Annotated in this window: 48 protein-coding genes and 1 pseudogene (2 of these 49 running past the window's edge); 30 read left to right on the plus strand and 19 right to left on the minus strand. The window is 67.0% G+C overall.

Annotation, left to right across the window (positions count from 1 at the left end; all coding sequences use genetic code 11):
• Together leuS and pabB are read right to left on the minus strand one after the other, a co-directional pair.
• Positions 1–1,000, minus strand: partial view of a leucine--tRNA ligase gene (gene leuS / locus IRG63_RS10870; RefSeq protein ID WP_193510111.1) — the 5' end (the start) only. 1,553 nt of this gene lie to the left of the window's left edge; 1,000 of the gene's 2,553 nt are visible here — the first part of the coding sequence; it begins with the start codon at positions 998–1,000; its stop codon lies beyond the left edge, outside the window.
• 43 nt (positions 1,001–1,043) lie between these two features.
• A complete protein-coding gene (pabB, locus tag IRG63_RS10875; protein ID WP_168627517.1) occupies positions 1,044–2,435 on the minus strand; it encodes an aminodeoxychorismate synthase component I in 1,392 nt (463 codons plus the stop codon).
• An 11-nt stretch (positions 2,436–2,446) separates the two neighbouring features.
• On the opposite strand from pabB, the gene IRG63_RS10880 reads away from it, so the two are divergent.
• Entirely contained in the window at positions 2,447–3,238 is a 792-nt protein-coding gene (locus tag IRG63_RS10880; protein ID WP_168627518.1) for an aminotransferase class IV, read from the plus strand.
• On the plus strand, positions 3,235–3,915 hold the full coding sequence (locus tag IRG63_RS10885) for a DedA family protein (RefSeq protein ID WP_168627519.1): 681 nt from the start codon (positions 3,235–3,237) through the stop codon (positions 3,913–3,915). The genes IRG63_RS10880 and IRG63_RS10885 overlap by 4 nt, the downstream gene beginning before the upstream one ends.
• A gap of 5 nt (positions 3,916–3,920) precedes the next feature.
• Here the strand turns inward: IRG63_RS10885 and IRG63_RS10890 are convergent, their stop codons facing one another.
• From IRG63_RS10890 to IRG63_RS10910, 5 genes are all read right to left on the minus strand, one after another.
• Positions 3,921–4,859, minus strand: a complete 939-nt coding sequence (locus IRG63_RS10890; RefSeq protein ID WP_193510112.1) for an ABC transporter substrate-binding protein — start codon at positions 4,857–4,859, stop codon at positions 3,921–3,923.
• Between the two features lie 19 nt (positions 4,860–4,878).
• The gene (locus IRG63_RS10895; protein WP_193510113.1) at positions 4,879–5,613 is read right to left on the minus strand and encodes an ABC transporter permease; all 735 of its coding nucleotides are present in this window, start codon (positions 5,611–5,613) and stop codon (positions 4,879–4,881) included.
• Positions 5,610–6,290, minus strand: coding sequence for an ABC transporter permease (locus tag IRG63_RS10900; protein WP_193510114.1), 681 nt, complete (start codon positions 6,288–6,290; stop codon positions 5,610–5,612). Before IRG63_RS10900 ends, IRG63_RS10895 begins: the two co-directional genes overlap by 4 nt.
• The gene (locus tag IRG63_RS10905) at positions 6,287–7,114 is read right to left on the minus strand and encodes an ABC transporter ATP-binding protein (protein WP_168627523.1); all 828 of its coding nucleotides are present in this window, start codon (positions 7,112–7,114) and stop codon (positions 6,287–6,289) included. Before IRG63_RS10905 ends, IRG63_RS10900 begins: the two co-directional genes overlap by 4 nt.
• 94 nt (positions 7,115–7,208) lie before the next feature.
• Positions 7,209–7,838, minus strand: coding sequence for a TetR/AcrR family transcriptional regulator (locus IRG63_RS10910; RefSeq protein ID WP_193510115.1), 630 nt, complete (start codon positions 7,836–7,838; stop codon positions 7,209–7,211).
• 202 nt (positions 7,839–8,040) lie between these two features.
• On the opposite strand from IRG63_RS10910, the gene IRG63_RS10915 reads away from it, so the two are divergent.
• Both IRG63_RS10915 and IRG63_RS10920 read left to right on the plus strand, forming a co-directional pair.
• Entirely contained in the window at positions 8,041–9,105 is a 1,065-nt protein-coding gene (locus IRG63_RS10915; RefSeq protein ID WP_168627525.1) for an App1 family protein, read from the plus strand.
• 55 nt (positions 9,106–9,160) lie between these two features.
• Complete coding sequence (locus IRG63_RS10920; protein WP_193510116.1) at positions 9,161–9,979, plus strand: siderophore-interacting protein; 819 nt, start codon at positions 9,161–9,163, stop codon at positions 9,977–9,979.
• Positions 9,980–9,999: 20 nt separating this feature from the next.
• Here IRG63_RS10920 and IRG63_RS10925 read toward each other — a convergent pair whose 3' ends face one another.
• Positions 10,000–10,833 carry a Ku protein gene (locus tag IRG63_RS10925; protein ID WP_168627527.1) on the minus strand — a complete coding sequence of 278 codons (834 nt, stop codon included), beginning with the start codon at positions 10,831–10,833 and terminating at the stop codon, positions 10,000–10,002.
• A gap of 85 nt (positions 10,834–10,918) precedes the next feature.
• Between IRG63_RS10925 and IRG63_RS10930 the strand changes: the two genes are divergently transcribed.
• From IRG63_RS10930 to IRG63_RS10950, 5 genes are all read left to right on the plus strand, one after another.
• Positions 10,919–13,327: an ATP-dependent DNA ligase gene (locus tag IRG63_RS10930; RefSeq protein ID WP_193510117.1), complete on the plus strand. Its 2,409-nt coding sequence runs from the start codon at positions 10,919–10,921 to the stop codon at positions 13,325–13,327.
• Between the two features lie 5 nt (positions 13,328–13,332).
• A complete protein-coding gene (locus IRG63_RS10935) occupies positions 13,333–14,286 on the plus strand; it encodes a DNA topoisomerase IB (RefSeq protein ID WP_193510118.1) in 954 nt (317 codons plus the stop codon).
• A 106-nt stretch (positions 14,287–14,392) separates the two neighbouring features.
• Positions 14,393–15,415 carry a 3-oxoacyl-ACP synthase III gene (locus IRG63_RS10940; RefSeq protein WP_193510119.1) on the plus strand — a complete coding sequence of 341 codons (1,023 nt, stop codon included), beginning with the start codon at positions 14,393–14,395 and terminating at the stop codon, positions 15,413–15,415.
• A gap of 68 nt (positions 15,416–15,483) precedes the next feature.
• Positions 15,484–18,096 carry an alpha/beta fold hydrolase gene (locus tag IRG63_RS10945; protein ID WP_193510273.1) on the plus strand — a complete coding sequence of 871 codons (2,613 nt, stop codon included), beginning with the start codon at positions 15,484–15,486 and terminating at the stop codon, positions 18,094–18,096.
• Positions 18,093–19,067, plus strand: a complete 975-nt coding sequence (locus IRG63_RS10950; protein ID WP_193510120.1) for an NAD(P)-dependent oxidoreductase — start codon at positions 18,093–18,095, stop codon at positions 19,065–19,067. The genes IRG63_RS10945 and IRG63_RS10950 overlap by 4 nt, the downstream gene beginning before the upstream one ends.
• A gap of 3 nt (positions 19,068–19,070) precedes the next feature.
• Here the strand turns inward: IRG63_RS10950 and IRG63_RS10955 are convergent, their stop codons facing one another.
• Positions 19,071–20,426, minus strand: a complete 1,356-nt coding sequence (locus IRG63_RS10955) for a glucose-6-phosphate dehydrogenase (protein ID WP_168627533.1) — start codon at positions 20,424–20,426, stop codon at positions 19,071–19,073.
• 73 nt (positions 20,427–20,499) lie between these two features.
• On the opposite strand from IRG63_RS10955, the gene IRG63_RS10960 reads away from it, so the two are divergent.
• Genes IRG63_RS10960 through IRG63_RS10975 form a run of 4 tightly spaced genes read left to right on the plus strand, consistent with a single transcriptional unit; the run spans position 20,500 to position 25,480 of the window.
• Positions 20,500–22,323 (plus strand): glycoside hydrolase family 15 protein, encoded by a 1,824-nt coding sequence (locus tag IRG63_RS10960; protein WP_193510121.1) that lies wholly within the window; start codon positions 20,500–20,502, stop codon positions 22,321–22,323.
• A complete protein-coding gene (locus tag IRG63_RS10965) occupies positions 22,320–23,399 on the plus strand; it encodes a winged helix DNA-binding domain-containing protein (protein WP_193510122.1) in 1,080 nt (359 codons plus the stop codon). Before IRG63_RS10960 ends, IRG63_RS10965 begins: the two co-directional genes overlap by 4 nt.
• Positions 23,400–23,427: 28 nt before the next feature.
• Positions 23,428–24,474, plus strand: a complete 1,047-nt coding sequence (locus IRG63_RS10970) for an FUSC family protein (protein WP_168627536.1) — start codon at positions 23,428–23,430, stop codon at positions 24,472–24,474.
• 28 nt (positions 24,475–24,502) lie between these two features.
• Positions 24,503–25,480 carry an NAD(P)H-quinone oxidoreductase gene (locus IRG63_RS10975; RefSeq protein ID WP_193510123.1) on the plus strand — a complete coding sequence of 326 codons (978 nt, stop codon included), beginning with the start codon at positions 24,503–24,505 and terminating at the stop codon, positions 25,478–25,480.
• A 9-nt stretch (positions 25,481–25,489) separates the two neighbouring features.
• Here the strand turns inward: IRG63_RS10975 and ptsP are convergent, their stop codons facing one another.
• Positions 25,490–27,154, minus strand: coding sequence for a phosphoenolpyruvate--protein phosphotransferase (ptsP, locus tag IRG63_RS10980; RefSeq protein ID WP_193510124.1), 1,665 nt, complete (start codon positions 27,152–27,154; stop codon positions 25,490–25,492).
• 162 nt (positions 27,155–27,316) lie between these two features.
• Between ptsP and IRG63_RS10985 the strand changes: the two genes are divergently transcribed.
• Together IRG63_RS10985 and IRG63_RS10990 are read left to right on the plus strand one after the other, a co-directional pair.
• On the plus strand, positions 27,317–27,610 hold the full coding sequence (locus IRG63_RS10985; RefSeq protein WP_168627539.1) for an HPr family phosphocarrier protein: 294 nt from the start codon (positions 27,317–27,319) through the stop codon (positions 27,608–27,610).
• A 7-nt stretch (positions 27,611–27,617) separates the two neighbouring features.
• Positions 27,618–28,445, plus strand: coding sequence for a UbiA family prenyltransferase (locus tag IRG63_RS10990; protein WP_193510125.1), 828 nt, complete (start codon positions 27,618–27,620; stop codon positions 28,443–28,445).
• Here IRG63_RS10990 and IRG63_RS10995 read toward each other — a convergent pair.
• From IRG63_RS10995 to IRG63_RS11015, 5 genes are all read right to left on the minus strand, one after another.
• Positions 28,395–29,822, minus strand: coding sequence for an MFS transporter (locus tag IRG63_RS10995; RefSeq protein ID WP_193510126.1), 1,428 nt, complete (start codon positions 29,820–29,822; stop codon positions 28,395–28,397). The two genes, IRG63_RS10990 and IRG63_RS10995, sit on opposite strands and share 51 nt — an antisense overlap.
• Positions 29,823–29,850: 28 nt before the next feature.
• Complete coding sequence (locus IRG63_RS11000; RefSeq protein ID WP_193510127.1) at positions 29,851–32,361, minus strand: DEAD/DEAH box helicase; 2,511 nt, start codon at positions 32,359–32,361, stop codon at positions 29,851–29,853.
• A gap of 9 nt (positions 32,362–32,370) precedes the next feature.
• Positions 32,371–34,152 (minus strand): hypothetical protein, encoded by a 1,782-nt coding sequence (locus IRG63_RS11005; RefSeq protein ID WP_193510128.1) that lies wholly within the window; start codon positions 34,150–34,152, stop codon positions 32,371–32,373.
• Complete coding sequence (locus IRG63_RS11010; RefSeq protein ID WP_193510129.1) at positions 34,149–35,960, minus strand: PQQ-binding-like beta-propeller repeat protein; 1,812 nt, start codon at positions 35,958–35,960, stop codon at positions 34,149–34,151. Before IRG63_RS11010 ends, IRG63_RS11005 begins: the two co-directional genes overlap by 4 nt.
• Before the next feature lie 103 nt (positions 35,961–36,063).
• Entirely contained in the window at positions 36,064–37,548 is a 1,485-nt protein-coding gene (locus IRG63_RS11015) for an HNH endonuclease signature motif containing protein (RefSeq protein WP_193510130.1), read from the minus strand.
• Positions 37,549–37,784: 236 nt separating this feature from the next.
• On the opposite strand from IRG63_RS11015, the gene IRG63_RS11020 reads away from it, so the two are divergent.
• The 7 genes from IRG63_RS11020 to IRG63_RS11050 all read left to right on the plus strand — a co-directional run bounded on the left by IRG63_RS11020 (position 37,785) and on the right by IRG63_RS11050 (position 45,896).
• Positions 37,785–39,785: a DUF262 domain-containing protein gene (locus tag IRG63_RS11020; protein WP_193510132.1), complete on the plus strand. Its 2,001-nt coding sequence runs from the start codon at positions 37,785–37,787 to the stop codon at positions 39,783–39,785.
• 516 nt (positions 39,786–40,301) lie between these two features.
• Entirely contained in the window at positions 40,302–40,625 is a 324-nt protein-coding gene (locus IRG63_RS11025) for a hypothetical protein (protein ID WP_193510133.1), read from the plus strand.
• Between the two features lie 300 nt (positions 40,626–40,925).
• Positions 40,926–41,744: a DUF4397 domain-containing protein gene (locus IRG63_RS11030; RefSeq protein ID WP_193510134.1), complete on the plus strand. Its 819-nt coding sequence runs from the start codon at positions 40,926–40,928 to the stop codon at positions 41,742–41,744.
• 51 nt (positions 41,745–41,795) lie between these two features.
• Positions 41,796–42,386 (plus strand): class F sortase, encoded by a 591-nt coding sequence (locus IRG63_RS11035; protein ID WP_193510135.1) that lies wholly within the window; start codon positions 41,796–41,798, stop codon positions 42,384–42,386.
• A 24-nt stretch (positions 42,387–42,410) separates the two neighbouring features.
• Positions 42,411–42,977: an RNA polymerase sigma factor gene (locus IRG63_RS11040; protein ID WP_168627550.1), complete on the plus strand. Its 567-nt coding sequence runs from the start codon at positions 42,411–42,413 to the stop codon at positions 42,975–42,977.
• Entirely contained in the window at positions 42,958–43,650 is a 693-nt protein-coding gene (locus IRG63_RS11045; RefSeq protein ID WP_168627551.1) for an anti-sigma factor, read from the plus strand. The genes IRG63_RS11040 and IRG63_RS11045 overlap by 20 nt, the downstream gene beginning before the upstream one ends.
• A gap of 35 nt (positions 43,651–43,685) precedes the next feature.
• Positions 43,686–45,896 (plus strand): efflux RND transporter permease subunit, encoded by a 2,211-nt coding sequence (locus IRG63_RS11050; RefSeq protein ID WP_193510136.1) that lies wholly within the window; start codon positions 43,686–43,688, stop codon positions 45,894–45,896.
• Here IRG63_RS11050 and IRG63_RS11055 read toward each other — a convergent pair.
• On the minus strand, positions 45,869–48,736 hold the full coding sequence (locus IRG63_RS11055) for a DUF2207 domain-containing protein (protein ID WP_193510137.1): 2,868 nt from the start codon (positions 48,734–48,736) through the stop codon (positions 45,869–45,871). The genes IRG63_RS11050 and IRG63_RS11055 overlap by 28 nt on opposite strands.
• A 105-nt stretch (positions 48,737–48,841) precedes the next feature.
• Between IRG63_RS11055 and IRG63_RS11060 the strand changes: the two genes are divergently transcribed.
• The gene (locus IRG63_RS11060) at positions 48,842–49,507 is read left to right on the plus strand and encodes a DNA alkylation repair protein (RefSeq protein WP_193510138.1); all 666 of its coding nucleotides are present in this window, start codon (positions 48,842–48,844) and stop codon (positions 49,505–49,507) included.
• Between the two features lie 26 nt (positions 49,508–49,533).
• Positions 49,534–50,073: a hypothetical protein gene (locus IRG63_RS11065; protein ID WP_193510140.1), complete on the plus strand. Its 540-nt coding sequence runs from the start codon at positions 49,534–49,536 to the stop codon at positions 50,071–50,073.
• A 63-nt stretch (positions 50,074–50,136) separates the two neighbouring features.
• On the opposite strand, the gene IRG63_RS11070 is transcribed toward IRG63_RS11065, so the two are convergent.
• Positions 50,137–50,715 (minus strand): dihydrofolate reductase family protein, encoded by a 579-nt coding sequence (locus IRG63_RS11070; protein WP_193510141.1) that lies wholly within the window; start codon positions 50,713–50,715, stop codon positions 50,137–50,139.
• Between the two features lie 151 nt (positions 50,716–50,866).
• Here IRG63_RS11070 and IRG63_RS13810 point away from each other — a divergent pair.
• Positions 50,867–51,154, plus strand: a pseudogene (locus IRG63_RS13810) (ClpP family protease); the annotation flags it as partial.
• Entirely contained in the window at positions 51,131–51,688 is a 558-nt protein-coding gene (locus IRG63_RS13815; protein ID WP_370566252.1) for an iron chaperone, read from the plus strand. The pseudogene IRG63_RS13810 and the gene IRG63_RS13815, both read left to right, overlap by 24 nt.
• A 56-nt stretch (positions 51,689–51,744) precedes the next feature.
• Here IRG63_RS13815 and IRG63_RS11080 read toward each other — a convergent pair whose 3' ends face one another.
• Positions 51,745–52,308: a carboxymuconolactone decarboxylase family protein gene (locus IRG63_RS11080; protein WP_168627557.1), complete on the minus strand. Its 564-nt coding sequence runs from the start codon at positions 52,306–52,308 to the stop codon at positions 51,745–51,747.
• A 94-nt stretch (positions 52,309–52,402) separates the two neighbouring features.
• Here IRG63_RS11080 and IRG63_RS14115 point away from each other — a divergent pair, with 94 nt between their 5' ends.
• Positions 52,403–53,068 carry a CGNR zinc finger domain-containing protein gene (locus IRG63_RS14115; RefSeq protein WP_193510144.1) on the plus strand — a complete coding sequence of 222 codons (666 nt, stop codon included), beginning with the start codon at positions 52,403–52,405 and terminating at the stop codon, positions 53,066–53,068.
• On the opposite strand, the gene IRG63_RS11090 is transcribed toward IRG63_RS14115, so the two are convergent.
• Positions 53,043–53,822 carry a CPBP family intramembrane glutamic endopeptidase gene (locus tag IRG63_RS11090; RefSeq protein WP_193510145.1) on the minus strand — a complete coding sequence of 260 codons (780 nt, stop codon included), beginning with the start codon at positions 53,820–53,822 and terminating at the stop codon, positions 53,043–53,045. The two genes, IRG63_RS14115 and IRG63_RS11090, sit on opposite strands and share 26 nt — an antisense overlap.
• A 187-nt stretch (positions 53,823–54,009) precedes the next feature.
• On the opposite strand from IRG63_RS11090, the gene IRG63_RS11095 reads away from it, so the two are divergent.
• The 3 genes in view from IRG63_RS11095 to IRG63_RS11105 are tightly spaced (at most 40 nt apart) and all read left to right on the plus strand, a layout consistent with a single transcriptional unit that may run on beyond the window.
• The gene (locus IRG63_RS11095; protein ID WP_193510146.1) at positions 54,010–54,387 is read left to right on the plus strand and encodes a DUF1622 domain-containing protein; all 378 of its coding nucleotides are present in this window, start codon (positions 54,010–54,012) and stop codon (positions 54,385–54,387) included.
• Positions 54,388–54,427: 40 nt separating this feature from the next.
• Positions 54,428–56,869, plus strand: coding sequence for an arylsulfatase (locus tag IRG63_RS11100; protein ID WP_227412050.1), 2,442 nt, complete (start codon positions 54,428–54,430; stop codon positions 56,867–56,869).
• 37 nt (positions 56,870–56,906) lie between these two features.
• Positions 56,907–57,671: the 5' portion of a formylglycine-generating enzyme family protein gene (locus tag IRG63_RS11105; RefSeq protein ID WP_193510147.1), read on the plus strand. The gene runs 126 nt beyond the window's last position; only the first 765 of its 891 coding nucleotides appear in the window; it begins with the start codon at positions 56,907–56,909; its stop codon lies off the right edge, out of view.

Here is a 57,671-nt window from a genome sequence, read left to right on the forward strand (position 1 = left end):
TCGGCAGCCGCTCACCGTTGACCGGGTTGACGGCGTAGCGGTCGAGGAACACGCCGGTCTTCTCCCGGCTGGCGTCCTGCCGGTCGATCTCGGTCTCCTTCTGCACAGCCTTCAGGTACTCGGCGAACGCGGCCTGCACGTCGGGGGTTGACCCATCGACCAGCTCGGCTGCGAGCTCGGAGTCGGGTGCGACGACCATGAAAGTCGCGCCGAACAGCGTGTCGGGACGGGTCGTGAACACGGGGACCTTGTCCTCGCGGCCCTCGATCTCGAACTCGACGTCAGCGCCGGTCGAGCGGCCGATCCAGTTGCGCTGCATCGAGAGGACCTTGGACGGCCAGTGCCCCTCGAGCTGCTCCAGGTCATCGAGCAGCCGGTCGGCGTAGTCGGTGATCTTGAAGTACCACTGGGTGAGCTTCTTCTTCTCGACGATGTTGTCACAGCGCTCGCAGCGGCCGTCGACGACCTGCTCGTTGGCGAGCACCGTCTGGTCGAACGGGCACCAGTTGACCCAGCTGGCCTTGCGGTAGGCGAGACCCTTCTCGTACATCTTCAGGAACAGCCACTGGTTCCACTTGTAGTACTTGGGGTCGCTCGTGTGCAGCACACGGTCCCAGTCGAAGGATGCCGCGTACAGCTTCATGCTCTTCTTCTGCTGGGCGATGTTCTCGTAGGTCCACGCGAGCGGGTCGACACCGCGCTTGATGGCGGCGTTCTCGGCGGGGAGGCCGAAGGAGTCCCAGCCGATCGGGTGCAACACGTTGTAGCCGCGCTGCCGCCAGTAGCGGGCGATGACATCACCCAGCGCGTACGCCTCCGCGTGACCCATGTGCAGGTCGCCGGAGGGGTACGGGAACATGTCGAGCACGTACTTGCGCGGACGGGTGTCGTCCGGGTCCGAGGTGGAGAAGGGCTGAAGCTCGTCCCACACCGCCTGCCACTTCTGCTGGATGCGGGCGATGTCGTACTCGGGCGCGTCGTCTGCGCTGTGATCGGCCAAAATGTCTCCTCAGGCGAAGGGTCGGCGCCTCTTCCGACCCGACTTACCAGCGTACCGGTCGCGCAGTATCGACACCGAGCACGTCGAGCAGGGCGCGCGCCTTGATGCGCACCTCCTCGAGTTCCTCCTCTGGCACCGACAGCGCCGTAATCCCACCGCCGGCACCCACCGTCGCACCGCGCGCATCCAGCACGATGGTGCGGATCACCATCGCCAGGTCGATCCGCCCGTCCAGTCCGAAATAGCCGAGCGCGCCCGAGTAGACCCCCCGGGCGCGCTGCTCGAGCGCGTCGAGGGTGAGGATCGCGCTGTGCTTGGGCGCGCCCGTCATCGACCCCGCCGGGAAGCACGACTCGACCGCATCCACGCCACTGGCATCCGGGCGCAGCTTGCCCGTCACGGTGCTGACCAGCTGGTGCACCTGCGCGTAGCTCTCCACCTCCATCAGCCCGGTCACCGTGACCGTTCCGCGCTCGCTGACCCTGCCGATGTCGTTGCGCATCAGGTCCACGATCATCAGGTTCTCTGCCCGCTCCTTGTCGCTGGATTCGAGCTCGGCCCGCAGCGCCGCGTCGTCGCCCGCGGTCTGTCCGCGGCGGCGAGTCCCCTTGATCGGCCGCGTCTGCACCAACCCGTCCGGGGTGACCAGGAGGAACTGCTCCGGCGACGAGCTCAGGATGGCGAGCTCCCCCACCCGCAGGAAGGCGCCGTGATGCGCCGGGCTCGTCACGCGCAGCCGAAGGTAGGTCTCCGCCGGATCCGGCCGTGTGTCGACGCTCGCTTGCGTTGTCAGGCACAGCTGGTATGCGTCGCCGCGCCGGATCGCATCCTGACAGCGCTCGATCTTCTCGAGGTAGTCGGCATCGGTGTACGCCCAGGCCGCGGTCGACCGCCGCGCGGGGGGCGGTGGCTCCGGCACCCGGGCGTCGCGCAGTTGCGCGACGACCCGATCCCGCCACAGCGCCAGCTCCCCCGCCCACGAGTCGCCCAGAGCGACGAGAGTCACGGTGCGGGCCGCATGGTCGAAGGCCAGCGCCCGGTCGACGAACAGCAGCGCGGCATCCGGATGCCTGGAGCGCCTCCCCAGGCCCGTGCCCATCGTCTGCGCGTGGAGCTCGTAGCCGAGGTAGCCGACCCAGCCGAGCTGGAACACCCCGGCCGCCGGATCCGGCAGCGCACCGCCTTCCCCGCGCAGGAAGTCGAAGATGGTGCCGGGCGTTGGGTTGCCTTGGGCCGTCACCGAACCATCGGCGACGGACGCCGTCACCAGCCGAGCTGAGCCAGCCAGGTAACTCCACCCCTCGGTCGCCGAAGGCCCGGAATCGAGCCACACCGCGCCAGGCGAATCCGCGAACAGGCCGAACGCGGCAGCCGGGTCCACCCACCCGGGAATGGCGTGCGTCAACACGCGGGTTCCGGGGGTGCGCTGACGCATACGCTAACTCTATGAGCCGCACCGACCTCCTCCGCTGGAACGGCAGCACGCTCGAGCCGCTGGAGTACTGCGACCCGAGCGAGTACCTCTTGGAGGCCGCCGATTCCTGGCTCGTCGAGGATGGTCAGACCCTCGCCCTCGGGCTGCACCGCGAACGGTTCACCCACGCGATCGCTGCGCGCGGGTTCGACACCGATCCGGATGCGTTCTGGCGCGCGGCGACCGACAGCGTCCCGAACGATGGTGCCTGGTTCCCGAGGGTCGAGCTGCAGTCCCGCGGTGGTGCCGGACTGTTCGTGCTGCGGCTGCGCAACGCTCCCGAACGGGCGCAGGCCATCACCCTCGCGACGCACAACGGCCCGGACCCGCGCACCGCACCGCGCATCAAGGGGCCGGACCTGGCGGCGATGACCCGGCTGCGCGGGGAGGCGAAGCTCGCGGGAGCCGATGAGGCGGTCATCCTGCGGGATTCTCTCGTGGTCGAGGGGTCGACCACGGCGCTGCTCTGGTGGGAGGGCGATGTGCTGTGTCAGCCGCCGCTCGCGCTGGAGCGGATCGACAGCGTCACGGCGAGGGCGCTCATGGGCATCGCTCTGGCGCTCGGCACGAGTGTCGAGGAGTCGGCAGCGACCCCGGCCGATTTGGACGGCCGCGAGCTGTGGGCGCTCAACGCGCTGCATGGCATCCGCATCGTCACCGGATGGGTGGACGGACCGTCTCTCGCGGCGGAACCCGGTAGGCTCCACACCTGGCGCACGCGACTCGCTGCGCTGCGCACCACACCCGAAGGACCACCCGCGTGAACGCCATCCTGGACTGGATCCTGGCGACGGTCTCTTCCGTGCACCCGGCGGTGCGTACGCTGCTGGCCGGCCTGGCGATCATGCTCGAGACGTCGGTGCTGATCGGCTTGATAGTGCCAGGCGACTCCGTGGTGATCGTCGCGAGCACCGCGATCAGCAACTGGTTGGAATACCTCTCGCTCATCCTGGTCGTCATCGGCGGCGCGCTCACCGGCGAGAGCATCGGCTTCGCCCTCGGCCGGTACTTCGGGCCGAAGATCCGGGACTCGCGGTTCGGCGGGTGGATCGGACGGGACAATTGGCGTCGCGCCGAGAACTACCTGGACAGGCGCGGCGGGATCGCGGTGTTCGTCTCGCGCTTCCTGCCCGTGCTGCACTCGCTCATCCCGCTGACCGTCGGCATGAGCTCGATGACCTACCGCAAGTTCATGACCTGGACCATCCCCGCCTGCGTCATCTGGGCCGTCGCCTACGCATCCGTCGGCTGGGCGGCTGCGGGGACTTACCGCGAGCTGTCCAAGCAGCTGCACTGGGCCGGCTACGTCTTCGTGGGCATCATCGCCCTGTTCCTGCTGCTGATCGTGGTCGTGAAGACCGTGCTGCAGCGCAGCCAGGCCAGGCACATGGAACGCCCGGGCGACGGCGACGCCAACACCCTCGAGGACGCCGAGTCCTAGCGCGCTCAGTCGATGAGGTTGTTGTCCCTCAGCCAGTCCTCGGCGATCTGCTTCGAGCTCTGCTGCTCTGTGGTGCTGAGACCGTTCAGCCGGATCAGCTCGTCGGTGGTCAGCAGCGCGTTCACCTCGTTCAGCAGGTCGGCGATCTGGTCGGCGAGGTCCTGGCTCACGATCGGCACGACGTTCTGCGCGAGGAACAGTCCCTCTGGGTCATCCAACGTCACGAACCCGCTGGTGGCAATGTCGGGGTCGGCCGAGTAGACGTCGCCCATGGTGATCTCACCGCTCTCGAGTGCCGCCTTGGTCAGCGGCCCGCCGCTGTCGCCGATCGCCGTGAACGACACCTCGACGCCGTAGGTCTCGAGCAGGCCGTCCGGCCCGTACGGGCGCTCGGCCAGCTCAGGATTGCCGCCGAGGATGATGGGCACGTCGACCCCGGCGAGGTCGGCCAGACTCGTCACGTCGTGCTCGTCTGAGAACTCCTGCGTCACGTTGTACGAGTCGGCGTCCTGCGCGTCCGCGCGATCCAGCGCGGTGAGGCCATCAGGGAGCGCGTCGGTGAGCTGTTGGTACACGGTGTCCGGATCGGTCCCGGAGCTGTCCGGGTCGAGGAACTGCAGCAGGTTTCCGGTGTACTCGGGGAAGACGTCCACTTCGCCGTTCTCCAGCGCCGGCCAGTACGCGTCGCGCTGGCCGATCTGGTAGCGGCGTTCGACCGTGAAGCCGGCGTTCTCGAGCACCTGCGCGTACAGCTCGGCGATGATCTCGTTCGAGTAGTACGCCTGCGAACCGACCACGATCGTCTCGCCGTCACCGGTGGCTCCCGGCCCCGGCTCGAGCGGGTTGCTCTGGCTGCACCCTGCGATGCCGAGCACCGCTGAAAGCGCGATCGCGGACAGCGCCAAGCGCTTCGGGCGGGCGGAGCTGGTCGTTGCTGTGAACATGGCTTTCACCTCTCGTCCCTCACGCTCGTGAGGGTTCAACTGTCTCACGCGCCCTGTTCGGCCGCGCACTGATATTCCTGTGTTTGGCCGCAAGAACCCCGCGAGGAGTAGCGAGCCGTTCCAACACCGCGAACAGCGCATCCAGCAGCAGCGCGAGCGCGACGATGACGAGTGCCGCGCCGAGCATGACGTCGTACTGGCGAAGCGGTATCGCGGTGAAAATGTAGATCCCGAGCCCGCCGAGCCCGACGTAGGCGGCCAGCGTCGCTGTCGCCACGATCTGCAGGGCAGCGCTGCGCAGCCCACCGATCAGCAGCGGCAGGCCGATCGGGATCTCGACCTTCATCAGAATCTGCCACTCGGTCATCCCCATGGCTCGGGCCGCGTCCACCGTCTTGGGATCGACGGACTGCACTCCCGCGTAGGCGCCGGCGAGCACCGAGGGGACGCCGAGGACTACGAACACGATGATGGCCGCGACATCCGCTCGTGCCGGGCCGAGCAGCAGCGCCATGACGGTCAGCAGCCCGAGGGAGGGCAGGGCACGCGCAGCGCCGGACAGCGCCACCGCCACCTCGCGTCCCTTCCTCGTGTGCCCGATGTAGTAGCCGAGCGGGGACGCGATGACAGCGGACACCAGCAGGGAGACGAACGTGTAATAGAGGTGCTCGCCGATCCGCACGGGCAGCGCGTTCGCTCCCTCGAGGCGCTCGGGTGAGAACAGCCAGGCGATCGCGTCCAGGAAGAGGTTCACGCCGGAACCGCCGTGGTCACCGGAATCCGGCGGCGCGCGCGGGCGTCAAGGCGCGTCCACGGCAGCACCAGCCGGCCGAGCAGCACGAGCAGCCCGTCAAGGATGAGGGCGATCACCACGGTCATGACGATGCCGGTGACGATCTCGACGATGATGCCGCGCTGCAGGCCGTTGGTGAACAGGAAGCCGAGGCTCCGCACGCCGACGAAGACACCGACCGTGACGAGACTCACCGTGCTGACTGCGACAACACGCAGGCCTGCGAGCAGCACAGGACCGGCCAGCGGAAGCTCCACGGAGAAGAACCGCCACCACGGCGAGTAGCCGACCGCGGTCGCCGATTCGCGGACGATCGGGTCGACTGATGCGAGGCCGTCGGCAACCGAGCGGGTCATGAGCGCGACGGCGTAGATGGTGAGCGCGATGAGCACGTTGAGTTCGCTCAGGAAGCTGATCCCGAGCAGCGGAGGCAGCAGCACGAACAACGCCAGCGACGGGATCGTGTAGAGCAGCCCGGCGAGGGTCAGGACGAGTCCGCGAGTCAGCTTGTACCGATAGGCGAACCACCCGAGCGGTACCGACACGATGAACCCGAGGATGATCGGCGGAAGACTCAACCGCAGGTGCTCGACGGAGAGTTCTAGCACCAGGTCGAGGTTGTTCCACAGCCAGTTCACTCGCCGGGCTCCCCCTCGAGCAGGACACCCGCTGCGCGACCGTCGCGGTCGATGAGAACGGTGCGGCCATCGGTGTGAACCGCTCGCAGCGCGCGGCGGCCACGATCGGCACCGATGAAATCCGCCACGAAGTCGCTCGCCGGGTTGGCGAGGATCTCGGCCGGGCTGCCGACCTGCGCGATCCGGGCGCGCTGCTCGAGGATGACCACCTGATCGCCGAGCAGGAAGGCCTCGTCGATGTCGTGGGTGACGAAGACGATGGTCTTTGCGACTTGCCGTTGGATGCGGATGAGCTCCTGCTGCAGGTCGGCGCGCACGATCGGGTCGACCGCGCCGAATGGCTCGTCCATGAGCATGATGTTCGGGTCCACCGCGAGAGCCCGTGCCACACCGACCCGCTGCTGCTGCCCTCCGGAGAGCTGACTGGGGTAGCGATCGGCAAGCCCTCGGTCCAGGCCCACCGTGTCGAGCAGTTCCAGCGCACGCGCTCGCGCGTCGCGCTTCGACACGCCTTCCAGCAGCGGGACGGTCGTGATGTTGTCGACGACCTTGCGATGCGGCAGCAGCCCGGAATTCTGCAGCACGTAGCCGATTCGCCGCCGCAGCGGGACCGGCGCGACGCGCGCGATGTCCTCACCGTCGATCTCGATGGTCCCCGACGTCGGGTCGACCATCCGGTTGATCATGCGCAACAGCGTCGTCTTGCCGCTGCCGGACGAGCCGACGAGCACCGTGGTCCGCCGGGACGGCAATTCCAGGCTGAAGTCCTCGACGGCGATGGTGCCGTCAGGGAAGCGCTTCGAAACGGAGCGGAACTCGATCATCCTGCTGACGGCTCATTCCTCGTGTACGACCGGCGGTGTGACCAGTCCAACACTAAATAGAGCTACCGTCATTCCCACGGGCGCCGAACGAGGATCAGCTCTGCTTCGGCTCGCCGTAGTGGCCGACCAGGTACTCCCGCGCGACCCGCCGGGCCTCGCCGATGTAGGCGTCGTCCCCGGAACTCTCAAAGCTGAACGCCCGGGACAGCAGCGCGTCGACGATCGTGATGACCACCTCGAGGCGCATGGCGAGGTCCCCTTCGGGCAGCCCGTAGCGCGACACGAACACCGGGACGAGTTCGCGCACAACGCGGCTGGCACCGGTGTCAGCGCCCTCACGGGGGCGCAGGTCGATGACGTCACCGAAGCGCAGCGCGGCGAATGCCGGCTCTTCGCGGAACGAGGAGACGAAGTCGTCGATCACCGCGTCGAACGCATCCCACCAGGTGTCGTGCCCGGTGTCGGTCACGCTCGCCCTGACCTTCTCGGTGAAGCGATCGACGGCGCGGGCGCTGACCGCCTGAAGCACGGCAATGCGGTCGGGAAAGTAGCGGTACACGGTGCCGATGGATGCGCCGGCACGCTCGGCGACCATGGCGGTCGTCAGACGCTCATACCCCAGCGCATCGATGGCCGCCGCAGCGGCATCGAGCAGGCTTGCAAGTCGCGCGGTGCTTCTCGCTTGAACCGGTTCATTGCGTAGAAGTGCGGATGCGTCAAGCACTTGGACTCCCTGTGGATCGTGCGAATTCGGGGTAATCGCGGGTGGAACTCAATTAGTTTCGAAATACTATCGCGCCCCCGTCAGGGGGCGTGTCACATACTCACACCTAGGACGTAAATCACGGGTATTTTTCAGGATACTGGTTTGGCAGCCCACCCGGCCGGTGCACGGCGACGCACCGGCCTCATGAAAGACTGGTCGAATGAGTCGCCCCGTTCCAGCCTCCGACGACCGGTCGCCGGCCCCGGAAACTCCGCCCCGCCCCGGGTTCGCGGCTCGTCTCGAGGACCGATTCCACGCCTGGCGCGAACGGCGCGCACGGAAGCGCGGCCACACCCCGGTCGTCATCCCGTACACCGGCTACGGCTCAGCCGGCTGGACTCGCGTGCTGTGCCGGGTGCTGCTCGCCAAGCCGTCGCCGCCGGTCGAGAATCCGCAGGCGCGCTACAAGAAGATCCGCGGCTGGCGAAGCTTCACGAGTGTCTCCGTCAACGACGTCGACGTCATCATCACGATCGAGGGTGTCGAGCACCGCTTGCGCGCCGACCGCGGCGGCATCGTCGACGCCGTGGTGCCGACCGAACTCAGCCCCGGCTGGCACACGGTCACCATCCGCACCGACGAATCGGAGACCGTCGACGCACCCGTCTTCATCGTGACTCCGGATGCCAGTGTCGGCATCATCTGCGACATCGACGACACGGTCATGGTGACGAGCCTCCCCCGCCCATTCCTGGCGGCCTGGAACACCTTCGTGCTCGACGAGCATGCCAGGCGGCCGGTTCCCGGGATGGCCGTCCTGCTGGAGAAGCTCACCCGGGCGCACGAGGGCGCGCCGGTCATCTACCTGTCGACCGGCGCCTGGAACGTGGCGCCGACCCTCAACCGCTTCCTGTCACGCAACCTGTACCCGGCCGGGCCGCTGCTGCTCACCGACTGGGGTCCGACGCACGACCGCTGGTTCCGCAGCGGCCGAGCCCACAAGGAGCAGAGCCTGGGGCGGATCGCCGAGGAGTTCCCGAGCCTCCGCTGGATCCTGGTCGGCGATGACGGCCAGCACGACGAGGAGATCTACGGCGAGTTCGCGGGTTCGCACCGGCAGAACGTCGCCGCCGTCGCCATCCGCCAGCTGACCGGCGGTGAGGCTGTGCTGGCCGGTGGGCGCAGCAAACCCGACGAGCACGAACCGGTCGAGTCGGTGCCGTGGGTGTACGCCGAGGACGGCGCCGGCCTCGCCGACCACTTCGAGTCGCTCGGCCTGCTTTAACCGATTACCGTTGAGTGGCGGTTCTTCTTGCCGCCGCCTATCCCAGGAGTGTTCATTGATTCAGCGCGGCCAACTCGTGCGCCACGACTTCGCCATCCGCGACCTCACCGTCTCGGCCGTGCGGGAACTCTCCCCGGGCTTCCGTCGCGTGACGCTCACCGGCGCTGACCTGGCCGGATTCACCAGCCTCGGCGCCGGCGACCACAGCAAGGTCTTCTTCCCCGACCCGGCGAACGGCGACTACGCGGTGCCCGCCCTGACCGAGGATGGACTGCGGATGCCGGATGCCGGCACCGTGATCATGCGCGACTACACGCCACGCGCCTTCCGGGAACTGTCGGCCGAGCTGGACATCGACTTCTACCTGCACGGCGACGACGGACCCGCATCCGCCTGGGCGGCGCGGGCCAGCGAGGGAGATCGTCTGGTTCTCGCCGGACCACGCGGATCCCACTTGCCGCCCACCGGGGCGGCACGGGTCGTGCTGCTCGGTGACGAGACCGCCCTGCCCGCGATCGCGCGCTGGATCGAGATCCTCCCGGAGCCGATCGAGGTGTTCGTCTTCGTCGAGTTGGGCAACCAGTCGGATGCCGCCTACCTCGACCCCGACCACGTCCACCGGGCCCGCGTGGTCTGGCTCGGTAAGGGCGACGGCGGGCTCGAGCGCGCCATCCGGTCACTGGATACGGCGGTCATCGGCGACGACACCTACTTCTGGGGTGCTGGCGACAGCGAATCGCTGCTTCCGGTGCGCCACTACCTGCGCCGCGAACTGGGCCTGCCGGTCACCCAGGTCAAGCTCACCGGCTATTGGAAGCCCGGTGTCGAGGCTCTCGACCACCACGCGCCGATCGACCCCACCGACCCCGACTGACGGCCAGGGCGGAACTCGCCCTAGCTCGCCGCCTTCTTCCCCTTCTTCGGCGCTGGCGCCTTCTTCTGGCCGCCGCGGGACTTCTCGACGCTCTTGCGCAGCGCCTCCATGAGGTCGAGCACCTCGCCGCCCTCCTCTTCGGCGGCCTGCCCGAAGGTCGCCTCGGTGTCGAGGGCGTCGCCCTCCTCGAGCTTGGCGTCGATCAGGGTCTTCAGCTGCTGCTGGTAGTCGTCGGTGAACTCGTCCGGGGTGAAGTCCGACGAGAACGAATCGACGAGCGCAGCCGACATCTCCCGCTCCTTCGCGGTGATCCGCGCCGGGTTCTCAAGCGACGGGAACTTCGCCTCCCGGATCTCGTCACCCCACAGCAGGGACTGCAGCATGAGCACGCCCTCCCGCACCCGCAGCGCGCCCAGCTTGGTACGCTGCCGCAGCGCGAACGTGACGACGGCGGTGCGGTCGGTGTCCTCGAGGGTCTTCCGGAGCAGCTCGTACGCCTTGTTGGATGAGCCGTCCGGCTCCAGGTAGTAGCTGCGGTCGAACATGATCGGGTCGATCTGGTCGGTGGGGACGAACTGCTCGACACTGATCTCCCGGCTCTTCTCCGCCGGCAGCGCCTTGAAGTCCTCCTCGGTCAGGACCACGGTGCGTTCGCCGTCGTCGAAGGCCTTGTCGATGTCGCGGTACTGCACCACCCTGCCGCACACCTCGCAGCGGCGTTCGAACCGGATGCGCCCGCCGTCCTTGTTGTGCACCATGTGCAACGAGACGTCGTGATCTTCGGTGGCGCTGTACAGCTTGACCGGCACGTTGACCAGCCCGAATGCGATGGAGCCCTTCCAGATCGATCTCATGTCACGCTCCTATCCACCTTTCAGTACAACCGCGAACGCGAAGGCTTATCAAGGGATTTCCCAGTTACACGGCAAAGATTGAGCCATGCCGAAGGCGACACGGGGCACGGGAGAACTGGTCTCGGTCGATGGAAGGCGCATCCGGATCACCAACCTCGACAAGGTGCTCTACCCGGAGACCGGGACGACCAAGGCAGACGTCATCGCCTACTACTCGGAGATCGCCGACGTCCTGCTCCCCCACTGCGCGAACCGGCCGGCAACCCGCAAGCGCTGGGTGCACGGTGTCGGCACCGCGAGCAAGCCCGGTGAGGTGTTCTTCCAGAAGAACCTCGACAACTCGACTCCGTCGTGGGTGCGCCGCCGGCCGATCGAGCACAGCGATCGCACCAATGTCTACCCGCTCGTGAACGACCGGCCGACACTCGTCTGGCTGGCGCAGATGGCCTCCCTGGAGATCCACGTGCCGCAGTGGGCGTTCGGCCCGCGCGGTGCGCGACTGAACCCGGACCGGATGGTGCTCGACCTCGACCCCGGCGAGGGTGCCGGGCTGCAGGAGTGCGCCGAGGTCGCCCTGCTCGCGCGCGCCATCATGAAGGGCATGGGCCTCGACCCGATGCCGGTCACCAGCGGCAGCAAGGGCATCCATCTGTACGCGGCCCTCGACGGCAGGCAGACGTCGGATCAGGTCTCGGCGGTGGCAAAGGAGCTCGCGCGTGCACTGGAGGCCGATCACCCCGACCTGGTCGTCAGCGACATGAAGAAGACGCTGCGCACGGGCAAGGTGCTGGTCGACTGGAGCCAGAACAACGGCAACAAGACCACCATCACGCCCTATTCGCTGCGCGGCCGGCTGCACCCGATGGTCGCTGCCCCACGAACCTGGCGCGAATTGGCATCCAAGGAGCTCGCCCACCTGGACTACCAGGAGGTGCTGAAGCGCGTGCGCACTCGCGGCGACCTCCTCGAGGGACTCGACTCGGTCGCAGCGTCGGCCGGGAGTGCCGAGGGGCACGACCGGCTCGAGCTGTACCGCGACAAACGCGACCCGAAGAAGACGCCAGAGCCGATGGGTGGTGCGCCGACCGGTGACGGCAACTCGTTCGTGATCCAGAAGCACGAGGCACGACGGCTGCACTACGACTTCCGGCTCGAGCGGGACGGCGTGCTCGTCTCGTGGGCGATTCCGAAAGGGCCACCGACGGACCCGAAACAGAACCATCTGGCGGTACATACCGAGGACCATCCGCTCGACTACGGCTCGTTCGAGGGTGAGATCCCGGCCGGCGAGTACGGCGCCGGCCATGTCGAGATCTGGGACCGCGGTAGTTACGAGGTGGAGAAGTGGCGCGAGGACGAGGTCATCGCGACCCTGCACGGCGCGCCGGAGGGCGGCCTCGGCGGCTCCAAGCGGTTCGCGCTGATCCGCACCGGCGCAGCCGGGAATCCGGACAACTGGCTGATCCACCTGATGAAGCCGAAGACCGAGGAGAAGCCCCGGTCGGGGCAGCCCGCCAGGACGATGCCAGAGCCGGTGAAGCCGATGCTCGCCACGGCGGGGACGCTCGAGGGCTTCAGCGGCGCGGATGACGACGAGTGGGCATTCGAGATGAAGTGGGACGGCGTGCGGGTCATGGCCACCGTCGGCGGTGGCGAGGCGCGACTGTTCAGCCGGAGGGGGCTGGACATCACCACCACCTACCCGGAGGTTGTCGTCGATCTCGTCGCGCATGTCACCGTCGACTCCGCATTGCTCGACGGTGAGGTGGTCGCGCTCACCAAGGCCGGCAAACCGAGCTTCTCGCTGCTGCAGCAGCGGATGGGGCTCAGCAAGCCGCGGGACGTCGAGCGGGCGATGCGCTCGATCACCGTGCAGTACCTGGTGTTCGACGTGCTGAACGTCGACGGTGAGGACCTCACGGACCTTCCATACTCGAAGCGGGTCGAGCGGCTGGCCGAGACGGTCAGCCAGGCGGGAACCATCCGAACACCGGATGCTTTCGTGGGAGACGCCGAGGCCGCGATGGAAACCAGTCGCGAGCTCGGCCTCGAAGGCATCCTCGGCAAGCGGCGGACCAGCAGCTACCGCGCGGGTGACCGTTCCCGCGACTGGGTCAAGCTCAAGCACACCGCAACGCAGGAGGTCGTGGTGGCCGGCTGGCGACCGGGCAAGGGAAACCGGTCGGGGCGGGTCGGCTCGCTGCTCGTCGGCATTCCAGAGGACGGGAAGCTGCGCTACGCCGGTCGCGTCGGCACGGGCTTCAGCGAGGCGGAACTCGGCTCGATCACCAAGCGGCTCAGCACCCTGTCACGCGCGACCAGCCCGCTCATCGACGTGCCACGCACAGACGCGGCCGACGCCCACTGGGTGACGCCCAAGCTCGTGGGTGAGGTCGAGTTCTCGGAGTGGACGACAGCGGGCCGGCTTCGGCAACCGACCTGGCGGGGTTGGCGACCCGACAAGTCCCCGTCCGAAGTCCGCAAGGAGAGCTGAACCAGGTGGCACGGCTGCGGAGGGTCGATCCGGCTGCCCCGGGCTGGCGCAGGGTGCGCGCCGGCCGCGGCTTCCGCTACCTCGACGAGTCCGGTGCGCCACTTCCGGAGGAGGAGCTCGAGCGCATCCTCGCCCTGGCGATCCCGCCCGCATGGAAGGATGTCTGGATCTCACCGTGGCCGAATGGCCACATCCAGGCGGTCGGCACCGACGCCGCGGGCAGGCGGCAGTACCTGTACCACGAGCAGTGGCGCCGCAAGCAGGACGAGCTGAAGTTCGATCGGGCGCTGGAGCTTGCCGCTCGGCTGCCCGGCGCCCGACGCGCCGTCACCATTGCGTTGCGCGGCGACGACCTGACACGCGAGCGTGCCCTGGCCGCCGCGTTCCGCATCCTCGACACCGCGGCCCTGCGGGTGGGTGGCGAGCAATACGCGCAGGACAACGGAAGCCACGGCCTGTCGACGCTCCTCTGCCGCCACGTCACGATCTCCGGCGACACCATCGAGTTCTGCTTCCCAGGCAAGAGTGGGCAGGAGTGGTTCTCCGCCGTCACCGACGCCGAACTGGCCAGAGCGCTCAGAGCGATGAAGCGACGCTCCGGTCGATTGCTCGGCTGGCGGGACGACGACGGCTGGCATCCGCTCACCGCCGCCGACATCAACGACGCGGTGCGCTCGCTGGTCGGGCCGGATTTCACGTCCAAGGACTTCCGGACGCTGAGTGGCACCATCGCGGCGGCGAGATCGCTCGCGGGAACGCTTCCGAAGACCCGCTCCGCTCGCGACAAGGCGGTCGCAGCCGCAATGCGGGACGCAGCCGAGGCACTCGGCAACACGCCAGCCATCGCCCGGAAGAGCTACGTCGATCCCAGGGTCATCGACCGCTTCCATGACGGAGAGGTGATCTCCAGGGCAGGCGCCGGCGAAACCGCGCTTCGAGACCTGCTTGAGGATCGCTAGAGACAGCTTCTGAAAATAACACGGATACCAGTCAGGATACGTGCGGTGAACGCGCAGAGGCCGCGGTCAGGATGACAAGGCGAACTCTAACTGACAGGGAGGCTCGTTGGACGGAAACGCGACGACCTCGCACACCAACGTCGCCCTGCTCTCGGTCACAAGCACCCTCGCTGCGCGAATCACTTCATCGGCCGAGATCGACAGGCAGCTGGCACCGGTCCTGCGCAAGTTGAAACTGCCCGACGGCCTGCTGCAGCGGGTTGCTGGCGTGCACGAGCGCCGCAACTGGGGCGAAGGCCAGACTTTCGACGACGCGGCTGTCTCCGCAGGTGAACGGGCCTTGCAGGCGGCAGGCGTTGAGCCCGGTCAGGTGGGGCTGCTCATCAACACCTCGGTGACGCGCAAGAATCTGGAACCGTCCGTGGCCGTGCGCATACACCACCGGCTGGGGCTGCCGTCATCCGCTGTCAACTTCGACATTGCGAACGCCTGCCTCGGCTTTGTCAACGGGATGTCACTGGCGGCCGGGCTCATCGACTCCGGCCAAGTGAAGTATGCCGTCATCATCGACGGTGAGGACGCCGACGACATCCAGATCAACACCATCAACCGGCTCAGCCGCAGGGGCATCGGCCGCAAGGACTTCATGAGCCAGTTCGCCAGCCTCACCCTTGGTTCCGGAGCCGCTGCTGCCGTGCTCGGACCGGCGGATGCGCATCCGGCAGGCCACCGGGTGCTCGGCGGCGTGACCCGCGCGGCCACCCAATTCAACGACCTCTGCGTCGGCAGCGTCGACGGCATGTTCACTGATGCGAAAGCGCTGCTCAAGGGCGGCATGGAGCTGGTTGTCTCCGCCTGGGACGAAGCGAAGCGCGACTGGAACTGGTCGAACATGGACCGCTACATCGTGCACCAGGTGTCGGACGTGCACACCAACGCCATAGTCAAGGCATCGGGCATCGACCGCTCCCGCGTGCCGCTCACCTACCCGAGACTCGGCAATGTCGGCCCCGCGTCGATCCCGATCACGCTCGCCGAGGAGGCAATAAGCCTGGCCCCGGGCAGCCGGGTGTTGCTGATGGGGGTCGGGTCGGGCCTGAACACCGCGATGATGGAACTCGCCTGGTGACGCCGCGTCTTCCGCGTGCCGCTATTCTCACTGCCCCTGCCCGGCTGCCGCCTCTTGGCCTCGAGGGCATGGACGCCGCCTCCTCCCGGCTGGTGATCGCTCCGGATGCGCAGGGCAGACCGCGCACCTGGCACCTGCTCGACAACGGGGCACGGCTGGCGGAGCTCGGCGTTACGGCGACGGGCACGATTCTCTGCGTGCACGGCAACCCGACCTGGTCGTATCTGTGGCGCGGGCTGGTCAGCGCGGCGACGGATGCGGCGGGACTCGGTGACCCCGCCTGGCGGGTGATCGCGGTCGACCAGTTGGACATGGGTTTCTCGGAGCGCACCGGGGAGACCCGCGGCCTGCCTGGGCGGGTCAGCGACCTGTCGTCGCTCACCGACGCGCTGGAGCTGAACGGCCCGGTCTTCACCCTCGGCCATGACTGGGGTGGCCCCATTTCGCTCGGCTGGGCGATCGACCATCCCCAGCTGCTGGCTGGGGTAATGCTGCTGAATACAGCAGTGCACCATCCCGGCGGCCCCATCCCCGTCCCGCTTCGACTGGCCTTGAGCGCGCCGGTGCTGGGACCCGCGACGGTTTCCACGCCTGCGTTTCTGGAGAGCACTCTGGCTCTGGCACATCCGCCGCTCACCGCCGACCTGAAGCGAGGCTACCGCGCCCCCTACCGAACGGCCGGCCGCCGTGGCGGTATCGGGGCCTTCGTCGCCGACATCCCCATCGGCGCTGATCACCCCAGCCGAGCCGAACTCGACCGCATAGCCGACGGGGTGCGCAACCTCAGGCGGCCCGCCCTGTTGCTGTGGGGGCCGCTGGACCCGATTTTCAGCGACAACTACCTGGACGACCTCATCGAGCGGATGCCGCAGGCGGACGTGCACCGATTCGAGGGGGCCGGCCACTTGGTGGCCGAAGATGCCGACTACGCTTCGGCGGTGCTCGCCTGGCTGGACGAGCAGCAGGCAGTGGGGCAGCTGGATCCGCCTTTCCAGCCAGCGACTGCGGTCGCGGCGGGGTCCGACCGGCCCCTCTGGCACCACCTTGAAGCGCTTCGGGACAGCTCCGGCACCGCGCTCGTCGAACTCGCGCCGCCACGCGGCCGCACTCCCCGGGTGGTGAGCTGGCGCCTGCTCTCGCGTCGGGTGCGGCAGATCGCTGCCGGCCTGACGCGCTGCGGAGTGAAGTCCGGCGATCGGGTTTCCCTGCTCATCCCGCCCGGCGCCGACCTCACCGCGGTGCTGTACGCCTGCCTGCGCATTGGTGCGGTGGTGGTGGTGGCAGACGCCGGCCTCGGCCTGGGCGGGCTCACCCGGGCGGTGCGCGGCGCCAGGCCAGATCACATTGTGGGTGCGGCGCCCGGACTCACGGCCGCCCGGGCATTGGGCTGGCCGGGGCAGAGAATCGCCACCGCACGGCTGGCACCCGGCGCGAAACGCGCGCTCGGGGTCTCGCACCTGCTGGCCGATGTCGCCCGGCTGGGGTTCGACGAGGAACTTCCGCCGCCGCCATCAGCCGCCGATACTGCCGCGGTGCTGTTCACGTCCGGTTCCACCGGGCCCGCGAAGGGCGTCGTCTACACGCATGCGCAACTCGCCGCGCTCTGCAAGGCGCTTGCCGACCAGTACGGCGTCGGAACGGGCACCGGCCTAGTCGCCGGCTTCGCCCCGTTCGCCCTGCTGGGCCCCGCGCTCGGTGCCCGGTCGGTCACCCCCGACATGAACGTGACGTCCCCGAAGACACTCACCGCCTCGGCGGTCGCGGCCGCGGTGGCTGCGGCGAATGTGGACACCGATTCCACTGTGGTGTTCCTCTCTCCCGCCGCCCTGTCCAACGTCGTCGCAACCGCGGATGCCCTGACCGCCGCCGACCACAGCGCCCTGGGGCGGGTGGAACTGTTCCTCTCGGCCGGAGCCCCGGTGTCCGAGTCGCTGTTGACCGCAGCCTCCGCACTGATGCCGGCGGCGAGCGCGCATACTCCCTACGGCATGACCGAGGGGCTGCTGCTGACCGATGTCTCGCTACAGGGCATCTGGGCTTCGGCTGCCGTGGCGGCGGACGGCCCGGGCGGCGTTTGCGTCGGTTTCCCGACGGCGACCACGCAGGTGCAGATCAGCCCCCTGGATGAAAACGGCAACGCGGTCGGTGCCCCGATGGATGCACCCAACGTCACCGGCGAGATCGTCGTCTCGGCGGCGCACCTGAAGGACCGCTACGACCGGCTCTGGCTGACCAACGAAGCCGCCACCCGCGGCACGGGCGCCGGACGCTGGCACCGCACCGGCGACGTCGGCCACCTCGACGAACAGGGGCGGCTGTGGGTCGAGGGCAGGCTGCCGCACGTGATCACCACGGCGGCCGGCGTGCTCACCCCGGTCGGTCCGGAGCAGGCGATCGAGTCGGTTCCCGCCATTGCCCGTGCCGCGGTGGTGGGTGTCGGTCCGGCTGGCACCCAGCAGGTCGTCGCGGTGGTAGAGACAATTCGGCCTGCCCCACGTGTGTCCCTGGCTAGCACCGAGCTCGCGGCTTCCGTTCGCGCATCCGTCTCGCATCCGATCGCGGCGGTGCTTGTGGTGCCGCGGCTGCCGACCGACATCCGGCACAACTCGAAGATCAACCGCACGCGGCTGGCCGATTGGGCAACGCGACTACTGGCCGGCGGCCGCATGGTGCGGCCATGAGGGTGCTGGTCACCGGGGCGAGCGGGTTTCTGGGTCGGGCGGTCGCGGCGCAGGTCGCAGCGGCCGGACACTCGGTGCGGACGTTCCAGCGGCGGCCTTCCGGGGTCGCTGGCGTGGAGGACGTGCACGGTTCGGTGACCGTACGTGCCGACGTCGTCCGCGCGGTTCGGAACATCGACGCGGTGGTGCACCTGGCGGCGAAGGTGTCGATGGCGGGTGACCCGGCCGAGTTCCGACGGGTGAACGTCGGCGGTACGCGGGCGCTGCTCGCCGCAGCGCAGGCGGCAGGGGCCAGCCGATTCGTGTTTGTCTCCTCCCCCTCCGTCGCGCACTCGGGCAGCTCGATCATGGGCGACGATGCGTTGTCTGCCGACCCGCTGCGTGCCCGCGGTGACTACGCCCGCACCAAGGCGGTCGCCGAGCTGATGGCGCTGGCCTCCGACGCCCCGGGGTTCTCGGTGGTGGCGGTGCGCCCGCACCTGGTCTGGGGTCCGGGCGACACCCAGCTGATCGCGCGCATCGTCGACCGGGCCAGGCGCGGCCGGTTGCCGCTGCTCGACCACGGCGCAGCCATGATCGACACGACGTTCGTGGACAATGCCGCATCCGCGATCGGTGCTGCGCTCGAGCGGGCGGATGCCGTCCACGGCCAGGCGTTCGTGGTCACCAACGGGGAGCCCCGCCCGGTGGCAGAGCTGCTGGCCGCAATCTGCACCGCGGCTGGCGTAGCCGCTCCCCGCTGGCGGGTCCCTGCGGCGGTGGCGCGTGGTGGCGGTTCCCTCGTCGAGGCGCTCTGGCGGGTGCGGCCGGGTGCGGATGAACCGCCGATGACCAGGTTCCTGGCCGAACAGTTGTCGACGGCGCACTGGTTCGACCAGCGTCGCACCCGCGCCCACCTGCAGTGGGCACCCACGGTCACGCTGGAGGAAGGCTTCCGCCGCCTGGCCGCGTCGTACAGACGGCGGTCATAGTGCTCAGGGACCGGCCGATCCGGCCGGGTACTCCTCGAGCGGCACCTCGTCGTCTCGCCATGCCTTCATCACCGGCTCGACGATGCGCCAGCACTCCTCGATCACGTCGGAACGGACCGACAGTGTCGGGTCGCCCCGCAGCATCCCGGAGATGACCTCGCCGTACGGCAGCAGGTCCCCCGTGCCGAAATCGACCCGCAGCGTGGTCTGCTCGAGCGTGAACGGGTCGGCCTCGCCGTTGATGTTGAGGTCGAGCTCGATGACCTCTGGGCTCAGCAGGATGCGCATCCGCGTCGCTCCGTCGTACCCCTTGAACCCGCTCGGAAGGTGCGGCACATCCTTGAACTGAACGACGATCTCCTTTCGGATGTCGCCGATCGCCTTCCCCGAGCGCAGCCGAAACGGGACACCGGCCCAACGCCAGTTGTCGATCGTGACGGTCACCTCGGCAAGCGTCTCGGTCTTCCGGGCGGGGTCAACGCCCGGCTCGTCCGCGTAGTCGGGAAAGGTGCGGTCCCCGATCCTGCCTGCGGTGTATCGCGCGCGGCGGCTTGACTGGCGGGCGTCGCCGTGGGCGACCCGGGTCGCCCGGAGCGTCTGCGCTATCGCGCCGCGCAGGTCATCGGCGTCGACGCTCGACGGCGGTTCCATCGCGAACAGCGCCAGGACGATCAGGAGGTGGCTCTGCAGCATGTCGCTGAGCGCGCCGGCACGGTCGTAGTAGGACGCGCGCCCTTCGAGGCCGAGTTGCTCGTCGAAGACGATGTCGACGGCTGCGATGTTGTCCGAGTTCCAGACCGGCTCGAAGATTCGATTCGCGAAGCGGACGCCGAGCAGGTTGAGCACCGTGGCCTTGCCCATGAAGTGGTCAACCCGGTGCACGGCGTTCTCCGGAACCAGCCTGGCCAGCAGCCGGTTGAGCGCCTTGGCGCTCTTCAGGTCGGTCCCGAACGGCTTGTCGAGCCCGAACACCGTGCCATCGGGAAGCTCGACCCGTGCGAGGGCGCGGCACGCCTTGGCTGTCACCGCCGGTGGCAGCGCGAAGTAGACCGCCGGCGTGCCCTCCACTTCGCCCAGCACCCGCCGCAGCTCCTCAGGGTTGGTCACGTCGGCCTGCAGGTAGCGGGATCGCGCGGCGGTGTCCGAAGCGTACTGGCCGGATGCGCCGATCGAGTCGAATGATTTCCTCACCCGCTCGCGCCAGTCGTCGTCAGACAACGGGTCCTGGCCGACTCCGATGAGGTGGAAGCCGGTCATCCGCTCGGCATCCAGCAGTTGACCCAGGCCGGGCATGAGCAGTCTGGCGGCCAGATCGCCCCCACCGCCCAGGATGACGAAGGTGTCGATTCGGTCGGCCATGGGGCCAAGGCTAACCGGCGACCTTGAAGACAGATCAGGGTTCCCTGACGGGAGAGCGTGTCAGGATGAGCGCGTGCCACTGCGCATCGAGGACTACGCACTCATCGGTGACTGCCACACTGCCGCGCTGGTCGGTGTCGACGGGAGCATCGACTGGTTGTGCCTGCCGCAGTTCGACTCCCAGTCGATGTTCGGCGCGCTGCTCGGCACCGAAGACCATGGTCGCTGGCTGCTCGCACCGGCCGACGCGGTGCTGTCGACGAGCCGCGCCTACGACGGTCCAACCTTCAATCTGGTCACACGCTGGGAGACCGCCGATGGTGAGGTCGAGGTCACCGACCTCATGCCCCACGGGAACAAGCGCGCCGACCTCGTCCGCCGGGTGCGTGGCATCCGTGGCAGCGTGACGATGCACCAGGAGGTGCGCATCCGCTTCGGGTACGCCAACGCCATGCCGTGGGTTCGCCAGGTGGCGCACAAGGGCGGGCCGGCGCTCATCGCGATCGCCGGCCCGGATGCGGTCATCCTGCGGGGACCGGCGATGAAGGCCATCGACCATGCGCACGCGTGCGACTTCACCGTGTCGGCAGGTGAGACGGTCGACATCCAGCTGACCTGGTACAAGTCCTACCGCCCGCCGCCGCCCGCGGTGGATATCGATGCGGCGATCGAACGCACCACGGCGTGGTGGACCGACTGGGCGGCGCCGCTGCAGAACACCGGTCCCTACCGTGATCAGGTACTGCGCTCCATCCTCGTGCTGCGCGCGCTGACGCTCGAGACAACAGGTGGGATCGTGGCGGCAGCCACGACCAGCCTGCCCGAGCAGTGGGGTGGCGTGCGGAACTGGGACTACCGCTTCGTCTGGCTGCGCGACGCGTCGGCCACGCTGGAGGTGCTCGCCAGCCGCGGGTTCACGAGCGAGGCCCTGGCCTGGCGCGGTTGGCTGCTGCGCGCCATCGCCGGCGATCCCGCCGACATCCAGATCATGTACGGACTCGCAGGAGAGCGGATGCTCGTCGAGCACATCGTCGACAGCCTGCCCGGGTACGACGGCGCCGCTCCCGTGCGACGCGGCAACGCCGCCTTCGGCCAGTACCAGGGCGACATCTTCGGCGAGGTGATGATCGCGCTGCAGAAGTCGCGCGAGGCAGGCATCGAGGAGGATCGCTTCTCGTGGCCGCTGCAGCGCGCGCTCATGCAGTTCGTGGCGGAGAACTGGCAGCGACCGGACCATGGCATGTGGGAGATCCGCGGCCCGAAGCGGCATTTCACCCACTCTCGTGCCATGCTCTGGGCCGCCGTCGATTGCGGAGTGCGCGGCATCGAAGAGCACGGCCTCGACGGCCCGCTCGACGAGTGGCGTGCGTTGCGGCAACGCATCCGGGACGACATCGAAGAGCACGGGTTCGACCGCAGGCGGAACAGCTACACGCAGTACTACGGCAGCGAGGGTGTCGACGCCACCCTGCTTCAACTGGCCCAGATCGGCTACCTGAAGCACGACGACCCGCGGATGCTCGGCACGGTCGCCGCGATCGAGAACGAGCTCATGCGCGACGGCGTGCTGTTGCGCTACCGCACCGAGACCGGCGTCGACAAGCTCCCGCCGGGAGAGCACCAGTTCCTCGCCTGCTCGTTCTGGCTCGTCGAGCAGTACGCGCTGAGCGGCCGGGTGGAGGATGCGACGGCGCTGATGGACCGGCTGGTCGGCTTCTGCAGCGACCTTGGTCTGCTCTCGGAGGAGTACGACACCGGCCAGGGTCGACAGGCCGGGAACACGCCGCAAGCGCTCTCCCACCTCGGGCTGGTGCGCGCAGCTGGCGCCATCGCATTCGCAACGGGAGAGCAGCCCGAGCCGAAACTGGCGACGGTGAGCAAGAAGGCCCAGCGGTGACCACAGCGTCGCGCCGGATGCTGCGGATGCGCCTGGCCGCGCAGCGAATCAGCACCGGCAAGCTCACATCACCCGCCGACGTGGTGCGGTGGATGACGGCGATGCAGGCGCAGGACTTCAACGGCGCACGCTGGGCGGTCGCGTTGCGCACTGACTCGGCCACTCAGCGCGACATGGATCATGCGCTCGCGAGCGGAACGATCGTTCGCTCCTGGCCGATGCGAGGAACGTTGCACTTCGTCGCCCCGGAGGACCTGAGATGGATCCTCGGCCTCACGACCGAGCGACTGCTCCGCCAGGCAACTACCAGGCTCAGCAGCCTTGGACTCGACGAACGGCAGATCGAGACTGCCCGCTACGCGGCGATCGACGCGCTGCACGGCGGCCGCTCGCTGAGCCGGATGGAACTGTACCGAGCATTCGAGCGCGGCGGCGTGTCGGCGAATCAGCAGCGGGGCTACCAGTTGCTGTGGATCTTGTCGCAGACCGGGACCCTGTGTTTCGGGCCACCCGACGGGAACACCCAGACCTTCGCGCTGCTGGACGATTGGGTTCCGACGTATCGGCAGTTGGAGGGCGACGAGGCATTGGGCGAACTCGCACGCCGCTATTTCGCCGCGCGCGGGCCCGCCACGATTCGCGACTTCGCCTGGTGGGCGTCGCTCAGGCTCGCCGATGCGCGTCGGGGACTGGCCGTCGCGCGCGACGACCTGGAGCTCACCGAGTTTGATGGGGCCGAATTCTTCCACGAAGCCGCCAGCGAACAGGGTGCGGATGGAATCCGGCTCCTTCCCGCCTTCGACGAGTACCTGCTCGGCTACCAGGACCGCTCACTCCAGCTCGACGGCGAAAGCCTCGGGGATCTGGTGCCCGGCGGCAACGGAGTGTTCCCGAACACCCTCGTTGTGGACGGGGTGGTGCGTGGCACGTGGCGTCGGCCATCGCGCGCGACGAGCGTCGAGGTGACGCCGTTCGAGCCGCTGAAGCCTCGCGCGGAAGCGGGTCTCAGAAGGCCGGCGCGCGAATACGCGCGGTTCCGTGGTGAGAAACACGCTGAGGTTGTCGTCACTGGGTAGCCTCCGGGGCCGCAACTACGCTTGAGGTGTGCGGCGCTACGTTCCCGAGGTCTTTGTCTCGACCCGTAGCCCGCTGCTGCAGGTACTGAAGACGTTCGTCGCGGCATCCGGCGCCTGGTTGGCCTGTGTATGGCTGCTCGACCAGCCCGCTCCCATCTTCGCCGCGATCGCGGCGCTGCTCGTCGTTCAGCCGAGCGTCAACCAGTCGCTCGCGAAGGGTGTCGAGCGCAGCGTCGGCGTGATCCTCGGCGTCATCATCGCGTTCGCGGCCGTGACCTGGTTCGGCAGCTCGGCCCTTGTCGTGATCGCCGTGATCCTGGTGTCTTTGCTTGTCGCCTGGGCACTCAAGCTGACGCCCGGCTCGTCGAACCAGATCCCGATCAGCGCCCTGCTCGTGGTCGCGCTGGGTGCCGCCACGCCGGGGTACGGGGCCGAGCGTATCCTCGAGACCATCATCGGCGCCGTCATCGGGCTCGTCGTCAACGTGGCGATCGTGCCACCCGTGCACAGCGCTCCCGCGCACGCAGCGGTCGCTCAGCTCGCCGAGGGCATCGGCGGCACGCTCGACGACTTGTCCACGGCGCTGCGAACGCCGACCTCCTTCCCCGAATTGGACGCGTTGCTGCAGAGGACGCGCGGCCTGCGGGGGCAGCTGCAGAAGGCATCCGACGCGATCTCCGCGGCGGACGAAAGCCTCATGCTGAACCCGCGCGGCGGCAAGCACCGCGAGCGCATCGACCACGACCGCAAGGTGCTCGCGTCGCTCGGCGTGCTCGTGACGCGGGTGCTCGGCATGGCGCGCGCCGTGCGCGACCACTACTCCCCCGGGCTCAGCGATGATCGGATCGTGCGCTCTATCGCGGTTGAGCTGGAGCGGGCAGGACACGACGTTCGGCTGCTCGCGACAGAACCGCGGCCAGGCGAGGACAACGCCGACCAGCCGACGGCCCAGCTGCCGGCGCTGACTGCCCCGCTGGTGATCACGCACCCGCATCCGGAGCACTGGATCCTGGTCGGCTCGCTCATGGAGGACCTGAGGCGCGTGCGAGAGGAATTGGCGGGCCAGCTGACCTGACCTCACGCCGGGGGCGTACCGTTGAGGAATGCGTGCGATGACCGTCCCCCTGTCCGGAAGCGCCCAGGCCTTCACCCTGAGCGAGTTCCCGGATCCGGTTCCGGGTCCGGGCGAGGTGCTGATCGAGGTGGCCGCGGCCGGCGTCAACCGGGCGGATGTCGCACAGCGGCAGGGAACCTACGCGTCCGCCCCCGGATGGCCGGAGTGGCCCGGACTCGAGGTGTCGGGAACGATCGCGGCGGTTGCGGGGCAGGTCGGCGACTGGAGGGTCGGCGATCGGGTATGCGCCCTGCTGGGCGGGGGCGGCTACGCCGACCTGGTCGTGGTCCCGACCACGCACCTGCTCCGGGTGCCGGAATCAGTCGACCTGGTCGACGCGGCCGGGCTGCCCGAGACGGTGTGCACGGTGTGGTCCAACGTCTTCATGACCGCGGGGCTGAAGGCGGGTGAGACGCTGCTCGTGCACGGCGGCGGCAGCGGCATCGGCACAACCGCCATCCAGCTCGCGCGGGCGCTCGGCTCGCTGGTGGCGGTCACCGCGGGCAGCCAGCGGAAGCTCGACGTGTGCCGCGAACTCGGCGCGGAGATCCTCATCAACTACCCGGAGCAGGACTACGTGACCGAGTTGCTGCGCGCGACCGATGGGCGCGGCGCCGACGTCATCCTGGACCACATCGGCGGTGACTACCTCGACCGTGACCTCCAGGCGCTCGCACCGCACGGGCGGATCATCATGATCGGCAACCAGAGCGGGCAGCAGGCGACCATCAGCATCGGCCGGCTCATGCGCAAGTGGGCCACCATTCACGGCAGCACGCTGCGGGCGCGAAGCGACGAGGAGAAGTCCGAGATCGTCGCGAGCGTCGCCGCGAACGTGTGGCCGCTCGTCGAGAACGGGCAGGTCACGCCGGTGATCGACGAGCGCATCCCATTGACCGAGGTGGCACGTGCGCACGAGAAGCTCGAGGCCTCCGAGCACGTGGGGAAGATCCTGCTCGTGCCCTGAGAAGCCGTGTCAGCCGGCGCTGTGCAGCGGCACCTTCGCGACCGCCTCGCGCGCTCCGGCCGCGGTCGTCGCGGAGAGCGCGGCCGCCGCCATCGCCTCGGCGTCCTCGCGCGTGTGCTTGGCGAGTTCCGCGCGCACGTCGGCGAGCGCCGCGGGGGTCATCGACAGCGTGGACGCGCCGAGTCCGACCAGCACGACCGCGAGGGTGGGGTCGGCCGCGGCCTCACCGCACACGCCGATCGGCGTGCCTCCGGCGCGGCCCGCGTCGCCGATGAGCTTGATGAGACGCAGGACAGCCGGATGCCACGGGTCCTGGTACGCGGCGACGGAGCCCAGCATCCGGTCGGCTGCGAGCGTGTACTGCGTCAGGTCGTTGGTGCCGATGCTCACGAAGTCGGCGTGCTCGCTCACCTGGTCGGCCATCACCGCGAGGGACGGCACCTCGGCCATGACACCGGCGAATCGGATGCCCAGCTCCTTGGCGAGGGACACGAAGTACGCGGTCTCCTCGGCGTCGGAGACCATGGGCGCCATCACCCACAGGTCGCCCTTCGCGTTCTCCTGCGCTCGGGCGAGCGCGGTGAGCTGGTTGCGGAGGACCTGCTCATGCACACGCAGTGAGCGCAGTCCCCTCAGGCCGAGCGCCGGGTTCTCCTCGGGCTGGTTCTCTACGAACCGCAGCGGCTTGTCCGCTCCGGCGTCGAGGCAGCGGACGACCACCTTCCGCCCGGGGAACGCGTTCAGCACTGCCTCGTAGTCGCGCTGCTGCTCCTCGATGCTCGGCTCGATCGCCGCGTCCAGAAACAGGAACTCGGTGCGGAACAGGCCGACACCCTCGGCGCCCAGTTCGACCGCGGCGGCAGCGTCGGCCGGCGAGCCGAGGTTGGCCAGCAGTGGGATCTTCTCGCCGTCGGCGAGCGTGCCGTCGCTCAGCGGCAGCGCTGCTGTGGAGCGGAACTCGGCGATGCGCGCTGCGGCGTCCTCGAGCTGAGCCGGCTCGGGGTCGATGACGATCGTCCCCGCGCCCGCATCCACGATGACCGGGGTGCCGTCGGTGAGCTCCTCGGCGCCTGCGACGCCGACGATGGCGGGGATCGACTTGGCGCGCGCGAGAATCGCGGTGTGCGAGGTGGGTCCGCCCTCGCGCGTGACCAAGGCGAGCACCTTCTCCAGGTCCAGCAGCGCGGTGTCAGCCGGGGCGAGGTCGCGGGCAACCAGGATGAACGGCGTGTCCGCCTCCGGCACACCGGGTGCGGGGACGCCACGCAGGTGGGCGATCACCCGCTGGGCGACATCCCCGAGGTCGGCTGCGCGCTCGGCCATGTACCCGCCCATGTCGGTGAGTGTCGTCTGGAACTCGGCGAACGCGTCGAACACCGCGCGCTCACCGGTGCTGCCGGCGTCGATCTTGGCGTCCACCTCGTCGACGACCCCCGGGTCCTGCGCCATCATCGCTTGCGCGTCCAGCACGTCCTTCGCCGCCCCGCCTGCCTTCTCACCGCGACGTGTGAGGTCCGCCGCGACGGCCGCCATCGCGGCGGTGACTGCCTGCTTCTCCTGCTCGGCGTCTGTGCTGCGCTCGACGACCTGCGGTTCGCTCAGCGGTTCGGGCATCCGGATCACGCCCCCGCTCGAAATACCCCTTCCGACTCCGATGCCGTGGAGTTCCCGCATTGTCTGCTCCTTCTTGCCGAGTGGGCGCGAGGCGAGGCCTGACGCGCACAAAGCGTCAGAGTACTACTCGAACATCCGCGGACCCGGACCGGCACCGCCCGTGCGGTCGGCGGGGTCGCGACTTAGGATTGGGCCCACAGTTCACGGAAAGGACCCTTCGACATGGCGACAGCGGAACGCACGGTTGTCTTCGGCTCTGCAGTGGGGATGCACGCGCGACCGGCCGCCACGGTGGCGAAAGCGGCAGCGGACAGCGGCCAGAAGGTCACCATCGAGAACAGCGCAGGCAAGAAGGCGAACGCCGCGAGCGTGCTGTTCCTGCTCGCACTCGGCGTGAACCACGGCGACAGCGTGAAGCTCACGGTTGAGGGAGAGCGCGCCGAGGAGGTCGCGGACGAACTGGCGGAGCTGATGGCGTCCGAACTTGACGCCGAGGGCCAGTCGGCGACCTCGTAGGCGCCGGATGCGCGTAACCGCGGCGCTGTTTCGCGCCAGCCACCCCGGTCCGAGCCTTGCTGTCGCGGTGATCACCGCGCTCATCGGTGTCGGCGTTGGGCTTGAGCCGTGGCGTGTGGTGGTGCTCACCGTGGCGGTGCTGCTCGGTCAATTCTCTGTCGGGCTGTCGAACGACTGGCTGGACGCAGAACGCGACCGCCTCACCGGTCGCCGCGACAAGCCGATCGCATCCGGCGAGGTGGCCGCGCGCACCGCGATCGTCGTGAGTCTGGTCTCGCTCGTGCTGGCGATCCTGTTGACCCTCCCGCTCGGCCCGGCCGCCGTCGTTGCTCACCTGGTGTTCATCAGCGCCGGCTGGACCTACAACCTGTGGTTGAAAGGGACCCTCGCGTCGGTCGTCCCCTATACGGTCGGCTTCGGCTCGCTCCCGCTCATCGCGACCCTGTCGCTGGCCGAGCCGCGGCTGGCGCACGCGTGGGCGATCGTGGCGGCCGCGCTGCTGGGTTCCGGAGCACACTTCGCCAACGCGCTGCCGGACTTCGATGCGGACGCGGCTACCGGCATCCGGGGGCTCCCGCACGCGATCGGCCGGCGAGGCAGCGCCATCGCGGTCAGTGTCCTGCTCGTCGCATCTGCCGGGTGCGTTGTGCTCGGCACCTGGCCGCCGAGTCCCGCCACGATCACCGTGTTCCTGATCGTGCTGGCGGCAGCGGTCGCCGTCTCATTGATGGTGTTGACCGATCGAGTCGGGCGGTCGTTGTTCCGCCTGATCATCGGTGCTGCGTTAGCTACCGTTGCCGGGGTCGTGCTCGCGGGCGGACAATTGGTCGTCTGACAGGCTCGGCTCCGCCGTTCCGGCGCCCGGCTCGGTCTTCGGGTTCTGGATGCCGATCGCCGAGATGACACCACCCAGGATGAGCAGCCCGGCTGTCGCCCACAGGCCGCGGTGCAGACCTTCCAGGTCCAGGGTTCCGCCGATGATGATCCCCAGCATGGCGACGGCGATGAGACCGGCGACCCGCGCGACGGCGTTGTTGATCGCCGAACCGATGCCGGAGCGCTTCTCGTCGATCGACCCGAGGATGGCCGACGTGAGCGGCGCAACGGTGATCGCGAGGCCGAGACCGAACAGGACGATTCCGGGCAGCAGCTGCAGCCAGAAGTTGAGGTCCTCAGAGACCGTCAGCATGAGCAGATGCCCGACGCCGGCGAGGATCGGCCCGACGGACATGAAGACGCGAGGCCCGTACCGGCCGGCCAGGCCGCCGAAGAACGAGGACAGCAGGATCAGCAGCACCATCACCGGGATGGACGCCAACCCGGCCGCTGTTGCCGGCCAGCCGGCCTCCTGCTGAAGGTAGACGGCGATCAGGAAGCCGCTCATCGACAGCGCACCATAGATAAACAGCGTCGAGACGTTGCCGACCGCGAAGTTCCGGATGCGGAACAGCGACAGCGGCATCATCGGGTGCCGTGCTGTGGCCTGCCGCCACAGGAACGCGCCGAAGGCGATCACGCCGATGACCATAGGCAGCCAGATCGCCGGGCTGGCCCAGCCGAAGTTGTCCTGCTCGATGAGCGCGAACACCGGACCGCCGACGCCGATGATGGCCAGGACGGCGCCGAGGTAGTCGACCGTGACACCCTCCAGCCGCACGTCGCGTTGGGCGATCCGGGTGATCAGCCACAGGGTGACCGCGATCGGGAGCACGTTGATGCCGAACACCAGCCGCCAGGTCAACAAGTCGACGAAGGCGCCGCCGATGAGCGGACCGGCAATGAAGGCGCCGCTGGTCCAGGCGGTCCACGCTCCGATCGCCTTGCCCTGGGCGGGGCCTCGGAACGACGACATGATTAGCGCGAGCGAGCTGGGCACGAGCAGCGCGCCGGCGATCCCCTGGACGCCGCGCGCGACGATCAGGAACTCGGCGGTCGGCGCGAACGCGCAGAGAAGCGATGCGACGCCGAAGCCCCACAGTCCGAAGCGCAGCACGACGAGTCGGCCGAAGACATCCGACAACGACCCGGCGACGAGAATGAGCGCGCCGAGCGTGATCAGGTAGGCGTCGACCACCCACTGCTGGGTGGTCAGCCCTCCCCCGAGTTCTTCGCTGATTGCCGGCAGCGCGACGGTCACCACCGAGCCGTCGAGGAAAGCCACGAACGACGCGAGGATCGCAATGCTGAGCACCAGCTTCTGTTGCGAGCTCATGGACTGCACCCCTCTAGTAGACACCCGATCAGACGCTAACGGACGTGTCGATTTCGCCGACACCGGTCACCCGGATGACCGCAACCCCTTCCTCGGCCGACCGCTCGAGGTCGACGATGGCGGTGATGCCCCAGTCGTGGTCGCCAGCTGGGTCGGCGAATACCTGCCGCACCCGCCACTCAGACTTCCCCTCGACGATCTGCAGCAGCGTCCCGCTGCGGGCATCCGAGTCGATGCCGATGGAGTCGTGGACGGCGTAGTAGGCATCGAGCGCGTCGGCCCAACGGTCGACGCCGAAACCCGCGTCGGCGTCCAGTTCACCGAGCTCCTCCACCTTGTCGAAGGCGGCCAGTTGCACGCGGCGGAACAGCTCGTTGCGCACCAGCACCCGGAAGGCCCGCTGGTTCGTCAACACGCTCGGCGGTGGCGGTGGCGCGACCTGCTGCTCATGCTGCTGGTGCTCGGCCGGGTTCGCGAGCTCCGCCCACTCGTCGAGCAGGCTGGAATCGACCTGGCGGACAAGCTCGCCCAGCCACTCGATGATGTCGTGCAGTTCCTCGTTCTTCGCCGACTCCGGGATGGTCTGCCGGATCGCCCAGAACGCGTCGGTGAGATAGCGGAGCAGTGTGCCCTCGGAGCGGTGCAGCGAGTAGAAGCCGACGTATTCGTTGAAGGTCATCGCCCGTTCATAGAGGTCCCGCACCACGGTCTTCGGTGACAGTTCGAAGTCCGCCACCCAGGGCTGCGAAGCGCGGTAGGTCGCGAACGCGGCCCTGAGCTCGTGCTCGAGCGGTTTCGGGTGGGTGATCTCCTCGAGCAGCTCCATCCGCCGGTCGTACTCGATGCCGTCAGCCTTCATCGCCGCAATCGCTTCGCCGCGAGCGAGTTTCTCTTGCGCGCGAAGCACCGGGCCGGGGTCGTCGAGGGTCGCCTCGACGGTCGAGATGACGTCGAGCGCGTACGACGGCGATTCGGGATCCAGCAGCTCTAGCGCCGCGAGCGCGAACGGTGACAGCGGTTGGTTGAGCGCGAAGTTCGGCTGTACATCGACGGTGAGACGGATCTGCCCGTCGACGCTCTCCACCAGCCCGGCGGTCTTCAGGGTGCGGTAGATCGACAGCGCCTGCCGGGCGAGTTGCCGCTGGCGCGGTCTCGGTTCGTGGCTGTTCTCGATGAGCTCCCGGATCTCGGTGAACGGGTCCTCGCCGTGCGCGATCACGTTGAGCACCATTGCGTGGCTCATCCGCATGTTGGAGGTGAGCCGCTCCGGCTCGGCGCCGATCAGGCGGTTGAAGCTCGGTTCGCCCCATGAGACGAAGCCGTCAGGCGCTTTCTTCCGCTGCACGCGCTTGAGCTTCTTGGGGTCGTCCCCGGCTTTCGCGACCAGGCGGGCGTTCTCCACCTCATGCTCCGGCGCCTGGGCTACCACCGTGCCGGCGGTGTCGAAGCCGGCCCTGCCCGCCCGACCCGCGATCTGATGGAATTCACGCGCGGTGAGTTGGCGCATCCGGGTGCCGTCGAACTTGGTGAGGCCGGTGAGCAGCACGGTTCTGATGGGCACGTTGATGCCGACGCCAAGCGTGTCGGTGCCGCTGATGACCCGCAACAGGCCGCGCTGGGCGAGCTGTTCGACGAGTCGGCGGTATTTGGGCAGCATGCCTGCGTGATGCACGCCGATGCCGGCCCTGACCAAGCGGGACAGGGTCTGGCCGAACTTCGTGGTGAAGCGGAAGTCGCCGATAAGGTCGGCGATCTCGTCTCGCTGCTCGCGCGTGAGCACCTTCAGGCTGGTCAGCGCCTGAGCGCGCTCAAGGGCCGCGAGCTGGGAGAAGTGGACGATGTAGACGGGCGCCTGGCCGGTGGCGAGCAGCTCGTCGACACTCTCGTGCACCGGGGTTGTCGCGTAGAAGTAGTGCAGCGGCACTGGGCGCTCCACTCCGGTCACGGATGCGGTGGGCCGCCCGGTGCGCTCGGTCAGGTCGCGCGCGAGCGCGTCAACATCGCCGAGAGTCGCGGACATCAGCAGGAATTGCGCCTTGGGCAGGCGCAGCAGCGGCACCTGCCAAGCCCAGCCCCGTTCCGGGTCGGCGTAGAAGTGGAATTCGTCCATGATGACGATGTCCACCGGTGCGTCAGCGCCCTGCCTCAGCGACATGTTGGCGAGGATCTCCGCGGTGCAGCAGATGATTGGGGCATCCGGGTTCACGCTCGAGTCGCCGGTGACCATGCCGACGTTCTGGGCCCCGAACAGGTCGACGAGCGCGAAGAACTTCTCCGACACCAGCGCCTTGATCGGTGCCGTATAGACGCTGCGCGCACCGGCCGCCATGGCGGTGAAGTGTGCGGCGACGGCTACCAGGGACTTGCCGGTGCCGGTCGGCGTGCTGAGGATGACGTTGGCGCCGGTGACCAGTTCCATGACGGCCTCGTCCTGCGCTGGATACAGGGTGAACCCCGCGCCGGACGCCCAATCCACGAACTCGCCGTAGACGACATCCGGGTCACTGCTGTCGGGGATACGCACCCTTAACGGTTGCACACGTGGTGGCTAGTCCCGTTCCGGCTCGACCGCCGGGTCGCGGTCAGCGACCACCGAGGCGATGACGGTCAGCAGCGCAGATGCGATGATCGCGGTCCCGAACAGCTGGTCGCCGACTCCGGCGAATGCGCCGAGGTTGATCGCGGCGTCGGGGTCGCGTGCGAGCGCGGCGAACGCGAGCACGGTCACGCCGAACAGCGAGTAGGCGAGGAAGATCAGCACCCGCGACGGCAGCGGGTAGCGGCGAGTGCCCTTGTTGGCGTACTCGGCGGTCGTCAGCAGGTTCCAGACGAAACCGAACAGCACGAAGGCAACGCCGGTGAAGCCCAGCAACGCGCCGAGCGGGTCGGAGACGAAGTCCCGCTGGTCGAAGAGCGCGGCGAGCAGCAGCGCGACGGCGATCCCGGCTGCCCGCGTCACCGTGAGGGCTCGCTTGGCGGCATAGAACGCGAGGAGCGCGAGGCACGCCACCGTCGCGACGATGGTCAGGGCTTCGCTGGTCCACAGCGCACCGAATGGCGGCGGGAGCACATTGGCCGCCACCATCACGGTCACCACGCCGATCGATCCGAGGATCTCGGGCGTGCCGGTGCGGCCTCGGCGTGCCCAGCGGATCGCCAGCACGATCAGGAAGATCCCGACCAGCAGCCGGTTCAGTGCGACGACGCGACTCATGGACAGGAAACCGACCACCTCGGATAGAGCGGCAGGCACGGCGGGCACCCCGTAGTTGAAGGCGACCTGGGCGACCAGCAGCGACGCGGAAACGATGCCGAGGGTACCGGCGAGGCCCGCTGCGATGGGAGTGGCGACGGCACTGAAACTGCTGTCGATGCCCTCGACCGAGGTCTCGTCACGGCGCCCGCGCACCCGGGCCAACAGGAGCCATACGCCGACGATCAGACTGCTGAGCAGGACGGCGAGCGCAAGGTGGCTGAGTTTCGGCGGGTCACCGTCGAGCATGCTCGCGGTCATCACCCAGCCGCGCCAGACCACGAGCGCTGCGATGCCGATGGCGAGGGTGATCACGGATGGCAGCTGGGTGCGGACCACCCGCACCGCCCACACCGCGGACGTGGCCGCCAGTTGGGCGACGGCTGCGCCGGCAACGAAGGCAAACGGAACCGCCAGCTGCCCGATGGTCGACATCATCAGCGACACGGTCACAGGGCCGAGGTCGTAGCCGAGGGAAGCGCTCAGGGCGCTTGCGCTCAGAGACGTCGTGCCGAACGCGATCGTGAGGAGCGCGAGAATCGCCGGAAAGTCCCACCAGGCGAAATCGAATCGACGGCGGATGACGGTGTACACGATGAGCGCCAGCGCGACACCGATGGTCGCGATCCTCGAGTTGAGGGTCTCTTCGCCGATGTTCATTGATCCGACAAAGAGGAGGACGAGGACGGTCAACACCGTGACGACCGCGGTCAGCCATCCGGTGACGTGCAGCACGGCGGTCTGCACCAGCGCGATTGAGATGACAAGCAGCAGCATGAGCACCCAGAGCACTGGGCGCGGGAATGAGAGGTACTGGCCGCCGACGGTCACCGAGAGCGGCAGCGTCTCCCGCAGTGCAGACGAGAACAGGATGCCCGCCACCGCGACGCCGTAGCCGATGACGGCGATGGTGGCGATGGGCTTCAGACCCTTGGGCCAGCCGTCGGCTCGCAGCCTGCCTTCCCGGTACGGCCGACCGACGACGTGATCGAAGAAGGAGCTGACCATCGCCCAGGCGATGCCGACGATACGGCGCGGCCGGGACGATGTCTGCTTCTGGCTGAGGGTCGCGGTCACGGCTCACCGATCCTCAGCGCGGAGTTGAGGCTTTGGACGGACCAGATGCCGTCCCGCCCGGCGAGGACGTGTCGAGACAGTGCGTCCGTTTCGACTTGGATTGTCCACTCGAGCACGGTTTCGCCCTGGTCGTCGACGAGAGTCGCCGAGTCGCGATCGACCAAAATGACGTGCTTGCCGTCGCCGATGGCATGGCTGGCCCCGTCCCGCGACCAGAGGATGGTCCCGTCGTCGGGGTCGAAGGCGACGCTTTCCTCGTCGCTCACGACCACGACCTGTCCTGCTGCAGCCTGCACAGCGGACGGGAGACCGAGGTAGCGCGCGTCCCACAGCTTCGTGCCGGTGGTGAGCCGGTAACTCGTGACCCAGGAGTCGCCTTGGGCGACAACGACCACATCGTCGGCGATGGCGATCCCGTACGCCTCTGTGCCGTTCGCATCCCATCGGATGTCGCCGTCACTGCGATCGAGCGCAACGACTCGGCCGGCACGGTCGACGACGATGACGGTGTCCACGCCGACGACGGCCCGCTGGTCGACATCTGCGCCGATCGGCGTTTCCCAGCGGGTATTGCCGCTGATCGCGTCGACGCTCGTGACGACGCCGTCGAGTCCGACGATGATGGCGTTGCCGGCGCCGTCTGAAACGGGTGCGGCGACGACGAGGTCGTTGGTGTCGCGCGTCCAGAGCCGCTCGCCAGCATCGCTGTAGGCGACAATGCGGCGGCTGGACGTGGTGACGATGATGATGTCGCCGACAGCGCCCAGCGCGATGGCGTGGCCCCCGGGGTGACCGATCCAGTGGTGCACGAGTGATCTGTCGCTGGCGTCGTAGCGCAATGCGACCAGGTCGTCACCGCTGTCGCGTGTTGAGACGATGATGCCGGAGGCGGTCAGCGCCGGCACTACCGAGTAGGACGGGATGCCCTCGTCCTCCCCGTAGACCGGGTCGCGCCGCACCGTCTGCAGTTCTCGATCCCGCCAGGCGCTCGGATCGGTCCATGCGCCGATGGATCTGGTGGCGGATTGCGACTGGAGCCGTGGAGCGTCGATCCCCGCCTGGATGACGACTGTGTCGTCTACCGTGGCGTCGATCGCGACGCGACCACGCCCGGGGCACCACAGGTCTGCTTCGTTAATGGTCAGAAGGAGGGCGCCTGCGTCGTCGAGGTATTCGATGACGCCGCGAGTCTCGATGCATCCACGGGCGTCGTTCACTCTTGCGTTCTTGAGGAGGCTGGCGCTCTCGGGCTCGTGCGCGGTGAAGCGGGAGCGGTAGTTCAGGGACTCGTTCACGAAGGCGGTTCCTTCGCCTTGCCAACTGGATCCTGGTGCGACATCCGTGGGCAGCACCAGCAATCCCGGGGTGTAGAGGAAGGACACTTCCCCACCCCAGACGACCATCGATTCGACGCCCGCGTCCGTGAACCGGAACAGCTCGCCGTTCTGCGTGGTCTCGCCATCGGTGACCGTGGTGGTGGTTTCGCGCCAGAGCGTCGCGTTCCTGACCTCGCTGTCGCTGAGGCCACCTAGCAGCGCGTGCGCAGCCATGCTGGGAAGGGTGAGGAACTCTTCAACTCCGGTTGCCCTGGAGCTTTCGGTGGAGCGCACGACGCCGTCCTGGTCCACGAACCATTCGACGTGTCCATCTGCAGGGATGAGTACGGCGGCATTGCTCTCGTCCTGCCCGGATGCCTGCTGGTCGCTGAGAGCGATCGCGCCGGTGCAGACAGCGACGACTGCCACGATCGACACGGCCGCTGCGACGCTGGACCCACCCAGCTTTGCGAGGGCACCGGCGGAGGTCACTCGATCATCGTAGGGGTTGACGGTCTTTCAGTTGTGCTGCCGTTCAGCCCCAATTCGGGCACTGTCGAGACCCGTCGCTGGGCAGAGTTCTCCCCGAGTGCCTTCAGGTGGCGTGATGTCGCTCCGCGGTTCGGAGGGCGTCGTTGAGTGCCGGGGATTTGGATGGCATCGGCCTTGGTGTCTGGGTGGGGTCGATGTCGCGGGGTGGGATGAGCCAGAACCGGGCTAGCGGGTCGTGGTCGCGGGTTTCGATCTCCCAGCCCTCGTCGTGCAGCAGCAGGTGGTGGTGGCGGCAGAGCAGGATGCCGTTGTCGATGTCGGTTGTTCCGCCGTCGCGTTCCCACCAGCGGATGTGGTGGGCCTCGGTCCACTCCGGGGGTCGGTCACAGTCGGGCCAGGCGCAGCCGCCGTCGCGGGCGGCCAGCAAGCGGCGTTGGGCCCGGTTGAAGAAGCGCTGCTCCCGGCCGAGGTTGACCGGGAGGGGGCGGTCGTCGAAGACGATCAGCTCGATCCCGTTCAGGCAGGCGTTGCGCTCCACGGTGGCGATCGACACCGGGTAGTCCTGGCCTTCGATCCAGCCCCGACCGGTCCGGTCGGTCAAGTCTGTGGCGGCCACCAGCACACGCACCGCGGGCCGGTTCACCCCGACCACACCCTGCGGGTCGGTGTCGAGGGCCAGTTGGATCAGCTCCAGCATGCCGTCGGAGGCCAGCTGCTCGGTGGTGCGGGTGTCGGCCATAATCTGCTCCGCCCGCGCCTGCTCCGGACCGGTGGTGAAGCGGGGTCCGCCGCGTCGGGGTGAGGTGAGCTTGTCGTAGACGTCATCGATCAGGGCGGCGCCCTCGGGGTCGAGGTCCCAGGTGTACCGGGTCATCCCGTCATCCCGCTTCCACCTGCGGAAGGAGCGCAGCGCCCGGCGCTGCCGCTCCCGCTCCACAATCCCGGCCGCATCCAGGTCATCCCGGGCGGTCCGGGCCAGCCGCAGCAGCTGCTCGGCATCGAGCGCGCCACCGGGCGTGGTCGCCGATTCGGCGACGCTGGTCACCAGCCGGGTCGCGGCTGCGGTCAAGTCGTCAGTCGTGACACCGGGTCCCGGCCGGCCCAGCCCGGTGCGGATCGCCTCGGCACCGGCCACCGAGACGGTGCCGGCCGCGACGGCCCTCCCCACCGCGGCCAGCCAGGGTTCGGTCATCATGCTGGCAAGGCCGACCGGGTCGTCGATCCCGTTGGCTTCGGCGTTGTTCAGCAGGTCGGCGTCGTTCATCATGGTGCCGACCCGGACGAGCGTGGTCGCCTCCCGCGCCGTCGAGCCGGTCACCCCGCGGATCAGCGCCTCCGGGGTGCGGAACCCCTCCTTCCGCGCCAACCCACCGAACCCCGCCTCCACCGATGAGCGGCGCACCACCTCACCGGCCAGCACCGACGCGCAAGCATCAAGACTGCGCTTCGCCTCCGCCAACGACCGCTGCGCCGCCAGCAGCTGCTTGTCACCCAGCCCCCTAGCACCGGGCGCGTCGGCGCCGATCCGGGCGGCAGCAGCAAGCAGAACCTCGAGCGAGGTGCTGAACGTAGCTGCGGAACTGGTCATGCATCAATTGTCCCAGCATCGAACACAGCTACACAAGCACATCTGAGAATCTGTTAGAAACTACTTCCCGGGCCACCTGTGGAGGAGCAGTCGGTGTCGCACGGGCCTTCGAGCCAGCCGCCACCAAACACCGATCAAGGACGGTTCAGGACTGGCGAATAGACTGGAGTGCGCGTCGGCGGCCCGCTCGAACGGCCCGGCGAACCACCCCGATCGGCGAAAGGCGAAGCGCAACTATGGTCAGAGCCACGAATATCGATGCGACTGCGGTCAATACGATTCGCTGGCTCTCCGAAACCGACACCACCATCGTCGTGCCCGTCTACCAGCGCCAGTACCGCTGGGACATCGGCGGATGCGAGCAGTTGCTCGCAGACATCCGTGACGCTGCGGATGCGGCGCACAAGCACACCCACTTCATCGGCTCGATCCTGTCGAGCGCCAATGCGGGCAACGGCGAACTCGTCTTGATCGACGGCCAGCAGCGGATCACGACGCTCATGCTCTTGATCGCGGCGCTCCAGCACACCGTACGGGAGCACGACCCGGAGCTGGCGGCTCAACTGCAGCAGGTGCTGGTGTCCCCCAGCGACCCGACCCGCACCAAGCTGCAACCGCACCGGGCGTGGGCGGAGGTGTTCGAGAGCGTCATCCTGGACCGCCGGCTCGGTGACGCCCTGCGAGACTCCCGCTTCGACGACAACTACGCGTTCTTCCGCAGCCAGATCCCGGCCGACGAGGTCGCCCAGGTCTGGAACGGTCTGCAGCGGCTCGAGCACGTGTCGATCACGCTCGGCACCCACGCCAACGCGCAGCAGATCTTCGAGAGCCTGAACTCGACCGGCGAGCCGTTGCGCGACCACGAACTCATCCACAATTACGTGCTCATGGGCCTATCGCACGCCCAGCAACGCGAGATCGAGAGCGAGTTCTGGCTTCCGATCGAGGAGCACACGGGCGAGTCGATTGCGAGCTTCTGGCGCCATTACCTGGTGATGACCACCGGACGGGAGATCGACGTCGTCGGAGGTCGCGGGGTGTACGAGGCGTTCCGGCACCGGTTCCCTCGACTGGAGCTCGAGACGCTGCGCGAGTTCGCGACCGAATGGCGCGAGTTCTCGGCGATCTACCGCACGCTGATGGAGCCGTCTCGCGAGAAGGATGCCGACATCGCGGCCCAACTCGGGTACCTCACCACCTTCGGCCAGCTGATGTATCCGCTGATGATGCGGGTCTACCGCGACTACCTCACCGGCGCCGTCGACAAGCCGGCGCTGCTGGCCTCGCTCGAGCGCATTCAGTCACTGCTCATCCGTCGGACCATCGTCGGCCTTTCCAACGACCGGCTGGTGGCGCGGTTGTGCCGTGCGCGTGAAGACGGTCCCGACAGCCTGCTCAACGCGATCGCCCGGATCACGCCATCGGATGAGCGAGTGCGGGTCGCGCTCAAGTATGGCGAGCTCCCCCACCCCGGCTATGTGCTCGGGCGACTCTCGGGTGCCACCGACCTGTCCGAGCTGGACGTCGAACCGATCATGCCGCTGGCGCCTGGCGATGCCTGGACCGGTGACGGTGCGCGGAGCTGGGCCGAATTCAGTGAGGACGAGCAGAACAGCCACCGCGCGCTGGCGCAGACGCTCGGCAACCTGACGCTCCTCGAGCAGTCGCTGGCGGAGCGCGGAGCAGACCTGCCGTTCCCACAGAAAAGGGAGGCGATCTACGCGAAGAGCCAGATCGGTCTGGCGTGCGAGCTCGCCGACACACCCGTCTGGGGCACCGCCGCGATCTCGGAGCGAACCGAACGACTCACCTTGGAATTCGTGCGCATCTGGGCTCGACCGGCTGTTGTCGGGATCGATGATGACGGTCTGACTCCGATCCTGGACGCGAAGCGCCGACCGGGCTGGCCGCGCGGCTGGCAGCGGGAGTTCGAGTACGTTGAATACCGCGGCGAGCACTGGGAGGTGTACGACGTCAAGTACCTGTTCAACCGCATCTTCAAGCGGCTCTGGGCGGATGCGCGTGACGACGTCGTCGCATTCAGCGCCCACCGCGGTGGGCCGATCTTCCAGGCTCAGGCGTGGAACGGGCAATGGGACCAGCTCGACGCGGGCAACTTCCTCTACATGGGCTGGGATTCGAAGTACATGCTGACCGCCGTGCAGGGCGTGCTTGAGGAGTCGGGCATCGCATCCGAGGTCTTCGTCAAATACTCCTACATCGGCGCGGCCATGTAGCGCTGGAGCATGGCCCGCTTCAAGCGCAATGTGCAGTGCCTCGGATGGTGCACTGGACTCGTTTCTACAGATGACTGGTTCTCAACCAAATTGGTTTGCAGTTCCCAGCATGTTTGCAAATTGCAGTGGTGACATCTGCTTGTTTCCGTTAGGTGCTGTGAAACCCCGCACGTCCGGCGTTGCTGCGAGTCACGCGTTCACGATAACCGCGCGGCCGCCACGTTATCGGCAGAAACTAGATTCCCGGAGTCGAGAATGATTAGACGCAGCACAACAGTCGTTTCGACCGTCGTCGGCGCGTGCGTATCGGCAGCGCTCCTCGCGGGGTGCACAGGCGACGATTCTGCCCCGGCATCCTCACCGACATCGTCCGCGTCGACGTCAGCCGCGCCGACTCCGTCACCGACCGCATCGCCGGTTACGCTGCCGACCGACTGCGCATCCTTGGGCACGGACGAGACCCGCACAGCCGTGCTCGCTGGGTTGAATCCCCAGGGAGGGGACTATACCCAGTTCGTGAGACCCGCTCCCGACTCGGCACGGCTGGTGCTGGGCTGCGACTGGTTCGCCGGAGACGCCACCGGGCTGCTGGTGCTAATCAGCACGGCCTCCCCCGCAGATGTCGCGGCCGCAGCCGCCAGTCTCACCGCGGACGGCTTCACCTGCGCCTCGTCGGACTCGGGCGCCCAGCGTTGCGAGCTGGTCACGCCTCACTCCCAGTACCCCGTGGACGTCAAGGAGACGATCGTCGCCCGCGACGGCGTATGGGTGTACGTGGAGAGCTCGAACCTCGACGGGACGCCGCTGCTCGACGAGATCGTGCAGGGGATTTTCGGCTGAAACCGCGACCTACCCGCCGGGACAGTGGGTCCCGGGAGCGAAACCGAGACTCGTCCTCCACGAAGTGCGAGATCGGGCGTCGAGCGGCTCTCCGGGCGGATTCGCGTGATGAGGTCGTTGCGTTCAGCGCCCACGCGGCGGGCCGATCTTCCAAGCGCAGGCGTGGAAACGCTACCTACATCGGCCAGGCGATGTAACGAGACCCAAAAGTTTTTTCGGCCCGAGTGCATCCAAGACACCCCTCCCGCAGGAAGTACCTCTGTGACGGGCGATTCCCGCCCACTCAATGAGGAGGACACAATGCGATACAAGATTCTCACGGGACTTGCGGCCGGCTTCGTTGCCACTGCTGGTCTCGCTGCACCAGCGCAGGCGATCTCGCCCTCGACAGCGGATCTCTATCTTCTGCACGCCGTGCCGGACCTGACCGTGGATGTGTGGGTCAACGGCGAGGTCCTGATCGAAGACTTCGCGCCGGAGACGCTCACGGATCCGCTCGATCTTGCTGCCGGCGATTACGAGGTCGTGATCACGGCGCCCGACGACCCGATCTCCTCCCCGGCGATCGGACCGGTCACACTCACGCTCGCCGCCAACACCAGCTACACGGCGGTTGCCCACCTCGCAGCCGATGGCACCCCAACAGCGACAATGTTCACCAACGACCTCGCGACCACTGCCGCCGGAACGGGCCGGCTCACCGTGCGTCACACGGCAGCCGCTCCCGCCGTCGATGTCCTTGCGAACGGCGAGGCGGCGTTCACGAACCTCGAGAACCCGAACGAGGTCAAGGCCGATCTGCCAGCGGGCACGATCTCGGCTGCAGTAGCGGCGACGGGCACAACCGAACCTGTTATCGGTCCGGCTGACGTGAACGTTCAAGAGGGCGTCAACACGATCGTCTACGCGTGGGGCAGCCTCGAGGACGACAACCTCGCCCTGGCCGTGCAGACCATCGATGGGCTTCATGCGGCCCCGGGTGGTGTGAATTCAGGCACCGCCGGACTGGTTGCCGACCCCGACCCGGCCCTCATCGGAATCGGAATCGCCGGGCTGATGGCGCTCCTCGCAGTGGGAACCATGGTGACCCTGCGGGTGCGTGCGAAGAACGAAGGCTAGCCGGTGCAGACCAGGAGGGCAGGCGTGTTCTCGCAGATCGGGGTGTGGGGCATGACTGTCCTTCTGTTGGCGGGCTGCTCCTGGACTCAGGAGCAGCCCTCTCCGTCTGCAACGCCGAGCCAGCACAGCAGCCTCGGCGCCGATTCGGAGATCGGCACCCACAGCGCCGCCCTCGGGGCGGTGCCAGCACCTACGCCGCCGACTCGAGTGCAGATCCCCTCCCTCGAAGTCGATGTAACCGTGCGGCCGGTGGGCGTGGAGGCGGACGGGTTCATGGAGATTCCCCCGGATGTCGCAGTCGGAGGCTGGTACAAGTACGGCTCGGACCCAGGCAGCGACACCGGCACGACGGTCATCGCGGCCCACGTGGACTCTCCCAAGTACGGGATCGGTCCGTTCGCAGCGTTGAAGGATGCATCCGTCGGGGCGGTCGTCTCGGTGACCTCGGCTGAGGGTGTCGTGCACGAATACGTGATTGAGTCCGTGGAGCGCATCGAAAAAGCGCGGTTGCCGCTCGATGAGGTGTTCGACCGAGAAGGCGCCCCGCGGCTGGCTCTCATCACGTGCGGCGGACAGTTCGACTACGGCACCGGTCACTACGAGGACAACATCGTCGTGATCGCAATCCCCACGACGCCGTGAACCGGCGCGAGTAGTATCCCGAAAATGGCCAGCGAAGCCGATGAGGCTGAGGCACGATTCACCGCCGCCTTCGTCGAGGGTGACGAGGAGGCGCTTGCGTGGGTTTACCGACGCTGGTCACCGCTCGTGTACACGATTGCTGTTCGCTCTCTCGGCGATGTCGGGGATGCCGAGGATGTCACCCAGAAGACCTTCGTGGCGGCGTGGACCGGCCGCACGGGGTTCGACTCGTCCCGGGCGCAGCTGTCCACCTGGCTCGTGGGCATCGCAAAGAACAAGATCGCGGACACGCACGAAGCGCGAACACGTATCGGCCGACTGCACGCTCAGCTCGCCGCCACCACCAGTCCGCTCGAAGCCGTCGTCGAGCCCGATGACCTCGCCGACACCCTTGTGCTCTCGGATGAGATCGCCCACCTGGAGCCGGAAGCGCAAGTGGTCGTGCGACTCGCCTTCTATGACGATCTCACCCATAACGAAATCTCAGAACGGCTGGGTCTACCCTTGGGCACGGTCAAGAGTCACATCCGGCGCAGCCTGCAGCGGATGCGCGCACGATTGGAGGTGACCTATGCGCCACGTGGACCCTGACACCCTCGCGCTGCTGGGCATGGGCGAGGAGGTCGCCGACAGCGAGTATCGCGAACACATCGCCCAGTGCCCCGAGTGTGCGTCCGAACTCGCGAACTACAGCCGGGCTGCACGCGTTGGACGAGCCACCCTCGGGGCGGGGGAACTGCTTGAACCGTCTCCGCGGGTCTGGGACCGCATCTCTGACGAGCTGGGCATCACCGAGGAGCCGACGGCTGAGGTCGTCGAGCTCGCTCCCCGGCGGCGCCGGTGGGTTCCGCTTGTCGCGGTGGCCGCGAGCGTGGCACTCCTCGCATCCCTCGGGATCGTCCTCTGGCAGTTTGCGCAGCCGTCTCCACCCACGGTGATCGCAACCGCGACCCTCGAAGCCTTCCCCGCCTGGCCGGGCGCCACCGGAAAAGCTGTGGTTGAGCAACAAGCCGACGGCACCCGTGTGGTGCACATCGATTTCGATGCACCCAGTCTCAACGACGCGTATGAGGAAGTGTGGCTCATCTCATCCGACGCGACCCGACTCGTGAGCCTCGGCACCGCCTCCGGCCCGACAGCCACTCTCCCGATTCCTGACGGCATCGACCTCTCCACCTATGACCTGGTCGATGTGTCAGCCGAGCCGTACGATGGCAACCCCACCCACTCGGGCGATTCCATCGTCCGCGGACAGCTTGAATGAGGCGCCGGTCACGCCCCACCGGGCAGCGTCAGCGCATGACACATACCGTTGAACGCGCCACGGATCCGCCGACACCGCCGGCCCGCGCCCGCGCGCCAAGGTGGTTGCGGATCTTCGTCCCGGCCGCGCTGATCATCGTCTGGCTGGTGGGGGCGTCGGTGGGCGGCCCCTACTTCGGCAAGGTCAGCGAGGTGTCATCGAACGACCAGACCACCTACCTGCCGGAGTCGGCCGACGCCACCCAGGTGCAGAAGCTGCTGGGCGAATTCAACGGCAGCGATGCGATTCCCGCGATCATCGTCTTCGCCGGGGAAAGCAGGCTGACCGACGCCGAGCTGAGCTCGATCGCCGCCGCCATCGCCGACCTCCCTGACCTCGAGGGCGTGGCTCCGGATGTCTCCCCCGCCATCGAATCCGACGATGGTTTGGCTGTGCAAGCGTTCGCGCAAGTCGAGTCCGGCGCGTCAGTGGACGAGGTGGTGACCGCGATGAGCGACTCACTTCGGGAGTCCACGCCATCCGGAGTCTCGGTGTACGTAACCGGCCCGGCCGGCTTCACCGCGGATCTCGTCGCGGGTTTCGCGGGAATCGACGGGATTCTCCTCGGGGTCGCCCTGCTTGCGGTGTTCGTCATCCTGGTGCTCGTCTACCGCTCGTTCCTGCTTCCCATCGCGGTGCTGTCGACGAGCGTGTTCGCGCTGTGCATCGCCTTGCTCTCGGTGTGGTGGCTCGCCAAGGCGGGGATCCTGCTGCTCAGCGGCCAGACGCAGGGCATCCTCTTCATCCTCGTCATCGGCGCGGCGACCGACTACTCGTTGCTCTACGTGTCTCGCTACCGTGAGCAGTTGCGCGTCAACATCGACAAGTGGGTGGCGACCACCCGGGCGATCCGGGGGTCGTTCGAGCCGATCATCGCTTCCGGCGGCACCGTGATCGCCGGATTGCTCTGCCTGCTGCTCAGCGACTTGAAGTCGAACAGCACACTCGGTCCAGTCGCCTCGATCGGCATCATCTTCGCAATGCTCGCAAGTCTCACCCTGTTGCCGTCACTGCTGTTCGCGTTCGGACGCGCCGGATTCTGGCCGAGACGCCCGATCTACGAACCTGAGGTGGTTGCGGCCGAGGGAAACATGCCGTCGCGTGGGGTGTGGGCCAAGCTTGCAGGGCAGATTCGGCGCCACCCACGACTCATCTGGATCGTCACGACTGTGGTGCTGGTCATCGGCACCTTCGGTGCCACGCAGCTGAATGCCGTGGGCGTCCCGCAATCGGATCTTCTGCTTGGTGCATCGGAGGCACGCGACGGCCAGTCGGCGCTAGGCGAGCACTTCCCTGGAGGGTCAGGCAGTCCGGCTTTCGTCGTGGTGTCGGAGGGCGACCTTCAGGACGCCGCCGACGTGCTCCTCGCCCATGACGGTGTTGACGCCGTCACAGTGATCGCGGCCGATTCGCCCAGCGGCTCGGCGAGCGTCACCGAAGACGGGATCGTCGCACTGGGCCCGCCCGGGACGCCTGCACCCGAGCCGACAGTCGTGGACGGGGATGTGCTGCTTCAGGGCACGCTCAACGACGCAGCCGACTCGGATGAGGCGGCCAGTACCGTCCGGGAACTGCGGGCGGAACTTGCCGACGCGGTACCCGGTGCGCTCGTCGGTGGCGTGACCGCAACCGCGATCGATACCAACGACGCATCGATTCACGACCGCAACGTGATCATCCCGGTGGTGCTGGTGGTGATCCTGCTGATCCTCATGATGCTTCTGCGTTCCGTGGTCGCGCCGGTGCTGCTCATCCTCACCACGGTGCTGTCGTTCGGAACGGCGCTCGGCGTGTCGGCGCTGGTGTTCAACGGGATCTTCCAGTTCCCTGGCGCTGACCCCGCGGTGCCGTTGTTCGGCTTCATCTTCCTGGTCGCATTGGGTATCGACTACAACATCTTCCTGATGACGCGCGTGCGCGAGGAATCGCTTGCCCACGGAACCCGGGAGGGCATATTGCGCGGTCTCACCATCACCGGTGGAGTGATCACGTCGGCTGGACTGGTGCTCGCGGCTACCTTCGCGGCGCTGTCGGTGATCCCGATCCTGTTCCTGGTGCAAATCTCGTTCATTGTCGCCTTTGGCGTCTTGCTCGATACCTTCGTGGTTCGGTCGCTGCTGGTCCCGGCCCTCGCGTATGACATCGGGCCGGCCATCTGGTGGCCGTCGAAGCTCGCACGTCATTCAGGAGAGGATCGCCGCGAGTAGCGCGTGCTCCTGGTCAGGATCAGGCCAGCTGGGGATGCGATCAACGCAGCCAGCGTTGGCCAAACGAGTAGAGGGAACGCCGAGTGGTCTGTGGGCATGTCGCTGCTCGCCCAGACGAACAGGATCAGCGCCGCGAGCGTCGCCGCCGGGGCCAACCACCACACAAGGTCGCGGAACGAGCCGGGGTCGAACGCGCGGGCGCGCCTGGTGAATCCTGCGCTGGCGCCAGCCAAGCCGAGTGCCAGCCCGATCGCGGCCAGCGTGGCCACCAGGATCACCGGCAGGATGTTCATGACCTGGGACACCCGCAGTGCCGCATCGTCGGTGCCGGCGAAGGTGCCGGCAGGGAAGTCCACCCGGGTACCTACGTCGTCCACCGTGAACTCGAGCGGCCACCCGCCGAACTCGTCCTGCTTCAACTCCAGAGCGTGCGAGTCCCCGGCATTCGGGGCAGCCACCGCGTTGAACGGCACCACGGAGGGCTGCCAATCACGGGCGCGCTCGGCGGACTCGGTGTCTTTGGAGATCCATCCGCCGGTCGTGGCCAACGCCGCGAGCTCGTCTGTCATCCGGAACTCGATCCGGAGCGGATCGGGCACCGGATCGGCTCCCCACCTGCTGTTCCACTCCCACCCGTCGAGAAGCGCCGCCCAGCGCACCCGGTCGACGATCTCACTCCCCTGCGGTGCTGCAACCGCCGCCGACTTCAGGGTGTAGTCGATCCGCACCTCGTGCTCGCCGCTCACCACCTCGACCAGCGTGGTCCTCAGAAGAAGGGTGTCTCCCTCCTGCTGCGTCGCGAAGGGCACGTCGCGATCGTCGATCTGCACCGATTCCACGCGCAGGCCGAGATCCTGCCCGTTCAGGCGGTTCGGCCATTGCTGCGCAAACTGCGGCACCCGGGATCCGCGCTCGGTGAAGGACACGTCGAGTCGCTCGATCACGTCAAGGCGGGCATGCCCATCGTCCGTGCGAGACAGCTGCGCGGTCGCTTCGAGGGAGTTGACCTTGGTCCACAGCGTGCCCGGAACGTCACCGGAGTAGGAGGCGCGGTCGACCGATTGCGGGTACGGGTCGGGCAGCAGCGCGACCGCACCGATCGCCCCGGCCACGATGATGAGTGAGAGCGCCCGGATGATCAGGCGCGGCCAGGTCAGGTACTCACGGATGCGCCACCGGCTCGAGACCCCGCTCTCGCCCAGTCCGGCTTCGATCCGGGCCACCGTGCTCGCACCTGCTGCGCGCGGCTCGGCGAGCAGGACCGCGTACGGCAGCAGGCGCTCGCTGGGTGCGGACCGGTCGAGCAGCTGCGTTCTCCTTGCGTATTCGCGAATGCCCAGCAGGTGCTGCTTGACCAGCGCACCGCGCCTGGTCAGTGGTCTCGATGACAGGGCGATCCAGAGCACGATGGCGGCGACTACGGATGAGATGAGCACGAACGCGACCGGCCACCAGAGAACGGCGAGCACCGGCTGGTAAGACAACTGGCGGATGAGCCCCCACTGCACGATGGTCAGTGCGATGGGCGCCGCTATGAAGAGGTCCCGCACGAACCCATGCGGCACCCGCCGGAATCCGGCCGAGAACTGGTCTCGTCGCTCCGCAGCGGACAGGTAGCGAGAAACGGCACGAGGCAGGTCTCCGACACGCCCGGTTCGCCTCGCAACCTTGGCGGCGGCAACCAGCCGCTCTCTCTGCTCTCGCTTGCTCAGCTGTTTGGCTTGCGAAGCCCGGACCGCCTCGGCGAGTTCCATCGCTGCGGGCGCCCGGAATATCTGGGCGGCCATCCGTGGCGTCACGTCCGTTGGCGGCGCGGTCTGCACGACGTACCAGGGCTGCCCGCGGGCATCGCTCCAGGCGACCGCGCGTGCCGCCAGCGCCAGAAGCAGGGTGACCGCGAGGAACGCGAGCGGAAGGAGCGGCCCGAACACCTGAAGCCAGTACAGGACGCTCGGCGCCGGCATGGTGAACGTGCCCGGCTCGAAGCTCATCGTGAACCACGCCTGCGCGTTCGGCGGGATCCGCTGATCATTGACGAAGCGATAGGTGACGTCGCCGGATGCGCCGGGCTCGGCGGTGAGCCACTCGCCTGCGCTCAGCATGCTCCAGGCGAGGCTGCCGCGCGGTTGCCGGATCAGACTGTCGTCGAGGTCCTCCGGCAGGGTGATCTGTACATCGAGGCCGGCGAATCCTTGCGCCCAGGACGGTCCGAAGACGTCCCACTCGAGCAGCTCCACCGGTAGGTCGGATGCCGAGTCCGTCGTCGGGTAAGCCAGATGGTTGAGGTCGTAGCGGAGGACGAACTCGTGATCGCCCTGCAACCGTTCTGGTCCGTTCAGCGTGAGGGTCAGCTGGTCGGGCGTCGAAGATCGGCCCACCGTCACCGGCTCACCATCGAGGGTCGCCTCGATGTTCTGAGGCGTGAGGGCGTGGCTCTGGTACTGGGTGGCGAGCACCCGCTGAATCCCGTTCTCCCGGGTGTCTTCGGGGAAGAACGCGCTGATCCGCTCCTCTACCTGGCTCACCAGCGCCCCTTCCGGGGTGCGGGAGATGCGGTAGTCGACGGCGAAGTCACGGGCGATCCACCGGTCGGTGGCGTTCCTCGCCGAGTTGGTGATGTCGTCGAGGGTGAGCGGTTTGTTGATCACCGGGCCCACCAGCAGCACGACTCCGGCAACCGCCACGAGTGCCCAGAAGGTGCGGAGTCCGACGCGCAGTCGGCGGCCCCCGTGCGATCGGAGCCAGGCTTCCATGCCGAGCAGCCGCCTCGACAGCGCTACCCATAATCGGGTTTGCTGTGGAGCGTCGTCGCGTATGAGCTCAGCTCCGGCATCCGTCACTCCACCATCATGGTGGATGCCTTGCTCTCGTTCTCGACCCTACGTTCCGCGTGTGCTCGGCAGACCGGCATCCGGAATAGTGTGGAGAGGGGACGGGAGGCCCGGATGGCGGACACACAGCTGGTGGCGGTGATGGCCGAGCTTGACGCGCTCGCCGACCCGAAGGTGCGCGAGGCGAACGAGAAGCGCGGTGACGATCACGGCGTGAACCTCAGCAAGCTGCGCGAGGTCGCGAAGCGGCTGAAGACGCAGCACGACCTGGCGTTGGAACTGTGGGCGACGGATGACACCGCGGCTCGCCTGCTGGCGCTGCTGATCTGCCGGCCGAAGCTGTACAGCGCGGACGACTTGGATGCGATGCTGCGCGAGGCTCGCGCGCCAAAGGTGCATGACTGGCTCGTGAACTACGTGGTGAAGAAGGGCCCACACATGGAGGAGTTGCGTGTGCGCTGGTTCTCCGACCCCGACCCGGTCGTCGCGAGCGCAGGATGGGCGCTGACCACGGAGCGGGTGGTCAAGAAACCCGACGGGATCAACCTGACCGGGCTGCTCGACACGGTCGAGTCGGAGATGAAGGATGCCCCCGACCGCCTGCAGTGGGCGATGAACCACTGCCTGGCCGAGATCGGCATCCAGAACGCCGACCTGCGTCCCCGCGCGATCGACATCGGTGAGCGGCTGGAGGTCCTGAAGGACTACCCCACTCCCCCGAACTGCACCTCACCGTTCGCGCCCATCTGGATCGCCGAGATGGTGAGCCGGCAGGTATAGGGGGTTGTCGCCGATACTCTGGCGATGTGGAGCAGATTTTCGGAGCAGTCGTCAGCATTCTCGCAGTGTTGGCGGTTTCCGCAGTCGAATGGGTTAGCCGCCGCGCGACGGGTGAGGGCAGGAGGCTACTGAAGGTCGAGAGACTCGCCAATGTGTACGCCCTCATGCCCGAATCCGCTGAGAAGCGGACATTCGGAACGCACGTCTTAGCCGCGACGCGCGAACTCAATGAATGGATGGATCTCGACAGCAAGAAGCGCCGGACCCTCATTCGTTCACTATCAGCAGTCACCCTCGCTCTGGGCGTCGGCGTTGCGATTCCGGTTTCACTTCTTCCAATCTTCACGGAGGTCATTTGGCTCTCTTACGCCTTGGGAACAGTCATCGGAATCGTCATTGTGCTCATTAGGTTTTTCATCCCCTACGTACTGGAAAAGCGAGCGTTGCAAGCGGCGGAGGCAACAAGGCTGGCGACTGAGCAGGAGGAAGGAAGATGCGCGCCTCGCGGCCTTTCGGGAGGGCAAGACATTTTCGGACCTTGCGGCTTCTGCCTCGGCCGCGTCTGATGATCCATGATTTGGAGTCACCGATTTTGGGCCTGGCTTCGAGTCGTTCCGGTCGACGGGGTGTTACGGAACCGCGACGGTCCTATTCGCGACGCCGTAGCTCAGGTACACCACCCCGCTGCCGAAGCGGCGCTCATCCAACAGCTCCAGGTCGACCCGCACGTCGTCCGGGAAGAACCGCTTGCCACCGCCGACGATCGCGGGGACGATGAAGAGCTCGTACTGATCGACTAGGCCAGCACGGATCGCATGCGCGGCCAGGGTCGGCCCATCGATAGTGATGTCGAGCTCCGAATCCTCTTTCAGCGTGCGCACCGCATCCGGGTCGAACGTGCGCTCAATCCGAGTCCTTTTGCTGGCGACCTCGCCCAACGACGTGGAGTAGACGATCTTGTCGGTCGCCTGCCAGGTGTTCGCGAACTCAAGCATGAAGGGCGGCTGATCCGGCAAGGTATGGAGCGTCTCCCAGGCGACCATCGTCTCGTACATCCGACGTCCGTAGAGGTACGTTCCGACGGACTGCATCAGGTCATTGACGAACTGGTGCAACGTCTCCCCGGGGACGCTCCAGTCGAAGTTGCCCTCCGCGTCAGTCACGTAACCGTCGAGCGACGTGATCATCGAGTAGATCAGCTTGCCCATCACAGGACCTCCCGTACAGGACCAAGAATCCACCGGATGCGCAGACATGGCAAGACCGCCGAGCCCAGCCGCTTCAGCCATCTGCTGACAGCCGCTCTGCTAACGGCAGATTCGCTCACCTGACCCCTGCTCGCGGAGGGAGGGTGAGGGTATGAGCGATTCACCTAAACAGCCGCTGTTCACCGAAACCGTTCGACGCGAGTTCTTTGAGCGGCGCGTCCTCGTGTTGGACGGACCGCTTGACGACGACAACGGCACGCTCCTGGCTACGCAGCTCATTGCGTTGGCCACGGAGGACCCGTCCGCCGACATCTCCTTGTGGATCCATTCGCCAGGTGGCTCGGTGCCCGCGATGCTTGCGATCCGCGACATCATGCGCGCCATTCCCAACGACGTCTCCACGCTCGTGTTCGGGATCGCGTACAGTGCCAATCAGTTTTCAAGAAGCGGCGCTCGGCTGCTCCGATTAGTCTCATTCCCACCTACGGGCCGAAGGGAGACCGTCATGAACGACGAGAAGAAGTCCGGTCGGGGCACCAAAGCCAAGAGCACGGGACCTGAGTTCACGCCCGAAGAAAAGGCCGCGATGAAGGAACGGGCCAAGGAGCTGAAGGCCGAAGCCGCTCGCGGGAAGAAGGAGGCGGACCTCGAGAGCGAAGTGCTCGCGAAGATCGCCGAGATGCCGAAGTCTGATCGCACAATGGCCGAGCGAATCCACGCGCTCGTCAAGGCCAACGCACCCGAGCTCAAGCCCAAGCTCTGGTACGGGATGCCTGCCTACGCCAAGGACGGCAAGGTCGTCTGCTACTTCACGAGCGCCGACAAGTTCAAGGCGCGCTACGCCAGCTTCGGCTTCGACGAAGCAGCCAATCTCGATGAGGGCAGCATGTGGGCAACCTCGTTCGCGCTGACGAAGCTGACCGCCACCGACGAGAAGAAGCTTGGCGAACTCGTGAAGAAGGCGGTGAGCTAGCCCGCCTCCCCGCCGGAGCGCCGTGAGGCACCCCGGCGAGGGTGGAAGGTTGAGCGTTACGCGGCGTCGGCCTTGCCAGCCACCCCAGGCTGCACGACCGGGAAGTCGATCTCGGTCTTCATCGCCTTGTTGAAGAAGTTGGTGAGGGAGTTCAGCCCCACCGCAGCGATGACCTCCACGATCTCGGCGTCACTGACGCCGGCCGAGCGGACGGCCTCAAAGTCAGCGTCGGTGATGTCACCGCGGCTGCTGTTCACCGCAAGGGCGAACGTAAGGATGGCGTCCTCCTTGGCGTCGGTCGCGGTGCCTTCACGTGCCGACAGGATGTCCTCCTCATCGAGCTTCGCGGCGTGGGCACTCGTGTAGGTGTGCACCGAGAGGCAGTACGCGCACTCGTTCGACTCTGCGATCGCCAAGGCGATACGTTCGCGCGTGGCAGCGCGAAGCACACCGCGGCCGAGTGCTCCGGACAGCCCCAGGTAGCCCTGCAGCGCTGACGGGCTGTTGACCATCGCACGAGCCATGTTCGGCACTGCACCCATCGCCTTCTGTGTCGCTTCGAGTTGCTCGGCGGCAGTTCCGGTTGCAGATGCGGGGTCGATAAGCGGGATGCGCGTCATGGTGCTCCAATTTCTAGCGGTTGTAACTGGCTTTTGCCATAAGACAGCCCATCACACTCTTCTCACGATTGCAAACCGCTGTTACCATGAGAACATGGTTGTGTCGGATGTTGAGGGCAGCGCCCCTGTCATTGGCGAGCGTCTGTCGCTCGACCTGATGAACACGTCTTACTCAACACGCGGCAAGCCGGCGGAGGGGCTCGGATCTCCTGAGCAGGCGACGTCATGGGTTCAGAGGATCGCTGGCCGACTTGCGGATGCCGGCGCCACGTCCGCATCCGAGGCGCGCTTCGGCGAGGCGGGACTGGACGACTTGCTCGCCCTTCGCACTGCAATGCGGTCACTTGCCGACGCTGTCGTCAGCGGCGGAACGCCGGGTGCGCACGACGTCGAACGGATTAACCGGGCGGCCGCCCTGACGCCGCGGTGGTCATCGATGGCTTGGAATGGCGACGCCCGTCCCGCCATGACGAAGCAATCTGCGGGCGCTCCCGCCGACCAGGTGCTCAGCACGCTGGCCGGAGACGCGGTAGACCTCTTCACCGGCGCTGACGCCGCCCGGCTGCGCATGTGCGAGCGCCCGGGGTGCGACCTGTTCTTTCTGAAAGACCACCCGCGTCGAGAGTGGTGCACTCCAGCCTGCGGCGCACGGGTTCGTGCCGCGCGGTCATACCAGAAGCGAGTTCAGCGAGCCCGATCTGCTTCGGCGATCGGGGCCTCCCAGCCGTCTCCCACTACGCCAGAACGCCGTAGAAGATGACGTAGTTCATCGCGAGGTTGAACGCCGCGTGTGCGACGATCGCGCCAAGGAGCGATCCGGTAAGCATCCGGAACGCGTAGAAGACGAGCGAACTCAGGAACATTGCGGCAACCCACAGGAGTGCGGGAAGCGGAAGGAACGCCCACGCACCCGCGACGAAGACGATGCCGAAATGAGCGAGGTGGGTGACCGCGAAGGCGCCTGCGTCCACGAGCGCGGCCGGGCGATTGCCGAGTCGCGACGCGAGACTCTCGTGAGCGATGCCTCGATAGAGCAGTTCCTCTCCGATAGGGCTGAAGAGCATGCTGATCACCGCGTAGATGATGAAGTACACCAGTCGGTCGGCTTCGGATGGTGATTCAGGCACGTTCGAGTACGTTCGCGCGATGTAGGCGAACGGGTTCTGCACCGAAAACCCCCACAGCGCGGTTGTCGCGAAGTAGACGGCGAAGCAAGCCGCGGCGCCCGCCAACGCGGCGGGCAGCATCCAACGCCAGCGCGACGGGCGAACCAGGCCGATCGTTCGTCGTCCGCCGCGTGTGAGCACGATCCAGGGCAAGACTGCCATCGCGACAAAGACGAGACTTACCAGCTGATAGGTGCCCGTCACATTGGCTTGAAGCACGAGAACCATGCGCACCACACCGAACACGACGAGCAACAGGATCCCGGTCCTGACATCGAACGTGAGGACTCGGAGAAAAGGCGCGCGAAAGGCCGGCTTCACGTCTACTTGCTCTTCCAGGGTAGGCACGACGCGAAGCCTATTGGATGCCGGACATCATCCGAGGTCGACTCGTGCTTGGGTTCTGAGTTTGCGGGGAGAGTTCTCGGGCATTCATTGATCACCATCGAGGTGCGCGTGTCACTCACCCTGCAGGGGTGACGCCGCCGAGGTTGCCAGTGAATCGAATGGTGTTGACCTCGGATTGGAGCTCGACATGGAGATCGGCGCAGTCATCCAGACAGTCGGCGAGGTCGTTGACGTTATGGGAGTCGTAGCAATCGTCCTGGGAATCACCTATTCGATGGTGGACGCGGGAGTGCGCGGACTCCGAAGGCAGCGGCCGATTTACACCAGATTCCGCCGTGTGCTCGGGCGCGCCATCCTGCTTGGCCTAGAGCTCCTCGTTGCGGCGGACATCATCAAGACAGTGGCGGTGACACCGACCCTCCAATCCGTCACCGTGCTCGCCATCATTGTGCTCATCCGGACATTTCTCAGTTGGGCGCTTCAGCTGGAAGTGACTGGCAGATGGCCCTGGCAGAAGCCGACGGATGATGATGAGACGACCGAACCCGTGGAGCGCACGGCGTGACCCGGTGGGCGACCTGCCGCGACATCATCCCATGAGGCTGATGCAGCTGCCGGATGGCGTGCCGATGATGGCCTCCAACACTGTTTCACTGACGGACCGGGAGGAACCAGCGATGAGTTCCATCGTCACCTACAGCGAGGGACAACCCTTTGCGGGAGTGGTCGGGCGCACAAGTGGCGAATCCACCCCGGCTTGGCCGACTCCTCCTCGCGCGCAGGACGGAGCGCCCAACGTCATCATCTTCGTCCTCGATGACGTCGGTTTTGGACAACTCTCAAGCTTCGGCGGGCTCGTCGAGACCCCAGTGATCGACCGGTTCGCGGATGACGGACTGCGGTACACCAACATGCACACGACCGCGCTCTGCTCACCCTCGCGCGGTGCCATCTTGACCGGCCGCAACCATCACTCGCTCGGATTGGGCGTGATTTCTGAAGTGTCGACCGGATACCCGGGCTACAACGGGATCATGCCCTTTGACAAGGGGATGCTGTCGGAAATGCTGCTTCCCCACGGTTACAACACTTTCATGGTTGGCAAGTGGCACCTCTCCCCGCCGGAACACGAGACTGCCGCCGGGCCGTATGATCGTTGGCCCCTGGGACGTGGATTCGAGCGGTTCTATGGGTTCCTCGGCGGAGATACGAACCAGTGGTATCCGGACCTCGTTTATGACAACCATTCGGTCGAGCAGCCCCGGCAGCCGGAGGAGGGCTACCACCTCAGCGCAGACCTCGCGGACAGGGCCATCGAGTTCATTCAGGACGCCCACGTGAACGCCCCGGACAAGCCGTTTTACCTGCACTATTGCACGGGTGCTGCGCATGCGCCGCACCACGTGCCCGTTGAGTGGGCCGACAAGTACAAGGGCAAATTCGACGCCGGCTGGGACGACTACCGAGAGGTAGTGCACCAGCGCCAACTCGACATGGGCATCATTCCGGCCGGGACGGAACTTTCCGCCCATGACCCGGACGTTCCCGTGTGGGAGACCATCTCTGAAAGCGAGAAAAGGGTCTACGCCCGGATGATGGAGGTGTACGCCGGCTTTGTCAGCTACACCGACCACGAGTTCGGACGAGTGGTCAGCTTCGTGGAGGAAATCGGAGAGCTCGACAACACATTCTTCATTCTCATCTCCGATAACGGGGCCAGCTCGGAGGGTGGCCCGGTCGGATCTCTCAACGAGATGATGTTCTTCAACAACGTGCCGGAGGATCTCGAGGAGAACCTCGAGCGGATTGATGAGCTCGGCGGCCCGACCGTCTTCAACCACTACGCGTGGGGATGGACCAATGCCGGCAACACGCCGTTTCGTCGATGGAAGCGAGAGACGTACCGCGGCGGCTGCACCGACCCGTGCATCGTCTCATGGCCCGCCAGGATCACCGCTCGTGGTGAGATCCGCACGCAATACGCGCACATCGTGGACTTCGTGCCCACAGTGCTCGATGCCCTTGGGATCGACCCGCCGATAACCATCCGTGGTGTCACTCAAGCCCCTCTCGAAGGGGTGAGCTTCGCGCACACCTTCAACGACGCCGACGCTGGTACTGCTCATCACACGCAGTACTTCGAAATGTTCGGCCACCGGTCCCTGTACCACGACGGATGGCGGGCCGTGTGTCCGTGGCCAGGCCCGAGCTTCGCAGAAGCCGCGGAGAAGGGGCTCCGTTACGGCACTCCGATCGATGAAGCGGTTCTCGCCGACATCGAAGCCAACAACTGGGAGCTGTACGACCTTACAAAGGACTACTCCGAGACGCATGACCTCGCTGCCGAGAACCGTCCAAAGCTGATCGAGATGATTGGCCGGTGGTGGGCTGAGGCAGGCAACTACAACGTGTTGCCACTCGATGGCGCCATGCTGCAACGCATGAATGTTGAACGGCCAACGATCGCGAAGTCACGTGACCGTTTTGTCTACTTTCCGGGTGGCTCACCGGTGCCGTTCACCGCAGCGCCTAAGGTCTACAATCGCCCGTTCACGATCACGGCCGATGTGCAGATCCAAGACGCCGACGTTCACGGAGTCCTAATCGCCCAGGGCGGCCTGACCGGGGGGTACTCGTTCTTCGTCAAGGACAACCGACTGAGCTTCGTCTACAACTTCCTCGGACGCGATCTCTTCACCGTCGTTTCCAACGTAGACGTGCCCAGTGGCGATGTCTCCCTTCGCTACGAATTCGAGCCAACCGGCGAACCGGACTTCGCTGCCGGGAAGGGCACACCAGCGCGCGGACAGCTGTACATCGACGACAACCTCGTTGGGGAAGTCGACATGCCGCACACAGTGCCGAATATTTTCAGCACCGAAGGCCTCACCTGCGGTCATGACGGCGGCAGCCGCGTGGCCCCCGACGATTATCAGGACGACTTCCCCTTCACCGGCCTACTCAAACGGGTCACGATTGACCTCTCGGGAACCGACCTCATCCCTGACAGCGAAACTGACATGAAGGTGGCAGTTGCCCGCCAGTAGCGATTCTCTTCGTTCATCATCGACCGGGACTCGTGACATGGTGCTCATCGAGGGCGGCGTCCTCCTGATGGGATCGGATGAGTTCTACCCCGACGAACGCCCTGTCCATTCACGCGAGGTGAGGTCCTTTCGGATCGACCGGTTCGAAGTCACGAACGAGGACTACGGGCGGTTCGTCGACGACACCGGATACGCCACCGTCGCAGAGCGGGACCTCGACCCGGCGGACTTCCCCGGCGCGGATCCCGCCGAACTGGTGCCTGGCGCAACGGTGTTCACGCCCACGCCGGGTCCGGTCGACCTGCGAGATTGGCGCAACTGGTGGCGCTGGCAGCCCGGCGCGTATTGGCGGGAGCCATTCGGCCCGGGTTCAACAGTGGCAGGCAGACTGCGGCATCCGGTCGTCCACATCGCGTTCGAGGATGCCTGGACCTACGCAGAATGGGCGGGTGTGCGTCTGCCCACCGAGGCCGAGCACGAGTACGCGGCCCGCGGCGGGTTGGTCGGCGCACGTTTCGCCTGGGGAGACGAGCCCTACCCGGCCGGCGTGCCCCAAGCGAACTCGTGGCTCGGGCACTTCCCGTACGACAACCAAGGGGTAGGAGACGCCGCTCCGGTCGGCTCGTACCCACCCAACGGCTACGGGTTGCACGACATGACAGGCAACGTGTGGGAGTGGACCACGGACTACTACACGCCGCGGCATCTAAGGCTTACCGACAACCCTGTCGACCCGGGCAAGCGGAAGAACCTGCTCGCCGCTGCGAGCGCGCAGGAGCACTCGCCTATGCCTCGGCGCGTT

The sequence above is a fragment of the Cryobacterium sp. BB736 genome (assembly GCF_014980265.1).
GTDB lineage: Bacteria > Actinomycetota > Actinomycetes > Actinomycetales > Microbacteriaceae > Terrimesophilobacter.

Coding starts and splice junctions, on each gene's coding strand:
- IRG63_RS11070 (WP_193510141.1), bottom strand. CDS start 50,715: ATGGGCAAGCTGATCTACTCGATGATCACGTCGCTCGACGGTTACGTG.
- IRG63_RS10880 (WP_168627518.1), top strand. CDS start 2,447: ATGAGCCGCACCGACCTCCTCCGCTGGAACGGCAGCACGCTCGAGCCG.
- IRG63_RS11095 (WP_193510146.1), top strand. CDS start 54,010: ATGGAGATCGGCGCAGTCATCCAGACAGTCGGCGAGGTCGTTGACGTT.
- IRG63_RS11040 (WP_168627550.1), top strand. CDS start 42,411: ATGGCCAGCGAAGCCGATGAGGCTGAGGCACGATTCACCGCCGCCTTC.
- IRG63_RS11050 (WP_193510136.1), top strand. CDS start 43,686: ATGACACATACCGTTGAACGCGCCACGGATCCGCCGACACCGCCGGCC.
- IRG63_RS11060 (WP_193510138.1), top strand. CDS start 48,842: ATGGCGGACACACAGCTGGTGGCGGTGATGGCCGAGCTTGACGCGCTC.
- ptsP (WP_193510124.1), bottom strand. CDS start 27,154: ATGCGGGAACTCCACGGCATCGGAGTCGGAAGGGGTATTTCGAGCGGG.
- IRG63_RS10975 (WP_193510123.1), top strand. CDS start 24,503: ATGCGTGCGATGACCGTCCCCCTGTCCGGAAGCGCCCAGGCCTTCACC.
- IRG63_RS10925 (WP_168627527.1), bottom strand. CDS start 10,833: ATGAGATCGATCTGGAAGGGCTCCATCGCATTCGGGCTGGTCAACGTG.
- IRG63_RS10985 (WP_168627539.1), top strand. CDS start 27,317: ATGGCGACAGCGGAACGCACGGTTGTCTTCGGCTCTGCAGTGGGGATG.
- IRG63_RS11020 (WP_193510132.1), top strand. CDS start 37,785: ATGGTCAGAGCCACGAATATCGATGCGACTGCGGTCAATACGATTCGC.
- IRG63_RS11080 (WP_168627557.1), bottom strand. CDS start 52,308: ATGACGCGCATCCCGCTTATCGACCCCGCATCTGCAACCGGAACTGCC.
- IRG63_RS14115 (WP_193510144.1), top strand. CDS start 52,403: ATGGTTGTGTCGGATGTTGAGGGCAGCGCCCCTGTCATTGGCGAGCGT.
- IRG63_RS11030 (WP_193510134.1), top strand. CDS start 40,926: ATGCGATACAAGATTCTCACGGGACTTGCGGCCGGCTTCGTTGCCACT.
- IRG63_RS10905 (WP_168627523.1), bottom strand. CDS start 7,114: ATGATCGAGTTCCGCTCCGTTTCGAAGCGCTTCCCTGACGGCACCATC.
- IRG63_RS10930 (WP_193510117.1), top strand. CDS start 10,919: ATGCCGAAGGCGACACGGGGCACGGGAGAACTGGTCTCGGTCGATGGA.
- IRG63_RS10915 (WP_168627525.1), top strand. CDS start 8,041: ATGAGTCGCCCCGTTCCAGCCTCCGACGACCGGTCGCCGGCCCCGGAA.
- IRG63_RS10995 (WP_193510126.1), bottom strand. CDS start 29,822: ATGAGCTCGCAACAGAAGCTGGTGCTCAGCATTGCGATCCTCGCGTCG.
- IRG63_RS10890 (WP_193510112.1), bottom strand. CDS start 4,859: ATGTTCACAGCAACGACCAGCTCCGCCCGCCCGAAGCGCTTGGCGCTG.
- IRG63_RS10950 (WP_193510120.1), top strand. CDS start 18,093: ATGAGGGTGCTGGTCACCGGGGCGAGCGGGTTTCTGGGTCGGGCGGTC.
- IRG63_RS10945 (WP_193510273.1), top strand. CDS start 15,484: ATGGACGCCGCCTCCTCCCGGCTGGTGATCGCTCCGGATGCGCAGGGC.
- pabB (WP_168627517.1), bottom strand. CDS start 2,435: ATGCGTCAGCGCACCCCCGGAACCCGCGTGTTGACGCACGCCATTCCC.
- IRG63_RS10955 (WP_168627533.1), bottom strand. CDS start 20,426: ATGGCCGACCGAATCGACACCTTCGTCATCCTGGGCGGTGGGGGCGAT.
- IRG63_RS11015 (WP_193510130.1), bottom strand. CDS start 37,548: ATGACCAGTTCCGCAGCTACGTTCAGCACCTCGCTCGAGGTTCTGCTT.
- IRG63_RS11035 (WP_193510135.1), top strand. CDS start 41,796: ATGACTGTCCTTCTGTTGGCGGGCTGCTCCTGGACTCAGGAGCAGCCC.
- IRG63_RS11100 (WP_227412050.1), top strand. CDS start 54,428: ATGCAGCTGCCGGATGGCGTGCCGATGATGGCCTCCAACACTGTTTCA.
- IRG63_RS11045 (WP_168627551.1), top strand. CDS start 42,958: ATGCGCCACGTGGACCCTGACACCCTCGCGCTGCTGGGCATGGGCGAG.
- IRG63_RS10990 (WP_193510125.1), top strand. CDS start 27,618: ATGCGCGTAACCGCGGCGCTGTTTCGCGCCAGCCACCCCGGTCCGAGC.